Origin of the sequence: Myxococcus sp. XM-1-1-1, from assembly GCF_020037095.1 — a bacterium.
GTDB lineage: Bacteria > Myxococcota > Myxococcia > Myxococcales > Myxococcaceae > Myxococcus > Myxococcus fulvus.
On the sequence record NZ_JAIQDH010000025.1, the window covers coordinates 115,343 to 158,465 of the forward strand.

Below are 43,123 nucleotides of genomic sequence, written 5' to 3' on the forward strand. Positions count from 1 at the left end.
ACCTGGATCGCGCCGTCCGGCCGCAGGACGACTTCTACCAGTTCGTCAACGGCACCTGGCTGAAGACCACGCCCATCCCCGCGGACCGCGCTCGCTACGGCACGTTCATCGAGCTGGCGGACAAGTCCGAGCTGGCGATGCGCGCCATCATCGAGGAGGCCGCCGCCGCGAAGAAGCGCCCCGCGGGCTCCACGCCGCAGAAGGTGGGCGACCTCTACAACAGCTTCATGGACACCGAGCGCATCGAGAAGCTGGGCCTCAAGCCCATCGCCTCGGAGCTCTCGCGCGTCAAGGCGCTCAAGAGCAAGGCGGGCCTGCCGGAGCTGTTCGCGGAGATGCAGCGCAACGGCCTGCAGACGCCGTTCGTCATGTACGTGGGCCAGGACCAGAAGCAGGCCACGCGCTACATCGCTCAGGTCAGCCAGAGCGGCCTGGGGCTGCCGGACCGCGACTACTACACGAAGACGGAGCAGCGCTTCGTCGACATCCGCGCCGCGTACCTGACGTACATCGAGAAGCTGCTCACGCTGGCGGGTGAGAAGGACGCGAAGAAGGCGGCCGAGGACATCTTCGCGCTCGAGGCGAAGCTGGCCGAGAAGAGCTGGGACCGGGTGAAGAACCGGGACCGCGAGGCCACCTACAACCTGAAGACGGTCCAGGAGCTGGACGCGCTGACGCCCGGCTTCTCGTGGGCGCGCTTCCTGAAGGCCACCGGCGCGCAGAAGACGCCCGGCGTCATCGTCCGTCAGCCCGACTTCCTCCAGGCGCTGTCGCAGACGGTGGAGGCCACGCCGCTGCCCGTGCTCAAGCAGTACCTGACGTACAAGGTGCTGTCCGGCCGCGCGCCGATGCTGTCGTCGGCCTTCGAGCAGGCGTCCTTCGAGTTCTACGGCAAGACGCTGCAGGGCCTGCAGGAGAACCGTCCGCGTTGGAAGCGCGCGGTGACGGCGGTGGAGGGCTCGCTGGGCGAGGCCGTGGGCCAGCTCTACGTGGAGCGGCACTTCTCGCCGGCCTCCAAGCAGCGGATGCAGGAGCTGGTGGCGAACCTGCGCGAGGCGTTCCGTCAGGGCATCGACGGGCTGGACTGGATGAGCGCCGAGACGAAGGCGCAGGCCCAGGCGAAGCTGTCCAAGTTCAACGTGAAGATCGGCTACCCGGACAAGTGGCGTGACTACTCGCGCCTGAAGATCGTCCCCGGGGAGCTGGTGGCCAACGTGCGCCGCAGCGAGGTGTTCGACCACGCGTACATGGTGAGCAAGCTGGGCAAGCCCATCGACCGTCAGGAGTGGGGCATGACGCCGCAGACGGTGAATGCCTACTACAGCTCCACGATGAACGAGATCGTCTTCCCGGCCGCCATCCTCCAGCCGCCGTTCTTCAACCCGGATGCGGACGACGCGACGAACTACGGCGCCATCGGCGCGGTCATCGGCCACGAGTTCAGCCACGGCTTCGACGACCAGGGCAGCCGCTCGGATGGTGACGGCAACCTGCGCAACTGGTGGACGGAGCAGGACCAGGCGGGCTTCAAGCAGCGCACGGCGGTGCTGGTGGAGCAGTACTCGGGCTTCAGCCCGCTGGAGGCCATGAAGGTCAACGGCGAGCTGACGCTGGGCGAGAACATCGGCGACCTGAGCGGCCTGGCGGTGGCGTACAAGGCCTACACGCTGTCGCTGCAGGGCAAGGAGGCGCCCTCCATCGCCGGCTTCACGGGCCCGCAGCGCTTCTTCCTCGGCTGGGGGCAGATCTGGCGCGGGCTGTACCGCGACGATGCGATGCGCCAGATGCTGTTGACGGATCCGCACTCGCCGCCGCAGTACCGTGTCAATGGCGTGCTGCGGAACATGACGGAGTTCTACGAGGCGTTCGGCGTGAAGGAAGGCGACGCCGCGTACCTCGCTCCCGAGAAGCGCGTGAAGATCTGGTAGTGCGCTCCCATGCCCCACGGTCCGACCTGGACGGTGGGGTGTGGACGTGAGGGCGTGCCGGGGCCGGGTGGACAGGGGCTCGCGGATGTTTAGGCTGGGGGACTCCTGTCCCCGAGGTCTTGCTCCGTGAGCCCCATCCTGCTTCGGCTCGTCTGTGGTCTGTTGTTCTCCGCGCTGGTGTTGGGCGCCGTGGTGCGTCCTCCGGAGAACCTCACGCAAGGCCTGGGCATGTTGCTGCCCGCCAGCATGCTGCTCGGCGTGGCCCTCAAGGGCCCCCGGCGCAACCTCATCCCCAAGAAGAAGGCCGCGCCGGCGTCGCCCTCGCTGCCGGACGTCTGACGTTGAACCCGCCAGACGCCGGCGCGATGTGACTCAGCCCTTCTTCGCCGTGGGCTTGTTGATGTTGGCGAAGAAGTCGTTGCCCTTGTCATCCACCACGATGAACGCCGGGAAGTCGACGACCTCGATCTTCCACACGGCCTCCATGCCCAGCTCCTCGTACTCGAGGACCTCCACCTTGGTGATGCAGTCCTTGGCCAGTCGCGCCGCGGGACCGCCGATGGAGCCCAGGTAGAAGCCGCCGTGCTTCTTGCACGCATCCGTGACGGCCTGCGAGCGGTTGCCCTTCGCCAGCATCACGAAGCTGCCACCCTCCGCCTGGAACTGGTCCACGTACGCGTCCATGCGACCCGCCGTCGTCGGACCGAACGAGCCGGACGCGTAGCCCTCCGGCGTCTTCGCCGGGCCCGCGTAGTACACCATCCGGTCCTTCAGGTACTGCGGCATGCCCTCGCCCCGGTCCAACCGCTCCTTGAGCTTCGCGTGCGCGATGTCGCGCGCCACCACCATCGGCCCCGACAGCGACAGGCGCGTCTTGATGGGGTAGCGCGACAGCTCCGCCCGCAGCTCGCTCATCGGCCGGTTCAGGTCCAGCTTCACCACCTCGCCGCCCAGGTCCGAGTCCGTCGTCTCCGGCAGGTACTTCGCCGGGTCCGCCTCCAACTGCTCCAGGTAGACGCCGTCCCGCGTGATCTTCCCGAGGATCTGCCGGTCCGCCGAGCACGACACCGCGATGGCCACCGGACACGAGGCGCCATGACGCGGCAGGCGGATGACCCGCACGTCGTGGCAGAAGTACTTGCCGCCGAACTGCGCGCCGATGCCCATGCGCTGCGTCAGCTCCAGCACCTTCTGCTCCAGCTCCACGTCGCGGAAGCCCCGGCCCAGCGCGTTGCCCTCCGTGGGCAGCGTGTCCAGGTACCGCGCGGAGGCGTACTTCGCCGTCTTCAGCGCGAACTCCGCGGACGTGCCGCCCACCACGATGGCCAGGTGGTACGGCGGACACGCCGCCGTGCCCAGCGAGCGGATCTTCGCGTCCAGGAACGCCAGCAGGCTCTGCGGATTCAGGACCGCCTTGGTCTCCTGGTACAGGTAGCTCTTGTTCGCCGAGCCGCCACCCTTGGCCATGAACAGGAACTTGTAGGCGTCACCCGCCGTCGCGTAGAGCTCGATCTGCGCGGGCAGGTTGTTGCCGGTGTTGACCTCCTTGTACATGTCCAGCGGCGCCATCTGCGAGTAGCGCAGGTTGGACGTGCGGTACGTGTCGAACACGCCCCGGGAGATGGCCTCCTCGTCGCGCCCGTCCGTGAGGACGTGCTGGCCCTTCTTGCCCATGACGATGGCGGTGCCCGTGTCCTGGCAGGACGGCAGCACGCCACCAGCGGCGATGTTCGCGTTCTTCAGGAGCTCCAGCGCCACGAAGCGATCATTCGAGGACGCCTCGGGGTCCTTCAGGATGTTCGAGAGCTGGCCCAGGTGCCCGGGACGCAGCAGGTGGGCGATGTCGCGCATCGCCTCGCGCGTCAACAGGGAGATGGCCTCCGGCGCCACCTGGATGAAGGAACGCCCGGCGGCCTCGATGGGCGTGACGTAGTCCTTCGTGAGCAGGCGGTAGGGCGTCTCGTCCTTGCCCAGCGGAAGCATTTCCTGGAACTGAAAGTCGGTCATCTCACGGCCTTTTCGAGGAGTCTCCGGCGCCGAGGAGTAGCCCCCCGTGGCTCAGTCGTCCAGGGGTTCGAAGGAGGACTTCGGAGACATGCAATCCGGGCACATCCAGTCGTCCGGGAGGTCTTCGAAGGCCGTCCCCGGGGGGATGCCGGTGTCGGGGTCGCCCAGAGCGGGGTCATAGATGTGCTCGCACGCGGTGCAGCGGTAGCGCCTGGCCTTGGACATGGAGTGAGGATAGCGCGGTCTGGGAGGGGAGGGGGCCTGACGGTCGTCTGGTGGTCAGCTTGCCCGGCTGACAACTCGCGGAGGGCCCAGGTTGTGCGATGCTGTGGACCCCCGTGGCTTCCTCTTCCGTCCAAGTACTGTGGCTCGGCATCCTGGCTCTCGCGAGCGCCACGGCGCGCGCGGCCGAGCCCTCCTCCGTCGAGCAGCGCGCCCGCGAAGACCTGGACCGTCAGCTCCAGGCGCTGGTCAAGACGCCTCCGCCCGAAATCGTCATCACCTACGAGGGCCTGCCCGGCGCCGGCGGCGCGCGGGCCTACAAGCTCCTCGAGGTGGACTTCATCCTCAATGGCCAGCCGCTGGCGGTCCCCGGGCTGGACGTCCTCAGCGGCCCCGGTGTCCACCGGCTCGCGGCGCTCAAGGTGGACGAGGGCTCGTACACGCTGGTGTCGCGCGTCACCTACACCAACAACGACACGTGGAACCTCTTCAGCGAGGAGAGCGGCTTCCTCTGGAAGATGACGGCGTCCGTCACGTTCCAGGCGCAGAAGGGGCTGCGCATGAAGGTGCGGGTGCTCCCCGGCATCAACCCCACCGCGCCGGACCCCCGCCTCAAGCTGAAGCTCAACCATGACGTGTCGGCGGAGATGACCGCGCAGCTCGCGGACGCCTCGCTGGTCGAGGACGCGGGCACGCCCGCCGTGGTGGCCCGGGCGCCGGTGACGCTGCCCCTGCCGCCTCCGCCGGTGACGCCGCCGCCCACGACCCAGCCGCTGGCGATGGCGCCGCCCCCCGTGGCGACGCCGGAGCTGGGGCCGGTGGCGCCGGGCAAGCTGCTGTTGAAGGTGCTGTCGGGCAAGAAGCCGGTGGAGGCCACGGCGTATGTCCGGGGCAAGGGCGCGCCGCAGCAGGTCATCCTCGAGAAGAGCGCGAAGAAGCCCGTGCCGGTGATGCTGCCTCCGGGCGAGTACACCGTGGACGTGCTCTCCAAGGGCTTCCTGGCCCAGACGCGTCAGGTGAAGGTGACCCGCGAGCGCGAGGCCACGGTGTCCTTCACGCTGACGAAGGCGCCGGCGAAGAAGACGGCGCAGGCCAGCGTGAAGAACGAGCGGGTGGAGCTGCCCAAGCCGCCGCGCTTCGCGGAGAAGCAGGCCGCGCCGCGCAAGGGGTCCACGGGTGACATCGCGCTGCTGGTGGACATGCTGGTGCGGGACGAGTCGCTGAAGCTGCGGCTGGAGGGGCACACGGACAACCGCGAGGCGCCCGCGACGGCCCGGCAGGCGCTCTCCGAGGCGCGTGCGAAGGCCCTGGCGGACGCGCTGGTGCGCGAGGGGCTGAATCCCACGCGCATCGAGACCGCGGGCCTGGGGGACACCCGTCCCAAGGCGCCCAACCTGATTCCTCGCGGCCGTGAGCTGAACCGCCGCGTGGACATCGTGCTGGTGCGCGGCAAGTAGCGCGGGCCGCGCCCGCGTCCCCGGATGGGCTAGTGTCTCCCTCGAAGGGGGGAGTCCATGCGTGCCATCTGCTTCACGGGAGTGCTGCTGCTAGGCGGTGCGGTCCTCGTCACGTCGTGCGCCGGAGCCGAGCCGGAGGAGACAGCGACGGTCTCCAGTCAGCGGCTCGAGGCGTACCGGGAGCCCGACTCGGAGGTGTACGTCGTCGAGGGTGACCTGGCCTTCGATGGCGCGTCGGCGCTCCGGGCGTACCTGGAGCCTTCGGAGGGGCCGGGCCTCGTGGTGGGCTGTCCCGAGGGTGTCATCGTCAAGTGGACGCCCTCCGAGGCGCGCGACCTGCGCTACTGCGTCAGCACGGCGTTCGGTGCGAGGCACGCGGTGGTGGTGAACGCGTTGAACCAGGCGGCGGCCGCGTGGGAGGCGGCGGCCAACGTGGACTTCATCCACGCGTCCAGCTTCGACGGCGCGTGCACGGCCTCGCAGGCAGGGGTCATCTTCGATGTCCGTCCCGTCAACGGCGCGGCCTACTACGCGCGGGCGTTCTTCCCGAACGCGGCTCGCTCGGCGCGCAACGTCCTCATCGACACCACGGCCTTCGGCTCCATCGCGCCGTACACGCTGGCGGGCCTGCTGCGGCACGAGTTGGGACACGTGCTGGGCTTCCTGCACGAGCCGAGCGCCACGTGTCCGGGGCAGGCCAACACATGCCCGCTGACGGACCCTGACCCGGCCTCGGTGATGCACTATCCCGGGTGCGGACGCATCGCGGGCGATCTGGTGCTGAGCCGCTTGGATGCCCAGGCCGCGGGCTTCTTGTACCCGTAGGCGTCAGCGGCCCGCGGCGCGCGGCTTCGGGGCGGGCGCCACGCGGTACTCGCCCGTCTTCGTGTCGATGCTCGTGCGCGGCACCCGCCGGCTCTCCTCGAACCCGGTATACGCGGGCGCGAGGCTCCGCCAGAGGGCGAGGAGCTTCGCGTCCGTCCCCGCCTGGGCCTCCAGCGCCGTCATCCCCGCCGCGTCGAGCCTGCGCGGGAAGATGTGGATGATCGGGTCCCGCTTCGTGTGCGCGCGCGTGTCGAGGGCCATCAGGTACAGCTCCTCGATGGGGCCGTCCTCGATGGCGATGCACCCGATGCTCACGCAGTCCCCGTGCACGTAGATGTCGCCGCCGAGCGAGACACCGGGCGTCTTGTGGTGCTTGTCCGCCGCGTTCGGATAGCTGACCCGCATGGACAGGTGGTAGCTGCTCACCGGGTTGAAGAGGTCGATGGTGTAGAAGCCCTCGGGGACCTGCAGGTCTCCCTGCCTCCGCTTGGGGCCGAGCTCGCCGGACGCGGCGCAGAAGGGATAGGTCCGCACCTTCACCAGGGGCCCGTCCTTCGGACCCGCCCAGACCTCCAGCTCGCGCTCGTGCTTGAAGGCCCGCACGTAGAGCTGCTCGGTGGGCCACGGGGTCTTCGCCGCGGCGAAGAGGGCGGTGACGTCCTTCATGCGGCCCTGGCGCGCCGTGGCGACGCGGTCCTTGGCCTGCGCGCCCAGCGCGACGAGGACGCCCAGGAGGCTGACGATTCGGAAGAGGGAAGGGCTCATCGCGGCTTGGACACCGCGTGTCCCGGCATCGTTCCCGCGCTGTCCGTCATGGCGCGTGACGCTCCCGGCGCAAGGGCCGCCAGCGGTACGCGCACTCGGTCAGGTGGAGCACCGAGTCCAGCCGCGCGCCCGGCGCGAGCGGACCGTCCTCGAAGTACTCGCAGTACAGCTCCACGGGCGTGCAGAAGCGCGCGTTCCACGGTGCACGGTCGATGGTGAGCACGTAGACGAAGTCGCCCGAGACGCCGAGCGCGTCGTAGCACTCGACCAGGGGCTCGTGCAGGTCCTCCAGTCCCGCCCACACGCTGCCGACGGGAGGCTCGGTCCTGGGGCGCGTGTCGAACACCGCCACCAGTCGCCCCCCGGCGAAGCGCGCCGCCGGGTCCACCGCCAGGGTGAGCAGCTCGCCCTCGCGGGCCATCACCATCTGGGCCTCGCCGAACTCGTGGAAGCGGAACTCGTCCAGCGTGTTGCCCACCCGGCGCATCACCGGATCATTCGTCTCGCTGCGCACGAAGTAGCCGCCGCGCCGCCACTCGCCCCGCGCGTTGCGGTAGCGCACCGCGGCCCGGTAGCTCACCTGGTAGAAGCACACGCCGAGCAGCGGAGACACCCCCTGGGGGCGCATGTCGCGCAGCGAGGACATCAGCACCTGCACCCACGCCGTGCCTCGGTGCAGCTCGGGCACCAGGGGCGCCGGCAGGATGCGCGCGAGCCGCTCCGGGTCCACGGCGTAGTTGAGCGACACGGCCTCCACCCAGTGCGTCTGCACCTGCGTGAGCCAGGGCACCGACGGACACTCCTCCATGTCCGGAGAGCTGGGGCTCGGGTCCTGACTCGCCGCGAGCAGGCCCTCGGCATGTCTGAGCGCCTCGTGTCCGGAGGGCGTCGGTGTCCAGCGGCGTCGCTCCTGTCGCACCAGCCCGGCGCCCGAGAGGGCTCGCAGCGCGGAGCCTGGATCCTCCACTCCCGCGAGCCAGAGGCGTGCATGGAGCTCCTGCTCGTCCAGCCCCCAGGGCTCGGTCGCGAGGGCCACCAGCGCGGCGAGCGACTCCGGCTTCATACCAGCCGCGCCTCGGGGCGCTGCGACGCGAGCCTGCGCAGTCGGGCCCGGTGCAGCGCGAGCCCGCCTCCGCACTGCACCACGAGCCACAGTCCCGCCAGCAGGCCGTAGGCGTGGTCCGGCAGGCGGGTCATCACCAGCGCCATGACCGCGAAGAAGGCGGCCACCGCGAACCAGACGCGGCCCATCAGCGCGCCCATCATCGAGAAGGCCGTGGCGAACAACACGCAGGACATGGCGGGCATGAACAGCCGGTCCAGACCGAGCAGCCAGTTGCAGAGCGCCACCAGCACCATGCCGCCCACGAAGGTGCTCCAGATGGCCCAGATCTGCCGCTCGATGAACGAGCGCGCGCCCGCCGTCTGCCCGCGCTTGAGCAGGAAGATGGTGACGATGTTGAAGCCGAGCACCAGCGCCCAGAGCATCACGTAGGCCTGGGGCGTGCGGTGGCCCCCGGTCCACAGCCACTGCGTGCCGGCGAAGCCCGCGGCGTTGGTGAAGCCATGGAGCATCCAGATGACGCCCCAGTTCTGGAGGGCCGAATCATCGCGTGCCTGGGAGACGACCCGGCGGATGAGCTCGAGGGCCTGGTTCGCTTCGTCGCGGTTCATCGTGGCGCGAAGTCTACGCGACCCGGCGCGGCGCGCGGAGGGGGGGCTCCCGTGAGGAACGCCTCCACCTCTTCCAGCCGCGGGCTCCGGGGCTCGGAGGTGGGCGCCACGGCGTCGCGGGCCGAGAGCGCCAGGGCCCGGGCCCGCTCCGGTTCCACGCCTGCTTGCCGCAGCGCCCGGGCGAGGGCGAAGCGTGTCTCGGCGAGCGTGAAGGCGCTGGCCCCATCCTTCTCCCAGTCCTCCAGGGCCTGGTCGAGGAGGCCGCGGGCCTGCTCCGCGTCTCCCTTCGCCAGCAGCACCTGTCCCAGGATGGAGCGCGCCTCCGCCAGGTCCTCGGGCAGGGAGGACCCGGTGCGCTCTCGCAGCGTCACCGCCTCCCGGGCCACGCGCTCCGCGTCCACGAGCCGGCCCGAACCCAGCAGGGCCATCGCCAGCCGGCACAGCGGCGTGGCGCGCTCGGCGTGCACGCCCAGCTCGCCCAGGAGCGCGGCGGCCGCGCGGGCCTGGGTGGCGGCCTGCTCGAAGCGACGCACCTTCAGGAAGATCTCCGCCATGCGCGTCTGGAGGTCGGCGTGGCGTTGGCTGCGCCGTCCCTCGGCTTGGGCGGCGTCCAGCTCCGCGCGCATGGCCTCCACGCGCGCGACTGCGTCATCCACCTTCCCGAGCCCCGCGAGGACCACCGCGAGGTTCCCCGCGACGAAGGCCCGGTCCGGGTGGCCCGGAGGTCGATGCTCGCGGGCGAGCGCCCAGGCGCGCTCCAATGCCTCACGCGCCGGCTCGTAGCGTCCCCGCGAGGCCTCCACCGCGCCGATGTTCCCATGCAGGCTCATGAGGTAGCTGGCCGGCTGTCCCGGGCCGTGGATGCGCTCGAAGAGGCGGATGCTCTCGTCGTACGTCGCGAGTCCCTCGTCGTAGCGGCGCAGCTTGATGAGCGTGCCCGCGAGGTTGTTGAGCGTCATCGCGACGAAGGGATGCTCGGCGCCCACGTGCCGCACCAGCAGCGTCCGGGTGCGCTGTTGCGTGGCCAGGGCCTCCTCGAGGCGTCCCACGCCGCGTTGCGCGGTCCCGAGCGCGAGCAAGGCATCGAGGAGGACATACGCGTCCTTGCCCTGCGTCCGCTCGCGGATGGCGATGCACCGCTCCAGCTGGACGATGGCCTCCGCGTGGCGGCCCTGTCGGGTGAGCACCAGCCCGTGGGCGAAGGTGAGGTTCGACTCGAGCTGCTCGTCGCCGCCGATGCGCTCCAGCTGGGCTTGCGCCAGGTCGCGCCACAGGTCGGCGTGCTCGGGGCGCTCGGCCAGCTCTCCCTCGACCTGGACCAGGAGCGTCATCTCCTCGATGACCCGGTCGTCGTCGCGGCCCACCTGGGAGGCCAGCACCGCCTGGCGCAGGAGCCGCGCGGCCTCCTTCTCGTCCCGCTCGTGGAGCTTCACGCGGCCCTGGGCGAGCAGCGCCTCGCCGAGCAGCGGCTTGTAGCCCACCGCGCGCGCCGCGGCCTCCACCGTGGCGGCGAGCGCCTGGACCTCGCTCCAGCGCCCCGCGATGTCGCGCGCCTTCGCGTCCGCGAGCGTCTCATAGGCCTCGCGCACCTTCTCCACGTCGGGGCCCTTCGAGGGAGGCGGCACCGGCCGCGCGAGCGCCTCCGCGTCGTCGCAGCTCGAGACGTCACTCAGCCCCCGCGCCATCTGGGGCGCACCGGAGACCTCGTTCGCGTTGGCGGTGCGCAGGACGTCCACCAGGGCGCGCAGCTCACGCCTGGCGCGCTCCAGGCAGTTCATGCGCAGGTCCATCGCCGCCTCGGACTGTTCCTGGCGGACGTGCGTGTCCTCGCAGGCGTCGCGATGGGCCTCGGTCCACGCTCCGACCTGCGCATCCAGGGACTGACTCAAGGCCGCGTGCGCGCTCTCCGCCTCGGGAGCCTTCGTGGCGAGGAAGGCTTCGCGCAGGGACGCCTTGCGAGACGCGTCCCAGATACCGACGAGCCGCGACGCGCTGTCCGTGCACGGACGGGGCCCTCGCGTGACGAGGATGGCGGTGAGGACCGCGGCCAGGCCCACCAACGCCCCCGCGGCTCCCAGCCAGCGCGACGTCCTGGGGAAGGCCGCGCGCTCCAGCGCCATGAGGAGCGCGTCCATCGACGGGTAGCGCTCGGTGGGAGCAGGGCAGAGCCCGCGTTGCACCACGGCGAGCAGCGCGCGGGGGACCGAGGCGCGTGCGATGGCCTCGCGTGCCTCCGGAGCACCGGGCTTCACACCGGACAGCCCCTCGAACAGCGCGACGCAGAAGCTGAACTGGTCCGAGCGCGCATCCACCCGTCCTCCCGCCAGCACCTCCGGCGCGATGTAGCCCGGAGTGCCGGCCGCGGCCGTGGAGGCGATGTGCGGCGCCGGTTCGATGTCCGTCGATGCGCGAGCGGGCAGTGACTCCATGGGCGCGGCGAGGCGCGCGAGCCCGAAGTCCGTCACCTTCGCGCGCCCGGCGCGGTCCACCAGGACGTTGTCGGGCTTGAAGTCGCGGTGGATGACACCGGCGGCGTGCGCGGCGGCGAGCCCGTGCCCCGCCTGCAGATAGAGGCGGGTCACCCCTCGCCAGTCCGGACGCGCGCTGGCCAGGTGCTGGCGCAGCGTGCCGCCCTCGACCAGCTCCATCGCGATGAAGACCCGGTCGTCGACCCGACCCACGTCGTGCACGGCGACGACGGAGGGATGCTGGGTGCGCGCGGCGGCGCGGGCCTCGCTCAGCACCTGGTCCGTGGCCGCGACCAGCTTGAGCCCGACGCGTCGGTCGATGCTCGGGTCATAGGCCGCGTAGACGACACCCATGCCCCCGGCCCCGATTCGCTCCAGCACCACGTAGCGTCCCAGGAGCGTGCCCCTCTCCAGCGCGGACAAGGGCATCCGTCGTGACGACGGCGGTGCCTCGAGCAACGTGGTGGGCGTCCGTGGCGCATCCGTTGGTGTGTCCGGCGTCGACGGCGCACGCGCGCGCAGGAAGCCCGCGAGCCGTGCCTGGCAATCGGGGCAGCGGTCCAGGTGGGTGTCCGCCCGGGCCCGCAGCTCCCGCGACGCCACTCCGTCCGCGAGGTCGAGGAGCTGGGGGTCATCCAGGCACGCGGTGTCGGAAGCTGGCGCCATGTCGCTCATCCTTCGGCGAGCAGCGAGGACAGGCTCACCGCGAGGCTCGCGTCCATCATCCGCAAGAGGCTGTCGAGCTGCGCCGTGTCCAGCGTCAGCCGCCGGCGGAGCCCTTCGCGAGTGCCTTCGAGCAGCGCCTGCCGCGCCCGCGCCAGCCACCGCGAGACGGTGGAGGCGTGCACCTGATGCAGCGTCCCGAGCGACTCCACGCCCAGGCCCTGCACCAGGCTCAGCCGCAGCAGGTTCCTGTCGCGAGGCGACAACAAGGCGAGGGCCTCCGCGAACGCGGCGCGGAAGGCGGGCCGGTAGCGCTGCTGGATGAGCGCGAGCTCGGGGTCCGCGCCATGCAGGTCGGAGACGAGGAGCGCATCGTCCAGGGAGGTGGCGCGGACAGGCGCGCGCTTGAGGGACAGGGCCATGCCCACGGCGATGGCCTCCACCCAGCGGCGCAGCGCGCCTCGCCCCTCGTACTCGGCCAGTCGAGGCCCCTGCCGCGTGCTGCCCACGAGCAGCCGCATCCGCGTGAGCTGGAGCACCTCGTCCGCGAACGCCTCGGAGCGGTCCACGCGGCGGATGGCGCGGGTGACGGGCTGGAGGATGGCGCGCTGGAGGGACTCGAGCGCGGGACGCTCTCCCTCCAGACAGGCGCGAGCGAGGTAGAGGTCCTCGACCCTCAACGCGTCCAGCCCTTCGGCCAGTGTGAGGCGGGGAGGGATGCGCTCGCCGAGGTGCCTCGCGAAGACGTCGCCGGACAATGCAATCTCCGGCCACGCCTCTCGGCAGCGGACCATGGCTTCCCCCAATCGCCGGGCCAGGGCGTGTGACTCGTCTGGCCCACACGGACGCAAGGCGCCCGCGAGAAACGACAGCACGAGCTCCATCGTGGCTGGGAGTCTAGCGAAGCTGTTCGCGCGCGCGAAGAGGGCCCCTCCCGTCCACCCGGACCTCCCACCGACTCGCCGCGTCGGCTCGGGAATCCCGACCGCGGGGCGGGGAAGTGCTCGCGGGAATGAGCGCGCGGCGTACCGGTGTGCAGGATGGACGGCGAGCGCAGCGGGCTCGCATCGGACCGACATGCGATGGTGGGGGCTTCCCGCCCGTGTTACCTGCCCGCACCTCATGAAGACTCCGTCGCGACCGCTGTCGATGGCTCATTGGGTGCTCGTATGCCTGTCATTGTCCGTGCCCGCTCGCTCCGAGGCCTCCTCGCCACCGCGCCCTCACGCGCGTGGCGTGGACAAGGGCCCGAAGGCGGGCACCGTCATCACGGGGACGCTCTCCGGGACGCTGACGGAGGCGGGCTCGCCCTATCAGGTCATCGGCGATGCGCAGGGCGTCGTCACGATTCCGAAGGGCCAGGTCCTCACGGTCCAGCCGGGCGTCGTCATCGACTTCAAGGGCCGCCCCGAGGTGACCCAGGCCGACGTGAACAGCTCCATCGACGACGTGATGAACTACCACAAGGGGCGCGTGGAGCTGCGCGTCTACGGCGGCATCCAGGTGCGCGGCACCGCGCAGAAGAAGGTCACCTTCACCTCCACCAACCCGTATGGCTGGTGGGGCATGAACTTCTACGGCCCCGGCTCCGTGGGCAACGGGCACCCCGTGTTCGAGCACATGGTCTTCGAGCGGGTGCGCAAGAACGACTACAACGGCGAGCGGGATTGGACGCGCGCCGCGCTGTGGGCCTACTACCCGGGGCCGGTGACCATCCTGAACTCCCTGTTCCGCGACAACGAGTCCGCGGCCAAGTGCGGCGCGCTGGACCTCATGTTCACCAACGGCTCGCGCGTGGAGAACACCGTGTTCGAGAACAACCGCACGTTCGACATCGACCGCTTCGCGCAGCCGGGCACGTCGTCCATGGCGGGCGGCGGCGCGATGTGCGTCACCCACGGTCAGAACTCCGTGGTCCGCGGCAACACGTTCCGCGGCAATACCCTGGTGGCCTTCCGGGGCAGCCAGTGGAGCACCCTCGTCGTGCGCCCGTTCCTGACCTGGCCCAATCCGCAGGGCACCTATGACCTGGGAGGCGGCGGCGCGTTGCACTACTTCCAGCCGAACAACGACCTCCTCGAGGACAACCTCTTCGAGCGCAACACCGTGACGCGAGGGCCTGGCGCGGCCATCTACCTGGAGGACCTGGGCACGCGCGCCGTCACGCTCCGCCGCAACCGCTTCCTCTACAACCAGGCGGGGATGGGGGGCGTGGTGGTCTGCAACCGGGGGAGCGGCGCGGTGGAGCTGGTGCTGGCGTCGGACAACGTCTTCACCGGCAACACGGTGAACGGCGCTCCGGCCCCCACCGTGACGGGGGACTGCACCGTCGGCTCCCAGTAGTCGGCGTGAATCCCACCTCGGCGCCAAGGGGGAGCGGGGTGGCCTCGAATAAATCGGGGCCAGGGGCGTCGGAAAGCCCAGAACACGCAAGCGAGCTTCGTGCTCCCGAGGACCCCTCCCCATGAACGCCTTCTCTTCCGCCCTGCTCGCTGGACTCCTCTTCGCCGGCAGCGCCCAGGCGCAGTTCCGTGCGAATCCGTCCGAGCGCGGCCAGAACCACCACGAGCAGCACGAGAACCGGCGCGAGCTCAAGGATGACCGCCTGGATGTGGCGGAGCTGAAGTCGGTGCTCGGCCGCTTCGACCGGGCCTGGAGCCGCAACGACGAACGTGAGATGCGCGCCGTGGAGCTCCGCCTCCGTCAGCTGATGCGCATGGAGCTGCAGGAGAGCCGCGTCGAGCTGGCGTCGGCGAGCTCGGAGGCGAAGCGCAGTCAGCGCGAGGCCCGCGCGGAGGCCTGGGAGGTCCGGGACGATGCGGCCTGGGGCCGCCGCTCCGATGGGCGCCGCGACCTCCGGGATGACCGGCGCGATGCCCGCGACGACAAGCGGGACGTGAAGGCGGAGCTGGCCACCCTGCGCTCGCGGCAGGCCATCGCGAAGGACCTGGCGGAGCTGGAGGGGCGTCGGAGCGGCGGGGCTCTGCACCGCAAGCGCGACCTCATCCAGGAGCTCATCCGCCTGGGCGAGCGAGAGATTCGCGAGGGCTACCAGGAGGTGCGCGAGGACAAGGCGGAGCGTCGCGAGGACCGCCGTGAGCGCCGCGAGGACCGTCGCTGGTAGGCGATTCGCTCGACGGGTGACAGTTGCGCGGCGCCCTCCGACCTCCGCGCTTCCCGAAGGCTCGTGAGTCGGCGTTGACTGCCGGCCGTGGGAATCTGGTCGAAGAAGAGCCTGGCGAGGCTCCAGGGTGAAGACGGCGAGGGACAGCAGCTGCACCGCACCCTCAATGGGTTCCAGCTCACGTTGCTGGGCATCGGCGCCATCATCGGCGCCGGCATCTTCGTGGTGACGGGGACGGCGGCGGCGCAGCACTCGGGCCCGGCCATCGTCCTGTCCTTCGTGCTGGCGGGCTTCGGCTGCCTGCTCGCCGGGCTGTGCTACGCGGAGTTCGCCTCGATGATTCCCGTCGCGGGCAGCGCGTACACGTACGGCTACGCGACGCTGGGCGAGCTGGTGGCGTGGATCATCGGCTGGGACTTGATGCTGGAGTACCTCTTCGCGTCGTCGGCGGTGGCGGTGGGGTGGTCCGGTTACTTCACCGCCTTCCTGCGCGACTACGTGGGCTGGGAGCTGCCCGCGGCCCTGGCCAACGCGCCCTTCGGGACGACGCCCGGCTCGCTCGTGCCGCACGCCACCGGGGCGCTCATCAACCTGCCGGCGGTGGTGCTGGTGGGCGTGCTCACCGCGCTGCTCGTCGTGGGCATCCACGAGTCCGCGCGCGTCAACAACATCATCGTCTTCGTGAAGGTGGCCATCGTCCTGCTGGTCATCGTCTTCGGCGCCTTCCACGTCGAGCGCGAGCACTGGACGCCCTTCATCCCGCCCAACCAGGGGGAGTTCGGTCAGTTCGGCTGGAGCGGGGTGCTGGCGGGCGCGGGCGTCATCTTCTTCGCGTACATCGGCTTCGACGCGGTCTCCACCGCCGCGCAGGAGACGAAGAACCCGAAGAGGGATTTGCCGAGGGGCATCCTCGGCTCGCTGGTGGTGTGCACCGTGCTCTACGTCCTGATGGCGGGGGTGATGACGGGCCTGGCGCCGTACCACGAGCTGGATGTCGCCGAGCCCGTCTACGTGGCCATCTCCAAGGGCGGCCCCGCGCTGGCGTGGCTTCGTCCCATCGTCGGCCTGGGCGCCATCGCGGGCCTCGCGTCGGTGGTGCTGGTGATGTTGATGGGCCAGCCCCGCGTCTTCTACGCCATGGCGCGCGACGGCCTGCTGCCGGACTTCTTCGGCCGCATCCATCCGCGCTTCCGCACGCCCTACGTCTCCACGCTCATCACCGGCGTGGTGGCCATGGTGGTCGCGGGGCTGTTCCCCATCGGCCTGTTGGGGCACCTGGTGTCCATCGGCACGCTGTTCGCGTTCATGGTGGTCTGCGCCGGCATCCTGGTGCTGCGCTACACGCAGCCGGACCTGCCCCGGCCGTTCCGCACGCCGTTCGTCCCCGCGGTCCCCATCCTGGGCATCCTCACCTGCGGCGCGCTGATGCTGGGGTTGGGACTGGAGACGTGGCTGCGGCTGGTGCTCTGGCTGGGCCTGGGCCTGGTCATCTACTTCGGCTACGGGCGGCGCCACTCACGCGTGGCCCGGGAGGAGGCGTCTCACACCCCTCCGCCCTGAGCCACCCGGCGGGCGGGGAGGCGAGCGTTGGCGTGGATGTCCGGGCTGCTGGCGAGGTGGCCAGAGTCAGGGGCGCCCGTTAGAAGAGGCCGCATGGGTTCTTCCAGACGGGATTGTGGGCCTTCGGGCCCGAGGCTCGAGAAGATGCGCGCCTCGCGGCGGTACGAAGATGGCCGGTTTCGCAACACCGCCCCCGTGGGGCCCGGGCTCCAGGGCAATCCGCTCCCGCTGCTGGGTGAGTACTTCTTCGGCGGCACCCAGCGCACGCCGCCCGGAGTCCTCCCGCTGGAGAGCCCGCTCGAGGCGTGGACCCGGCGGCCCGACTCCGGCCTGCGGGTGACGTGGCTGGGGCACAGCACGATGCTGCTGGAGCTGGACGGCGCGCGCATCCTCACGGACCCCGTCTTCGGCGAGCGCGCCTCGCCCATGTCCTTCGCGGGCCCTCGCCGCTTCCACCCGGTGCCGGTGTCACTGGAGACACTCCCCGCGCTGGATGCGGTGCTGGTGTCGCATGACCACTACGACCACCTGTGCCGCGCCACCATCACCGCGCTGGCGAAGCGGCGCGTCCCGTTCATCACCGCGCTGGGCGTGGGGATGCACCTGGAGGCCTACGGCGTGGCGCCGGAGCTCATCACCGAGCTGGACTGGTGGGAGAAGCACCCGGTGGGGCCGGTGACCTTCACGGCCACGCCCTCGCAGCACTTCTCGGGACGGGGGCTGGCGGACCGGAACCGGACGCTGTGGGCGTCGTGGGTGTTGGAGGGGGAGCGTCATCGGCTCTTCTTCAGCGGCGACACGGGGCTGACGGAGGAGTTCCGCGAGGTGGGCCGGCTGCATGGCCCGTTCGACCTGGTGATGCTGGAGGTCGGCGCGTTCCATCCGAGCTGGGGTGGCATCCACCTGGGGCCGGAGAACGCGCTCAAGGTCCACGACATGCTGGGCGGTGGACGGCTGATGCCGGTGCACTGGGGCACCTTCAACCTGGCGCTGCACGCGTGGGACGAGCCCGCGGAGACGCTCGTCCGGCTGGCCTCGGAGCAGCAGGTGCGCTTGTTCACGCCCCGGTTGGGGGCCGCGAGCGAGCCCACGCGCGTCGAGACGGTGACGCCCTGGTGGCGCGAGGTTTCTTCCCCGGCGCTGGCCCCGCGTCCCGTGCTGGGCGGGTAGGCGGCCGTGCTGACGGGTGATAGCCCCCGGCTATCACCTTCATCCAAACGATGTCTTGGAACGGAGCATGCGCGATGGGCATCTTTCCATGCAAGGTGGAAGGAGCCTTGACGATGCCTCTCATCGCGCTGGCGGGTGTTGGTTCAGGTGCGCTGCACGCGCTGGCGGGACCGGACCATCTGCTGAGCCTCGCGCCGCTGTCCGTCGGACGGCGTCAGGGGGCCTGGCGGGTGGGGTTGCTGTGGGGGCTCGGCCATGGGCTCGGCACCCTGGTCGCGGCGGGGCTGCTGATGGTCGTCCTGTCCGCGGTGCATCTGGAGTCCGTCGACCGGTGGGCGGAGCGCATCGCGGGGCTGGCGCTTCTGGGCATGGGCGTGTGGGGGCTCAAGCGGCGCGTGGGGACGGGCGATGAGGCGCGGCAGTCGCGGGGCATCGCCGTGGTGGGGCTGGTCCACGGCCTGACGGGCGCGTCGGCGCTGCTGCTGCTCCTGCCCGTCGCGGTGGCGGGGACGGGGGTGGAGCAGGCCCTCTTCCTGGGCGGCTTCTCGGTGGGAAGCACCCTGGCCATGTCCGCGCTCACCGCTGGAATCGCCGCCTTCTCGCGCGCGAAGCGGGTGTCCGCGAAGGTGGCCACCCATGTGCCCCGCGTGGCCTCCACGCTCTCCATCGTCCTGGGTGGCGCGTGGATGGCGGGGAGCTTCTGACGCCGACGCGGCTTCAGCGGCCTCGCGCCGGGCCTCGGGGACGGGCGGGTGGTGTGTCGGGGTAGTGCTCGCGGAGCACGGCGGACAGCTGTCGCAGCGCGCTCGCGAGCGGGGTGCTGCGCCGCCAGACGAGCGCGAGCGTGCGATGGGGCGTGGGGGCGGCGATGGGGCGGATGTCCAGGTCCGCGCGTCGGCTCTCCGTCGGCAGGGCCAGCGCGGGCAGCAGGGTGACACCCGCGCCGCCCGCCACCATCTGCGCGAGCGTCGACAGGCTGGTGGCGCGGAACTCCTGCTCGTGGGTCCTGGCGCGGGTGCAGAACGAGAGGGCCTGGGCGCGCAGGCAGTGGCCCTCGTCCAGGAGGAGCACCTTCGCGTCGCGCAGCTCCGAGGGGGTCACCGGCGTGTCCCTCGCGCCGAGCGGATGGCCCTTGGGCGTGACGAGGAAGAACGCGTCCCGCGCGATGATGTCCCGCTCCACGTCGCCGACGTCCGCCTCCAGCGCGAGCAGCGCCGCGTCCAGCGTGCCCGCCTCCAGCTCGCGCGTCAGGACCTCCGTCTTGTCCTCCACCCACGCCACCGTCAGGCGCGCGAAGCGGCGGCGCAGCGCGGGCGTGAGCGAGGGGAGCAGGTAGGGCGAGACGGTGGGGATGATGCCGATGCGCAGCGTGCCGTCGAGCGGGTTGCCCACGCGCCGGGCCTCCTCCTGGAGGTCGTCCGCCTCCAGGAGCAGCCGGCGGGCGCGCTCCACCAGGCGCTGGCCCGCGGTGGTGGGCAGCACGCGCTTCCTGTCCCGCTCGAAGAGGCGGACCCCGAGCGCCTCCTCGAGCTGCGCGAGCTGCGCGCTCAGCGAGGGCTGGGAGACGTGGCAGAGCGCGGCGGCCTTGCGGAAGCTCAGGCTGTCCGCGACGGCGACGGCGTACTGGAGTTGCCGTAGGGTGAAGGGGTGGGGCTGGAGGCGCACGGGCCCTTTGTACCGCGTCCGGGCTCACGACCTCGGCGAGCGTTCGCCCCGGTGCCCGCGCTTCCCCGGGCGGGGACGGGGGGAGTTGGAGGGTTGCTCCAGATGACCCGGGGGAGGGCCGGACATAGGGTAGGGGCGCATGGGGCCAGCACGACGGGATGGGGTGAAGCGACGCGACGAGCTGCTGGACGCGGCGTTGCAGTGCTTCACGGAGCGGGGTGTCCTCGGCACGGGCATCGAGGAGATTCGCAAGGCCGCGGGGGCGAGCCCCTCCAGCGTCTACCACCTGTTCGACGGGCTGCCGGACCTGACGCTGGCGCTGCTCCTGCGCACCTTCGAGCGGCTCTTCTCGCATCAGACGGAGCGCGTGCTGGCCACGTCCACGGCGGAGGAGGCGGTGCTCGCGCTGGTGGATGGGCACCTGGAGTGGGTCCTGGCCCATCCGGACGAGGGGCGCTTCATGTACCAGGCCATGGCGATGGAGCTGAGCGCGGGCGCCGCGGAGGTGCTGCTGGCTCGCAAGATGGAGCTGCTCGGGCCCATCATCCAGCACACGGCGCGCTTCATCGCCGAGGACGGGGTGCCCGTGTGGACGCCCCTGCAACTGGACGTCGTGTTGCTCGGCCCCAGTCACGAGGCGTGTCGGCGCTACCTGGCGGGCGCGGCGCTGGACCCGGCGTGGATTCGCTCCCGGCTCCCGAGGCTCGCGTGGCGGAGCATCCAGGCCGAGCTCCCGCGCTCCTCCTGACCGGCCTCAGCCGCCGCGCAGCACCGCGCGCAGCCACGCGAAGTAGGCGCCCACGCTCGGGCTCACCTGGGCCTGCGTCCATCGCAGCTTGCGCACCTGGCGCGGGCCCTTCGCCTCGGCCTCGAGCGGCGAGAGCATCTCCAGCGCCTGGTCCCGCTGCTTCTGGCGCGCGAGCTGGAGCGCCAGGTCCAGCTTCACCTCGAACAGCGACGCATCCAGCGCCAGCGTCTCGCGCAGGAGCGCGATGGCGCTGCCTTGCTCCGAGGCCCGGGAGAACTGGAGCCGTCCGCGCAGCAGCGACTTCACCGCCTCCGCGCGATGTCCCTTCTCCACGTGCAGCCGCGCCACCTCGCGCCACAGGTCCAGCTCGCGAGGGAACAGCTCCGTCGCCTGCGCGTACACCGCGAGCGCCTTGTCGGCGAAGCCCTTGTCCAGGTGCGCCTGGGCCGCCGCGCGGAAGCTCTCCAGCGCGGCCTCCGACTGCTTCGTCTTCGCCAGCAGCGGCGCGAGCTTGCCCAGCACCACCGCGTCCTTGGGCTCCAGCTCCAGCGCCTTGCGATAGCCGGAGATGGCCTTGTTCAGCCGACCCTTGGAGCGCGCGAGGTCCGCGTCGGTGACGAGCTGGGAACGGGAGGGGGGCGTCTTGCTTCCGAACAGCATCGACTCCGCATTGAAGTCGGCCCGCGAGTCAGGGGCAACCCCACGCGCCCTGGCGCGCCGCGCCGTGCACGCTCAGCGACGGATGCGTGACAGCTGGAATGGAAGATTCCCAAAAGAAGTGGGCCCGATCAGGGTGTCCTCCTGACCGGGCCCGGGGTGCTGCCATGTTGGAGTCCGCACGTTTAAGTCTTCGCCTCAGGATGAGGCCTCGTGTCCTGCGATTGAACGACCGCCGCGCGAGGGTGGAACAAGCGGCGGGCTGGAATTGAACCAGCATCTCGAGGAGAAGGGCGAAGACGGTTGATCGGACCCACGACAGCGAATGTTGAGTCTGGAGTGAGAGTCTGAAACTGGGGTGCTTCGCGGGCCCGGTCTATGTCGCTCGCCTCTACCATTTGGGCTACCCCGCCACAGGGTTGGCGGGGGCAGGGTTCGAACCTGCACTGGAAGACGACCCGGGAACGCTCGGCGTCAACTTGCTGCTGAGCTTGAGTTTGTACTCCGTAGGACTGCGTGCGCGAGCCTAGCTGAAGAGGTAGCCGAGGAGAACATCCCCGGCCTTCATCTCCTCCGCCGCGACGGCGTTGGCCTCCTCGCGCGCGAACTTGACCGCTTGCTGGAGCTTCTCCACGCGCTCCAACAGCTCATTGACCCGGACGGCCGGCAGGGCGCCCGAGTACTTCACCGTCTTCCAGTAACCGACGACGATGTCCTCGTAATAGACCTCCACCTGGGCGGGGTGCTTCTCGGTGGCCTCGGCCTTCACGTGGTTGCGGGGGACCTTCTTCGTCTTCGCCGTCTGCACGGGCTCGGTGGCCCACAGGCCCTGCGCCGGGTCTGGGATCCAGGACTCCGACGGGTCCAGCGTGGGCAGCTTCTTCACGAAGGTGTGCAGGTCCACCAGCTGCTTCTCGAGGAAGAGCAGGTACGTCGCGGGCACGCCCTTGAGCAGGACGCGGCCGTCCACGCTCACGTCGGCCTTGGCGCGACAGTTGGTGAGGTCCTTGGTGGCGGTGACGTCGAAGAGGCGGGTGAGGATCTCCTTCGTCTTCTTCAGCACGTCGTCGGTGCGCACCTGCACGCGCGTGGACTCGGGGGGGAAGCGCTCACCCTCTTCGTCCCGGGGCTGATAGGTGCGGGAGATGCCGTTGAGCAGCTGCGGCTTCTGCAGGTCGTGGTGCGCCTGGGTCAGCTCCTGCTGGGAGCGGTTCTTGACGCCCTTCTCGACGGCGATGATCTGATTGAGCTTGGTCACGATGTCATTCTCTTGAATTTGAGTTGCGGCGCTCGACGCTTCGTCCCGAGCGGACCTGACGGCGGTGACGGCTTCTCAGTTCGGCCGGCCGTAGCCGAGGAGCGCGTCGTCCTCGAACTCGGCGACCCAGCCCACGGGCAGCGCGAGCGCGGACAGCAGGGCGGGGCGGCGATGGAGCAGGGCGTAGAGGGGGAGGGACTCGGGCTCCTGCCCGGTGGCGGCGCCCGGGGGGATGATGAGCCAGCCGGAGTCGGTGGCCTCGGGGGCGCGGATGCGCGCGACGGCGAGCCGCGAGCTGGACTCCCAGCCGGGCAGGGCGTCGACCCGGTCGCCATAGCGGGGGAAGAGGGGAGCGCAGCCCACCGCCTGGGTGGTCTCGAGCATGCGGCCCTGGACCCGCAGCGTCACGGTGATGTCGTCTCGCCAGTCCGTCATCGGGTTGCCGGCGAAGTCGGGCTCGGTCACCACGAGCGAGGTGCCCCGTGGGTCGAGTCGCAGGCTGGACCAGCCGAAGCGCAGCGTGCGGCCCGGGAGCAGCCCACCGGGAGGCAGGCGGGTGAGCACACCGAGCACCCACTCGGCCTGCTCCTCCGCGTCGTCCTCGCAGTGCAGCACGACGTGGACGCCGTGGAGGTGTCGTTCCAATCGAAGGGGTGCCATGTGCTCATGCTCCTTGTGGCTAGCGCCCGTGGAAGACGGGAGGACGGCGGGCCGCGGCGGCCGCGAGTCCCTCGCCCAGGTCCGCGCTGCCGTAGCTCTCCGCCTGGAGCCGGGCCTCCTCCTCCAACGCACGGCGCAGGGCCGCGCGGTCCAGGCCGAGCCGTTGCTTGAGCCCTCGGGTCGCGAGCGGCGCGTTGGATGCGATGGTGCGGGCGAGCGTGGAGGCGCGGGTCCGCGTCTGGTCCGCGGGAGTGGCCTCGAGGGTGAGGCCGAGCCGGGCGGCCTCGCGGCCATCGAAGCGGCGGCCGGTGAGCAGCAGCTCGGCGGCGCGCTGGGGGCCGGCGCGCAGTGGGACGAGGAAGGTGGCGCCCATGCCGGGGTGCAGGCCGAGCTGGACGAAGTTGAGCGCGAGCTTCGCGTCCTCGGAGGTGATGACGAGGTCGCATGCGAGGGCCACGCAGAGGCCCGCGCCGATGGCGGCGCCCTCGACGGCGGCGATGGTCGGCACGGGCAGGTCGAGCAGGCAGAGGTAGCGCGAGTAGAACTCGAGCATGAAGAGGCGGGCCTCCTCGAAGGGGACCTGGCGCAGACGGTCCAGCATCTGGAGGTCTCCGCCGGCGGAGAACGTCCCGCCCGCGCCGGTGAGGAGCACGGCGCGCACGTCGCTACGTCCGCGCAGCTCCTCGACGCGCTCGCGCAGTGCGATTCCCAGTTCGGGGGTCATCGCGTTGCGGCGGGCCGCATCGTTCATCGTGAGGGTGGCGACGCCGTCGTCCACCTCCAGCAGTACGCTCATCGCCTGGACAGTCATGGGCGGACTGTAGCCGCCTGATTGTGCCCGTCCATCTCGTCCGTGCGACGTCGAGGATTCTCCCGCGTGCCGATGGGACTTCGTCGTGTGTCAGTCGGTGGCCGGTAGGGAGAGCACGGCGCGGAGGACGCGCTCACCGGAGGGTGACTGTCATCAGGACCCCGGTGTCGAGCCAGCCTTCCATGCCCTTGTAGAAATCAAGTCGCGGTGCCAACTCCAAAGGCGGGACACGCCGGGGGCGTCCGTGTCCCAGCCCTGTCCGTCGACCGTGGATGTCTGGCTTTGGAGCGGCCGGGCGCCGGGTGTCTGCCTTGATGCGGGGGTTGCCCCATGGACACTGTCCCCGCCATGACAAGAAATCCGGCAAGGTGTCCTTCCTCCTGTTGTGGTGCGTCGTCTCCACTTCGGCCTGGGCGCAGGTGACCTTCTATCGCTCCTCCACCGCGAACGGGAGCAGCGGCGTCTATACGCTGTTCACACAGCAGATAGGCCTCCGGGGCTCGGGCCTGGGGCCCTACTACCCACCCATCGGAACCCAGACGGCCTACATCAATCGCTTCAGCATGCCCGCCAACACGGTGGCCCAGCTCGACCTGTCGTTCGATTTGTACTCCCGCTGTCCCGCGCCCGCCGCCTCCCGCGTGGGCGTCTACCTCACGGACCCGGACTTCCAGGTGCTGGAGTCCATCGGCGCCATCCCCATCAACGCCGGCTCCGGGACCTGGTCCTTCCCACCCACCGCCATCAGCTTCTCGCCCGCAATCGCCCCGGGCAGCTACCGCGTCGTGCTCCTCGCCGACGTGGACAACACCGTCGCCGAGGGCAACGAGGACAACAACGGGGGCTTCTTCACCCTCGACGTCACCGAGCCCGCCCTGGCCGCGCCGGAAGGCCCGCCGCGCCAGCTGGAGCCCGCGCCCGCGCTGCCCTTCGACGGGGTCCAGGCGCTCACCCAGCCCACGCGGGGGGCCGCGGAGGACCTGGCGTCGTTCCGCCCGGCGCCCACGCCACGCTAGCCGGCCACCACCTCCCCCGGCATGGGGAGGTGGGCCCGTCCGCTCAGTAGAGGGTGAGGGTGACTTCCTCGCCCGGCTGGACGGAGATCTCCTGCTCGCTCTCGAAGCGGCGCTCGCTGCCGATGTTCTTGCCGCCGAACGTGCCGATGATCTCCACGCCGAAGCGCACGCGGTCCGTGACGCCCACCATGTCCGGGGGCAGCACGAAGCTGCGGCTGGACATCCCCGGCACCGTGCCCAGCCGCACCCTGCGCGCCCCGTTGAGGGCGTAGAGGTTCACGTCCACCGTCTTGCGGCTCTCCACCTGCACCGTCGTCTTGGGCCGGGGAGGCGGGTCGGCGTCCGCCGCCTGCGTCGTCGCGCAAGCGCAGGCGAGGGCGCCGATGAGCAGCAAGACGACCGACAGCGTGGCACGGGTGGGCATATGGGCTCGCAGCGTGAGAGGAACCTCGTTCAGCGGTGCGGAGCGGCGTGTGTGCCGCTCTCCGTCCGGAGCGACTGGGTGGCCAGGCCCGACATGCTCTCCGCCAGCGACTGCACGGAGCGCGTGGCCTCCTGGGTCTCCTGCACCGTCTTCAGCGTGCGCTGCATCTGGCCGGACAGCTCCTGGATGGCCAGGGCCATCTGCTGGGTGCCCGCGTCCTGCGCGCTCACCGCGGCGGTGATCTGCCGCATGCTGGCGCTGGAGTCGCCAATCAGCACCGCCAGCTCCTGGAACTGCGCGCTGGAGGTGCGCACCGCGTCCAGGCTCTGCCGCACGCGCTCGTCGCCCTTCTCGCTGAACTGGGCCGCCTCGCGCATGCTCGCGCTCACGCCGTTGAGCACCTCGCGGATGCGGTGCGTGGCGCGGATGGACTGGTCGGCGAGGCCGCGCATCTCGCGCGCCACCACGCCGAAGCCCCGGCCACTCTCCCCGCTGCGCGCCGCCTCGATGGCCGCGTTGATGGCCAGCATGTTGGACTGGTCCGCCAGGTCCTTCACCGAGTCGACGATGCCGGACACCTCGCGCGTGCGCTCGTCGAGCGCCAGGATGCGCCGCGCCATCTCCGACACCTCGTTGCGGATGGCGGCCAGGTCTCCCAGCGTGCGCTCCAGCGCGGCGCTGCCCTCGCGGCCCACCTGCTCGGCGCCCTCCGCGGAGGCCGCCAGCGAGCTGGCCTTCTCCGCCGTCATCTGCGACGAGCGGCGGATCTCCTTCACCGTCTGCTCCGCCTCCTGCAGCGCCGCGGCCTGACGGCTGACACCCTCGGTCTGCTGATCGCTCGTGGAGCGCAGCTGCTGCACCACCGTGGCCAGCTCCCCGGCGCCGGTGCCCATGCGCTCGGCGAGGTTTCGGACCTCCGCCTGCCGCTCCTCCAGCTGACGGGTGTGCGCCTCCAGCGAGCGCACCACCTCGATGGAGCGCCGCGCGACGATGCCCAACAGCGACAGCGTCAGCGCCAGATAGCCCCAGTGCGACACATTGCCGAACGACACGCTCAGCACGCCGATGACCGGCAGCACCGTGAGCGCCAGGAACAACACCAGGCCCGCCAGGCCTCCCATGAAGATGCGCGCGTCGGGGTTGCCACGCCACGCCTCCGTCGCCGCCACGATGAAGCACACCAGCAGGATGGTGAAGGAGAAGGGCAGGAAGGGCACCAGGATGCGCTGCGCCGTCCCCAGGTCGATGAAGACGGTGAACGCCGCCACCACGCACAGCGCGGTGTAGCCCATGGCGCCCAGCCGGAACCACCGCCGCTGGTTGTCCAGGATGGCGTCCGACACGAACTCGATGAGGCCGGACACCAGCAGGAAGATGCCCAGCACCGTGAAGCGAGTCGCGGTGATGGGCGCGTCCCACAGCGCGTTGGGCATGCCGCTCAGGCCCAGCAGCACGAAGCCGCCGCTGGCGGAGAAGACCGCCAGGCCCGCGAGCATCCGCCGCCGCCAGTGCATCAGGAACGCACCGCCCGAGCCCAGCGCCACCGACAACAGCAGCATGCCCATGACGAACGGCGCCTGGCCGTCACGCGTCACCAACGCGAGCAGCTGGTGGCGCGAGCCCACCTGCGCGCCCTGCGCCACGCCGATGTTCGGGTTGCTCGACTGCACGCGCAGCAGCAGGTGTCCCCCCAGCGCCGAGCGAGGCACCGGCACCAGGTGCCAGGCCATGTTGTCGGACAGCTCCGCGCCGGACGTGTTCAGCTTGCCGCTCACGTAGATGCGCTGACCGTTGGCGTACGCCTCCACGGCGTTGGTCACCTCGCCCAGCATCACCGCGGGCTCGGCCCACGGGCCCTCCGGCAACGGGATGCTCAGCCACAGGAACGTGTTCGTCCCGCGTCCCGGGGGCGGCTTGTTCGCTTCCACCGGGCGCCAGTCCTCGGCGACGTTGGCCGTCTGGGCCCACAACGGAATGCCATCCGTTCCGGGAGGAGAGTCTCCCCAGCGATAGCGCCAGCCTTCCTTCAACTGGACGGGAGCGCCTGCCTCCGCGGCATTCGCCGTCGGTGAGTGCAGGAGCGCCACGAGCAACGCGCAGCCCATCAGGGCCAGCAGCGCGGCTCGGCGCGATGGGTTGTGAAGCCTCACGGAACCAGCGTGTGAGGCAAGGCTGTCGAAAGATGTCGGGGTAGGGCGGTGGGCAGCCATGAGGGCCCCAATGCTCGACCGCGCGATGCATGCCTGTAAATAGGTCTGCATCCCCTGACATGTAGGAAAGGTTTGGGAGGGCTTTTCGGGAGGGGCTTTTGCGACCCGGGTTCAAATGCCACAGGGCATCCGGTGCGGGAAAATGACGCAATATACCGTGAGCCGGGAACATTCGGCCGAGGCGTCGTTGGTGAGTGCGAACCGCCCTCCGAAAGGAACGCACCTCATGCAGCTGACCCGACTCCGTTGGTGGCCCCTGGTCTTCCTCGCGGGTTGCGCGGGGCCCGAAGTTTCCGAGCCCATCAACAACTCCGAGGCACTGGACGCGTCACGCGCCGCCGTCATCTATGCCGCGAGCCACATCCAGGTCGTCAGTGACAGCGCCATTCCGGCCACCGGGGGCGTTGCCTCGGCGCGTCACGAGAACTGCCTGGTGCCCAACCAGGACCTGAACGGGGACGGCATCCTCGACCCGATTCCCCCACGCACGCAGCTGCTCATCTACCGGGGCGCCACGCTGCGCGGCGTCTGCACCGTCGTGGGGCCCTCGGGGAGCCCCAACATCCTCATGACGCAGACGGGCTTCCGCAACCGGGTGGACATCGACGCGGACTTCGACGTCAACGGCAGCATCGACCTGGATCTGGATGGCAACGGCACGGACGACGAGACGAACCAGACGCTCACGCTGCCCACGGTGCGCAGCAACTTCGCGGGCGCGGCGGGCGCGAACTGGGCGCTGCCCGCGCTGACGACGCCGTCGGTGGCCGTCGTCACGGGCGGCTCGGCCAACTCGCTGGTGGAGCTCTACAAGCCCCAGTCGGCGCCGAAGGTCCTCTACACCTGGCCGCACCTGATGGAGAACGGCACCCTGGCCCAGCTGCAGGCGATGGACGCCGCCACGGGCGCGCGGACGTGGGAGACGCTGTGGGGCGCGGGCTTCAACAACGCGCAGCGCACCCATCACGAGCTCGACCGCTTCCACATCACCTCCGCCAACCTCCAGCACAGCTGGCCTGCCTTGTCGCTGCACACGGGGGCCGGGGGCACGCGCATGCCGTACGCGGTGTCGTTCCACACGCATGGCGCCAGCTGCGCGTCCTCCATCGCCGTGCGCGTGGGCGGACAGAACGGGGACCTCGAGGAGCAGTCCATGCACCGGGGCGTGGCCGAGGTCATCCGCATGGCCTTCCCCGACTCCGCCTTCGATGACGGCTCCCGCATCACCTACAAGTGGGGCGACTGCTTCGACGGGGACGGCCCCGAGAACTTCGTCAACGCGGCCAGCGCGTTCTCCAATGGCATCCAGCTGGAGCAGTACTTCGGGTGGATCACCGCGAACCATGACGGCGTGCAGACGCGCGGGCCCGTCGTCGCCGCCGCGGTGCGCTCCGTGTTCGACTGCCTGTCGGAGCCCGCCGACGCGTCGTCCGCGCCCTGGTACTACGGCAACGTGACCAGCGGCGGCACGGGCTACCACACGTCGGGGCTGTGCCCGGGCTTCATCGCGGACGTGGACATCACCCACGCCTGGTCCGCGGCCCATGCGATGTACCCCGGCATCCAGAACTGCCCGGCGAACGGCGGCGCCAACGGCCGCGCGCACGTGGACCTGTACCGGGAGCAGACGGCGGCCGGAGGCCAGAAGCGCTGGTACCGCATCGGCGGCGGACGCATGGACTACGACGCCAGCTGCAACCCGACGCTGAAGGTCCTGAACACGGCGGGCATCTGGGAGACGAACAGCACGCTCTTCAACCCCACCGCGGCGGACACCACCGTCAACGCGAACCAGACGGTCCGCTTCCGCGCCGTCATCCGGGCCTTCAAGGCGGATGGCACCACGCCGCTGCCCGCCTTCTTCAACGTCAGCGGGTGAGCGGCACCGGAGCCTGGCGGGGCCGCTGGAGGGGGCGGCCCGCCGGGTTTCCGGGGGGGGCGGCGGACGCCGCGCGCTAGAAGGCGCGGAAGATGCCGCGCACGCCGAGGGTGAAGAGCGCGTGGAAGCCGTCGTCCACGGCGCTGACGGCGCTGGTCTGCGCGGGCAGGCCCGTCACCGTCACCGTCTGCTCGCCGGTGCGCACGGTGTAGCTGCCCACGGACGCGGTGAGCATGGGCCCCAGCGCCAGGAAGTTGGAGACGCGCACGTCGCCGCCCACGCTGATGCGCGCGTAGGTGGGGCCCCGGTCCTCCACCCGCGTGTCGATGCGCGCCGGCGCGAAGCCACCCGTGGGCAGCGGCACCTGCGTGTCACCCTTCACGTGGCTCTTGAGGAACTCCAGGCCCACCGACAGGCCCACCCACGGGTCGAAGCCCGACGCCGGGTTGATGTGGTAGCGGACCTCCGGTCCGAAGCGCCATTGGTAGTTGTTGCAGTCGAAGTCCTCCGGGCAGGAGATGTCGTTCGTCTTGGTGAAGACCTTCTCCCACGAACCCCAGACGCCCACGTAGAAGCGCGGGTTGAGCCGATAGCCCACCTCCGCCAGCAGCGGCAGCGAGGCGTTCGCCGCGTCGGTGATCTTCAGGTCCTCGCGCGAGCCGGTGCGCGACGTGCCGTCCTTGTACACGTGGCCCGCGCCCAGGCCCAGGTTGACGCCTATCGCCACCTGGGGCCCGGACATCCCGTGCGCCGCGCGAACGTCCATCTCCACCGCGCCCGACTCGCGCTCCTGTGCCCATGCCGTCCCGGACACTCCCAGGCTGGCGATGACTGCCAGCGTCCAGCGGTGCTTCTTGGCCATGCGTGCTGCCCTCCAACGTGACTCGTGGGGTTTCACGGAGGTGGCTCCTCGGGGGGCACCGCGTGAACCGGACCGGAGGGCCAAGCGTCCGGAGTCGACACATGGCCGGACGGGATGTCCGCCGTGCAGCACCCGCCTGCCCGACAGGGGGCGGGGTGGGGATCGCCTCGCCCCTCGGGGCTGGTGACTGTGCGCCGTCGCGCACCCGCCCCGTCCGTCGTCCGGCCCCGCTCAAAGCTGCTGCGCAGCACGCTGCTGTTGTCCGGGGCCCGGCGCGTCGTCGTCATCAGCGTCCCCTGGTACCTGCGCTCGGGCCTGGAAGCCCGGGGCCAGGCCCCGCTGAAGCCCCGCGCGCCGAGTGCTCCCCACTGAGCGCTCGCGGCTGCAATTGTTTCCGCTCAGCCGGGTCAAAACTTTCCGATTCCGCCAGGGCACGCGCCACGCATCCCCGCACGTCGACTGCCCCCGGGGATGAGACAGCCTTTCGTCACATGTCATCCCCGTGCTCTCGGTGCTCCATCATTCGGGAATGTCCAAGGTCCTCCGCCCGCTGATGAATAGACATTCATGACCCGAGGACGAGTTTAATTTGAAAGTCAAGAATCTCTTTCTAGCAAGGAATTTCCGGGCACCTTCCGTGCAGGGCGAGCGGCACCCCTTGTCACGAGTCCCCCAAGGGGCGTGGAGGCATCCGAATGAATCGCAGATGGTTCGCAGTCCTGCTGGGTGGTGCGTTATGGGCCCCGGCAGTCGCGGCACACGACTTCCGAGCGGAGAAGCTCGTGAATGGCCAGAAGCAGGTGTCGATCCTCACCTATCCCGCGACGCTGAACTTCACGTTCAGCGCCACGAACATCCACCCCACGCTGGAGTCCATCCTGCTCACGGCGGTGGATCCACTCCTGACGCAGTGCACGTTCACTCCGGCGCCACCGTTGACGGTCCCGGTGGGTGGAAACGTCACCTACCAGTGCTCGTACACGCTGCAGAACTACGAGGCCTGCCTGGCGCTGGGGGCGCTCGACACGAACCCGTCGACCCCCAACGAGGAGGTGACCTTCACCAACGTGTTCGGCATCAGCTGGGACAGCGGCTCGGCGCAGGACGGGGTCAACGTCCTGTGCGGACAAGAGCGCATCCTGGCCTGTGACGACACCGTCTACATCTCCACGGCCTCGTCTTCGTCGGGAGGGCTGCCCGTGGGGCCCTCGCGGCTCTATGTGTTCGACCCCGCGACGGCCACGCTGGCGCTCCAGGGCGAGACGTCGCTGCCCTACAACGGGCTCGCCTTCAACCATGTCGACGGCTTCATGTACGCCCTCTCCTCCGACGGCCTCACGCAGCCCTCGCTCATCCGCGTGGACGCGAACGGCTCGGCGACCGTCGTCGCGCCGTTGGTGTCGGGCGCCGCGAACTCGGCGGGCTGGGCGGCGGGCGCCATCCTCGAGGACGGCACCTACCTGGGCTTCGAAATCACCACCAACCACCTGGTCCGGATCAACACCAGCACGGGCGTGACGCTGTCCGACGTCGTCGTGGGGACGCCCGCGACGTTCCGGGTGGCGGACTTCGCCGTGAACCCCATCAACGGGCTGCTGTATGGCTTCAATTCGGCCACGCAGCGGGTGACGGTCGTCAACCCGGAGCTGGGCACGTTCACCGACTTCCTGCTGCCCGCGCTCATCAACGGCCTGCCCTCGGTGGGCAACGCCATGGTGGCGGCCGTCTTCACCCAGGTGGGGGAGCTGTTCTTCTATGGGTCGACCAACCTGAACAACAACCTGGCCAATACATTCTACTCGGTGAACCTGGTCACCGGGGCGCTGACGACCGTCTCCACCGGTCCGGCGACGCAGTTCGCCGATGGCGCGACGTGTGCCTTCAACGTGGAAGGTGGCGGAGGGCAGCCCCCGAGAGCCCACGTGACGCGGGACCACGGCTTCTTCGGCTCCTCCGAGGACGCGCTGGCGGAGTGTCTGTCGAAGGGCCCCATCTCCCTGGGGCAGCTGGGCAAGGTGACCACGATGGAGGGCGCGCTGGGCGTGCTGTGGGCCAACCCGGCCATCGCGCAGGGCGGGGCCATCCGCTCGGAGCTGGAGTCGCTCAAGGCCCGCTTCGCGCGTGAGCTGCTCACGGCCACGTGCAACGAGCGCTACTTCGGCACGCCCGCGCCGCAGCTCTCCGGGTTGGAGGCGTGGGTGGCGCCGCACCCGATGGTGCTCCAGAAGGTGCTGGGGCAGTTGGAGAAACACAACCGCTCCGGCGCGCGCCTGGCGGTTCCGTTGGGCAAGAAGGCCTGGAAGCTGGAGCCGCTGAAGGGGCAGGAGCGGGCCGTGGAGCCGCAGTACTGAGAGGGGGATGACATGTCGACGAATCCGAATTGGAAGATCCTGTCCGGAGTGTTCCTGGCGCTGTCCTTGACCGCGTGTGACGGCGGCGAGACGGTGCCCATCGATGTCCCCCAGGGAGACCGCTTCGAGCTGCGGCTGCTGGGGCAGGACGCCGAGGACTACGAGAAGCTGATGCTGGGCGTGGGGCGCGTGGAGGTGATGGTGCAGGGCCGGCTGGTGCCGTTCCAGCTCTCGCCCGCGGCGCGGGCCATGGACCTGGCGCGGACGGACCACGCCTATCTGCTGGGGTACTTCTACCTCCCGGCGGAGGCGGACGCGGCGGACGTCCGGGTTCACTTCGATGACGTGGGCGCGTTCCAGGCGTCGGGCGGGTCGGGCCTCATCAACGCGCGCTCAGGCTCGCTCCTGTTCACGACCCGGCGCGCGGAGCTGGAGAAGCGCAAGCATGTCGTCGTCCAACTGCACCTGAACGACAGCTTCTTCCAGGGCCGCGGCGCGAAGGTGCTGTTGCCCTCGACGTTCGTCGTCCACTGAGAGACGGGGGGAGGGGGCTGCTCGCTGGGGACCGTGAGGCTTCCAGCGGGCAGCGGTGGTTCCGGGCTACAGCCCGAGCGCCACGCCCACCACGATTCCCACCAGCGTCGCGCCGACCACCAGGAGGTTGTCCCTCCAGGGGGAGCGTCTCCGGACCGGCTTGGGGGCGGGAGCTGGCTTCGGATCGGCGCTGACCTGTGAGCGCACGGGCGCGGCGTCGACCTTCGCCTCCAGGGGCGCCGGCTCGAGCTGCGTCACCTCGTCATCGTCGTCGAGGCCCGTGTCCACGACGGCGGGCTCGGGAGGGCGCTCCACCAGCCGCAGGGTGGGGACCGCCTTCTCCACCTGGGCCCAGGGCCGCAGCGCGTCCGCCATCTCCTCCGCCGTCGCGAAGCGCTCCGCGGGGTCCTTGTTCAAGGCGCGGGCGATGAGCCGGGCGAAGTCCTCGGGCACGTCCGGGCGCAGCTCCGACGCCAGGGGCGGCACCTGCTCGATGATGGCGGAGAAGAGGGCCACGGTGTCGGCCACGTCGATGGGCTGCCGGCCCGTCACCATCTGGAACAAGCAGGCGCCCAGGGCATAGACGTCCCCGCGCGCGTCCACCGGCAGGCAGCGGACCTGCTCGGGGGGCATGAAGGAGGGCGTGCCCACCCACGCTCCGGCCTCGGCGCCCACCGAGCGGGCGTCATCCTCGTGGAGCAGCCGGGCCACGCCGAAGTCCAGCACCTTCACCTGGTCGCCGGTGACGATGAAGAGGTTGTCCGGCTTGATGTCCCGGTGGATGACGCCGGCCTTGTGCGCGGTGTCGAGCGCGGACAGCGTCTGGAGCGCCAGCGTCGCGGCCCTGGCCACGGGCAGCGGGCCCTGCTCCTTGAGCAGCAGCCGCAGCGTCTGGCCCCGGAGCAGCTCCATCACCATGAAGGGCGGCTCGTCCTCGTTGCACTGGAAGTCCTTCACCTGGACCAGGTGAGGGTGGCTCAGCCGCGCGGTGGCGTGCGCCTCCCGCTTGAAGCGCGCCAGCACCGCGTCATCGTCCATCAGGTGCTGCTGGAGCACCTTGATGGCCACCACGTCCTCCGCGTCCACCGGCGCCGCCTCGTAGACGATGCCCATGGCCCCCACGCCGATTCGCTGACGCAGCTGATACCTCTGACCCAGCAAAGTTCCAACGCGAGCTGACGAGCGACTCATGAATCAACCGGTATACCCAAGTGGCGCACATGGCGAGGGGGTATCCGCCTGATGACGTATGTTTCAGTCGTTGATACCTCGAAAGCCTTGATGAGTCGGACTGGGTGTGCAAGGCGCCGCGGTGACTGTCTCGGGACGTGAGGCGTCGCTTCTCGGGCCCCGAGAGCGAAGCCGTCCGCGAGTACCGCGACACTGGACTCAGAACAGGAAGCCGATGCGGACCAGGTCCATGTCCACGTCGAGGATGGCCCGGTCTCCGCGCGCCACCACGTCGTCGCTGTTGCGGATGAAGGCATACTGCGCGCCGATGTCGACGGTGTCGCGGCGCTGGTTGAAGCTGTAGCCCACGCCCAGGCCGACGAGAGGCTCGAAGAAGAAGGCCTGGCCGCGCGTCACCGCCCGGTAGCCCACGTCCAGGCCGAGCGTCACCTGGAAGCCCTGCTCGTCCTCGTACTGCAGCGAGTAGTTCCTGCCGTTGGGGCGGTAGCGCAGCGTCTCCCGGCTCCAGGTGCCCGACAGCCGCGGCTGGAGGAAGAAGCCCTGGCCTCGGGGCCGCGGCGAGGGCTTCCAGGCCACGCCCAGCGTCACCTTCAGCTGCCGCAGCTTGGAGCAGCGCGAGGGCTCGAAGTCACACCGGTTGGCCGTCATCATGGGGGTGACCTCGAGCACGCCCGTGGTGCTCTCCGAGAAGCTCCGCCCGAAGCCGACGGGGAGGGCCAGGTGGAGCCGCTCCGTCATGGGGCCCACCAGGAGCAGCGACAGGTGCGTCACCGGGGACAGCCAGAGCGCGTTCTTCGGGGCGGAATCGTGCTCCCTCTGCGCGTGCGCCGCGGGCGCGAGGAGGAGCAGCATGGCGAGGGCAATGCGTTTCAGGGTGTCGCTCCTGTTGCTGGGTGGCGTTTGTCTCCAAGCAACACCCATGCCTCGCGTCATCCCCGTCGACACCGCCCGTGTGCCCGGGCGATGGGGGACTCGATTCGCGACAGGATTGTCAGGACCGCCTTCCGCGCCCAGGGGCGGCCATGTCGTGCTCCCCGGCGCCAAAGACAGACGGGGCTGGACGGTGGGCACCGTCCAACCCCGTGGCTCAGCGGCGCGTGAAGCGGGCGCCTAGAAGTCCTTGATGCGGTCCGCCAGGTTGGCGTTGTCGACGAAGGCGTTGGTGTTGCCCTGGATGTTGGCCACGCGGCGGTTGCGCTCGATCTCCGCGGCGTCCACGGCGTCCAGCTTGTTCCACGCCTTGAGGGCCGCTTCCTCGTCGTTGGGGATGGGCTTGTTGTACGTGGAGGAGAAGTAGAACATCGCGCGCGCCACGTTGCCCTTGTGGGAGTCCGGCGGCTCGAAGACGGTGTTGCCCTTGCTGTCGGTGCCCAGCTTGGCGCCGTTGTGGCTCCACTTGACGTTGACCACCTCGCCGAACGGGAAGCTGCTGCGGCGCGAGTTGGCCTTGCTGTCGGTGGGGAACAGGTGGTGCAGGTCGCTCTTGGCCGCGCCCGTGGCGCCCTTGGACTGGGGCCACGTGTGCTCCACGTTCATCACCGCGTTGTTCGGAATCTTGCCGCCCTTGGTCTCCAGGCCCGTGTAGACGCACTCCACGTTGCCCGCGGCGTTCACGTCCAGGCTGGTGAAGATGAGCCGGCGCGCCTCGTTGTAGCTGACGACCTTCTTGTCGGAGGACGACTCGCGCACGGCGCGCAGGAGCGCGTCGTCACGCAGCCCGTCGAACGGGTCATCCGACGGCTCGGGATCCGGCTCGGGCGCCTTCGTCTCCGGGACGATGTTCAGGCCCCACTGCTTCAGCGTGCCCGTGTCGCCCTTGGCCTGGTCCTGCACCTCCAGCGTCCAGGTGCCCTTCGTGGACTCGCCGGCGAAGGCGGTCAGGTCGAAGCTGCCCTTGATGTCATCGGCGGAGCCACCCTGGCGGCTGGACACCACCGCGCTCTTGCCGGAGGGGGCCGTCAGCTTCACCGTCAGGTCGCCGCGGTAGGTGTGGGCGATGTCCAGGTCCAGCTTGAGCGACTCCACCTTGGCGTCGTCCGCGACGTCCAAGGTGCTGGTGACGGTGGCGTTGTCCTTGATGGCCGCGTTGGGGCTGGTGGTGTGGACCAGCGGGGCGGCCTGGGCGCCGGCGGCGGCCTTCAGGCCCTCGGCGGCCGCGTTCGACACGGTGGGCTTCACCGGCACGAAGACGGCGCCGAGCTTCGTCAGCAGGGAGGGCGACAGGCCCGCGAGTCCGGAGCGCGAGGGCTCGAACTCGTTGCGAGCCACCGAGGCCGTCCGGGGGGCGGACGTCTCACGGGTGGTCTCAGTTTCAGTCGGGCGGGCGGGGAGGGGCGAGCGACGGGGGCCGACGACACTGGTCATGCGGGCATTATCGGCAACGACGCGTCACAGGTTGTCCCGTCGCCGTGTCTTTTTTGATGACGCCGGAAGACTGGGGATTTCCCGGCGATATTGACGTCTTTTCCAGGGTTTGGCGGCGCCCTGCAGCCCCGGAGGCTCAGTTCCGGAGGAGCTCGGTCTGCGTCCGGCCGTCGGCGCCGAGGCCATCCAGGCGGACGAAGTCGACGGAGAAGGGCCAGGACGTCTTCACGAAGATGTGGAGCAGCTGGGCGGGGCCGGCGCCGAACCTCGTCCAGGCCTGCACGGCGCAGCCGCCGCCCTGGACCTGGGTGGTGGTGAGGTCGATGGGGCGATCAGCGAAGGCCCGCAGGCGGATGCGGACGCGGCCCCCGTCGGGCGTGAGCTCCACCTGCTGCGTGTCCTCCAGGCCGTACGCGGGCTGCTCGACGCCGAGCAGGTCCTCCACCTCCGACTCGCCGCGCTCCAGCATGCGCCAGTACACGCGCACGGGCTTGCTCCCCACCGGATGGCAGGCCTCGTCGAGCCGCACGGCGTAGTGGACCTGGTTGCGGTTCTCGCTCCGGGAGAGGAAGAAGGCGGATGGCTCCTGGGGCGACGGCTCCGCGGCGGCCAGCGAGGGGATGAGCGCCAGCGCGGCGGTGACGACGGTCCTGAGCCAGAGGTTGCGGTGCACGACGGTTCCCCCCTTCACGGCGGAGTGACGCGGACGGCGATGCTGGGAAGGTAAACACCCCAGCCGCCGCCAGCTGTCACCCGGCCCGAGCCCTGCGGCCGGGCGGTGCCTAGCATGGACGGCGGCCCGGGTCTGCTTTCACACGCGCCCGGGTGTCCTGCGGTGGGCGCCCGCCGCGTGGCCTGACTTAACCCCGGCCCCTGGCGGCCGCATGACGAACCGCCAGGGAGGGCTGGACCCAGGCCCGGGCGGTGCGTGCCCCAGGCCCGGGGGTGCATCACGGCGTGGTGAAGAAGGAGCTGATGGCCTCGGCGCTGTGGAAGGGCAGCTTCTCGAGCGACGTGAAGGGCTCGCTCAGGTCGAACCCGGGCGACACGATGGAGGCCACGCGCAGGTAGTAGATGCTGTCGGGCTGCAGCGTGCCCGGGGGCAGGCGGACCTGGGTGGTGGAGCCCGGGGCGTAGATGCTGCCGGCGGGCATCAGGAAGCGCAGCTGGGCGTCGTAGCGGTAGAGCGTCACGCGGTAGGCGTGGGGCGTGCCGAGCGTGGGCGGCGTCCAGGCGAGGACGGGGCTGTTGGTGCCCACCTCGCGCTGCACGTTCGCGGGGACGCCGTCGATGGTCAGCGAGCGGGGCGGGGACACCTGCGGCTGCACGGGGCCGGCGATGAGGTTGTCGAACACGTCGTACGAGTAGAGGCGACCCGACAGGTACATGGAGACGCCCGAGTCATCCGGCACCGGGGACAGGACGCGGAACGGATAGCTGTGGATGCCGACGAGGCCCCAACTGGACGGGAAGGGATTGCCGAACTTCAGGCGGCTGGTGAAGTTGAACGACGCGTTCCGGGGGAGGAACAGGTTGAGCAGTTCCCCGGAGTAGCCCACCCAGCGCCCGCCGGTGTTGTGCGCGTTGGGGAGGACCTCGAAGAGGGGCGTGGAGCCGGTGGCCTGCGGGTGCACGTCCGTGGCGAACTGGGTGTACGCGGGCAGGCGCCACTCGATGGGGAACTCGCGCATCGGCGTGGGCTGCAGGTAGCCCGTCACGGGCAGCGGGGTGATGCCGTCCGGCACGTAGTCGAACGCGCCCATCTGCACGGAGCGCTCCACCGCGGCGTAGCCCAGCGCCGTCCCATCCGGCGCCGTGCCGGCGCTGAACTGGCTGAGCTGATTGACATACATCCGGTCGCCCTTGGAGGCGTCGAAGGCGGGCAGGTTGTAGCCGCTGCTCAGGCCGAGGTCGGCCTGGTTGGTGAGCAGCGTCGTCTGGCCGTCGGGAATCTGGTCGAAGACGTTCACATAGCCGAACAGGTCCACCTCACCGGAGGTGAGCTGGAGGCTGGAGCCGGGCTGCTGGCTGCTCCAGGTGTTCTGCCACGGCGCCAGGTTGAGCAGGTTGATCTGCAGCGTGGTGAGGTAGCTGTTCGAGTACTCGGCGTCCATCCGCCCCAGGCGGTTGCGGCCGAGGTCGATGTGGCGCGCGTCGGTGATGACGTGGGTGGCGCCGGTGCGCAGGTAGAACGGGCCGGAGGGCACACCATTGAAGCGCCAGCCGCCCGGCACCGCGGAGCCGAGGATGAGCTGGAAGGTGGAGCCCTGCTGCACGAGGATTTCGGGCGGGTTGGCGGACAGGTCATTGACCTGCTCGGCGATGCCCACCGACGTGTAGAAGCGCGTGGTGTCGGTCACCAGCACCGCGTCGGACGGTGGGCCTGCGTCGGGGGTGGGGCCCGCGTCGGGGGTGGGGCCACCATCGGTGGGGGAGCTCTCCGTCCCCGGGTCGATGTTCGCCTGCCCATCATCCAGTTCCTGCTCCTGTCCGGGGGCACCGCCACAACCGACCAACCAGACCACGCATGCCGAGCCGAGTACCGCGGAGAAACGAGACCGCTTCACGAAGACCTCCTGATGGAAATGCCGCGGTCACAATACGCGCGGGCACCTCGGCTCTGGCTGTCTTGGCGAATCAATCCCTCACCGCGAAATCACCCGCGAGTGTTTTGCGCAATCCGGGCGCGTCGGGTGTGGTGCTTGCGGAGGTCTGCCCGCGACTCAGCGGGCGGCGAGCAGGCCCTTCTTGCGCCAGTCGTCCAGGTGCAGGGACAGCATTTCGCGGTCCACGCGACGGAACGCGAGGCCGAGGCTGGCGATGGCCTCGCGGGTGTTGGCGGCGTCGTAGACGGGCTGTCCCTCGTGCAGCTCCCAGCGCGTCGCGCTGCCGCCGTACACCTTCTCGTAGAGCATGGGGAGCAGGGCGCAGAGCGGGTTCTCGGCCGCGCGGGGATGCTGCATGAGGCGGTCCACCCATGCCTCGTAGGGCACGCGGCTGAGGTGGTGTCCGCATTGGTCGAGCATCGTGTAGATGCCCTCCATGTCCGTGTTGTCTTCCGGCGTGGGCGGAACGAGGTGATAGGCCTTGCCGACCGCGCCCTCGTGTGAGGCGATGCCCAGGAGGGCGGCGCTGGCGAAGTCCACGGTGACCATCTCCTTGCCCTGTCGTTCGAGGATGGGGCAGCAGCCGATCTCGATGCAGCCGAGGATGAAGCGCCCCATGAAGTCGTCCGGGTTCCCGACGCCTGTCTCCGAGTGGCCCATGACGAAGCCGGGGCGGTAGACGTTCACCGCGAGGCCTCGCGCATGGGCCTCCCAGACGCGCTTCTCCGCCACCCACTTGGTGGCGGAGTACCCCAGGTCGTAGCGCAGGCATTCCAGGTGATCGTCCAGGTCCGCGTCCTCGCGGAGGACCTGGGTGTTCTTGAAGTAGCCGGTGGGGCCGAACGCGGCGATGGTGGACACGTAGTGCACGGGCGTGGGCCCCATCGCGGCCAGCCGCAGCACCTCGGTGGTGCCTCCCACGTTGGCGGCCCGGAGCGCCTCGTAGGTCTGCACGAAGTTCACGTGCGCGCCGATATGGAAGATGGCCTCGGCGCGTCCGGCGAGGACCTGTCGTTGCCGGGCGTCCATCCCCAGCCCTGGGGCCCCCAGGTCTCCGGGCACCGGCTCGATGCGCGAGGCGAAGGGCTCCTCCCACAGGTCGTACTTCACGAGCGTCTGTCGGATGCGCGCGAGCGCCGCCTCCGGGTCCTCCGCGCGGACGAGGCAGGCCACCTGGGCCGTCGTCCTCCGTAGCAGGTCGCGCAGGATGAAGGCGCCGAGGAAGCCCGTGGCGCCGGTGAGGAAGATGCAGCGCATCTCCTCCAGGCGCTTGCCCTTCGTCACGGGTCTGCCCTTGGCGGGGATGATGTCCTCGGGCAGGTGTGCCTCCTCGCGCCAGGTCTCGGGCCCCGCGATGGCGCGGCCTTCACCCTGGGCCCCAGAGCGCGCCCGGCGGACCGCTTCGATGAAGTCCCCCAGCGTGTGCGCCTCGTGGAGGGCATACGCGGAGAGGCCGACGCCGAACTTCTCGCGCAGCCGCAAGGCCAGGCGTCCCCTCATCAGGGACGTGCCTCCCAGCCGCGCGAAGTCATCGTCGGGGGAGGCTGTCTCCACGCCGAGCATCTCTGTCCAGAGGGCGCTCACACCCGAGACGACCGGGTCCTCCGAGGTCATCAAATCCTGCGGGATTGCCGGCCCGCCAGGAGGGGGCGGGATCGCGGGGCGTGCTGCGATGGATGTCGTGGTCATGGGTTCTCTCCTGGAGGGACAAAGACGTCAGCTTCGCGACGACAGGAGCGCGGGCAGCGCCGAACGGTCCGTCTTTCCGTTCGCGTTCACAGGGAGGCGCTCGAGCACCACGAAGCGGGAGGGCACCATCTGCTTCGACACCTGGGCGAGCATGAAGTCCCGCAGCGCCTCCTCGATGTTCGGGGACGGCTCCTTGGGTACCACGAAGGCCGCCAGTGACTTCTCGCCGTCCGCTCGCTCCTGGAGCGTCACCACCGCGTCCCAGAGGAGCCCGCTCTGCAGGAGCATCTTGGCGACCTCGTCCAGCTCGATGCGGTGGCCGTAGATCTTCACCTGATGGTCGTTGCGGCCCAGGAACTCCAGGTTCCCGTTCTCGTCCCAGCGCGCCATGTCGCCCGTGCGGTAGATGCGCAGCGCCTGTCCGTCCTTCAGACCCTCCACCGTGGGGAAGCGCTCCGCGGTGAGCTCCTGCTGGTGCAGGTATCCCCGTGCGAGGCCCGCGCCCGCGAGGCACAGCTCTCCGGGCTGTCCCGGCGCCACGGGGCGCAGGTGCTCATCGAGCAGGAAGACCTCGGTGTGGGCGACGGGCTGCCCGATGGTCACCGAGCCGCCCAGGGTGTCCTGGAGCCGCACCCGATGCGTGGTCGAGTAGATGGACACCTCGGTGGGGCCGTAGGCGTGGACGAGCTGCTCCGGTGGTTTGCTCTCGAGGACCGCGCGGAAGGTGCGGGCGTTCGCGCGCTCCCCACCCACGATCAACCGGCGCAGCTGGCTGAAGGCATCGGGGTAGGCCTGGGCCATCATGTTGAAGACGGCGGTCCCGATGCTCAGCACGTCGACGCGCATGTCGCGCAGGGCGTCGCGCAGGGCGTGGGAGTCCAGGAGCGTGGCCTTGGCGATGACCACGACCAGGCCTCCGTTGAGGAGCGTGCCCCAGATTTCATACAGCGACATGTCGAACGCGAGGTTCGACGTCTGGGCCACCCGCTCCCCGGGCCGGACGACCAGGAGGGGGTTGTCGAAGATCAGCCGGCGGATGCCCCTGGCGAGGATCTGCGCGCCCTTGGGCCGGCCCGTGGTCCCGGAGGTGTACATGATGTAGACGCGCCGCTCCGGCGGGTCGTCCGGCGCGACGAACGACTCGGGCTCTCGTGCCACGGAGGCCCTGTCGCGTTCCATGCACAGGCGGGTGATGCTCCCCGCCATGCACTTCGCCTCATCCGTCACGGTCTCGGAGAGGAGCACCTGGGCCTGTGAGTCCCGCATGATGTAGGCGATGCGGTCTCGGGGGTACTGGAGGTCCAGCGGCACGCAGGTGGCGCCCAGCTTGAGGAGCGCCACCAGAGCCGCGATGGCCTCGATGCCCTGATTCATGGCCAGGGCGACAGGCGTCTCCTCGCCCACGCCCAGCTTCTTCAGGGCGTTGGCGAACTGGTTGGCGCGGCGGTCCAGGGCGTCGTAGGTGATGCGTTTGACGCCCCAGTGGACGGCGATGTCCATGGGCCGGAGCGCGACTTGTGCGTGCCACAGGTCGGAGAGCCCGCCCTGGTTGGGGTCGATGACCGCAGGGTTGTTCCCCTCTGCCTTGGCTGCGAGATGCGCGATGGACATGGATCCTCCTGTGGGTAGACGACGGGGTGCGACTTCAGCCGCGAGGGGCTCTCGCGGAGTTCGTGGGAAGCAGGCCCTTCTTGCGCCAGTCCTCGAGGTAGAGGGACATCAGCGGTTGGTCCAGGCGATGGAACCCGAGGCCGAGTCCGGCGAGTGCCTCCCGGGTGTTCCGGGCGTCGTAGACAGGCATTCCCTCGTAGACCTCCCAGCGCGTCGAGCCGCCGCCGTAGACCTGCTCGTAGAGCATGGGCACCAGGGCGCAGAGCGGGTTGTCGGCCGCGCGGGGGTCCTTCATGAGCCGGTCCACCCATTCCTCGTAAGGGACGCGGCTGAGGGGCTGACCACAGTCGTCGAGGAGGTCATAGAGCGAGTCCATGTCGATGGAGTCGCGAGGGGAGAGGGGCACCAGGTGATAGGCCTTGCCGATGGCGCCCTCGCGAGAGGCGATGCCGAGGAGGGCGCCGCTGACGAAGTCCACGGGCACCATCTCCTTGCGTTGGCGCGGGAGGATGGGACCGCTGCCAATCTGGATGCAGCCGCGCACGAAGCGCGCGACGAAGTCGTCTGGATTGCCGACGCCCGTCTCCCCGTGGCCCATGATGAAGCCCGAGCGGTAGATGTTCACCGCCAGCCCGCGCTCGATGGCCTCCCACACGCGCTTCTCGGCCACCCACTTGCTGGCGGAGTAGCCCAGGTCGTAGCGCAGGCAGTCCAGGTGCTTGTC

At 70.1% G+C, this 43,123-nt stretch carries 38 protein-coding genes (1 of these 38 only partly in view); 15 read left to right on the forward strand and 23 right to left on the reverse strand.

Translation table 11 applies throughout. The features are described from left to right. On the forward strand, positions 1–1,928 hold the 3' portion of the coding sequence (locus K8640_RS35280; RefSeq protein ID WP_223751097.1) for a M13 family metallopeptidase. 277 nt of this gene lie to the left of the window's left edge; the window shows 1,928 of its 2,205 coding nt (coding positions 278–2,205); its start codon lies beyond the left edge, outside the window; it ends in the stop codon at positions 1,926–1,928. Positions 1,929–2,054: 126 nt separating this feature from the next. Beyond that, positions 2,055–2,267: a hypothetical protein gene (locus tag K8640_RS35285; protein WP_223751098.1), complete on the forward strand. Its 213-nt coding sequence runs from the start codon at positions 2,055–2,057 to the stop codon at positions 2,265–2,267. Positions 2,268–2,300: 33 nt separating this feature from the next. Here K8640_RS35285 and K8640_RS35290 read toward each other — a convergent pair whose 3' ends face one another. Together K8640_RS35290 and rd are read right to left on the reverse strand one after the other, a co-directional pair. Beyond that, positions 2,301–3,935, reverse strand: a complete 1,635-nt coding sequence (locus K8640_RS35290; protein WP_223751099.1) for a fumarate hydratase — start codon at positions 3,933–3,935, stop codon at positions 2,301–2,303. 51 nt (positions 3,936–3,986) lie between these two features. Beyond that, positions 3,987–4,160 carry a rubredoxin gene (gene rd / locus K8640_RS35295; protein ID WP_063789776.1) on the reverse strand — a complete coding sequence of 58 codons (174 nt, stop codon included), beginning with the start codon at positions 4,158–4,160 and terminating at the stop codon, positions 3,987–3,989. A 113-nt stretch (positions 4,161–4,273) separates the two neighbouring features. Between rd and K8640_RS35300 the strand changes: the two genes are divergently transcribed. Both K8640_RS35300 and K8640_RS35305 read left to right on the forward strand, forming a co-directional pair. Beyond that, a complete protein-coding gene (locus K8640_RS35300; protein ID WP_223751100.1) occupies positions 4,274–5,614 on the forward strand; it encodes an OmpA family protein in 1,341 nt (446 codons plus the stop codon). A gap of 57 nt (positions 5,615–5,671) precedes the next feature. Further along, positions 5,672–6,439 (forward strand): hypothetical protein, encoded by a 768-nt coding sequence (locus K8640_RS35305; protein WP_223751101.1) that lies wholly within the window; start codon positions 5,672–5,674, stop codon positions 6,437–6,439. A 3-nt stretch (positions 6,440–6,442) separates the two neighbouring features. Here the strand turns inward: K8640_RS35305 and K8640_RS35310 are convergent, their stop codons facing one another. Genes K8640_RS35310 through K8640_RS35335 form a run of 5 tightly spaced genes read right to left on the reverse strand, consistent with a single transcriptional unit; the run spans position 6,443 to position 12,803 of the window. Next, on the reverse strand, positions 6,443–7,204 hold the full coding sequence (locus tag K8640_RS35310) for a murein L,D-transpeptidase family protein (protein ID WP_223751102.1): 762 nt from the start codon (positions 7,202–7,204) through the stop codon (positions 6,443–6,445). Between the two features lie 46 nt (positions 7,205–7,250). Further along, entirely contained in the window at positions 7,251–8,267 is a 1,017-nt protein-coding gene (locus K8640_RS35315; protein WP_223751103.1) for a DUF2071 domain-containing protein, read from the reverse strand. After that, a complete protein-coding gene (locus tag K8640_RS35320) occupies positions 8,264–8,878 on the reverse strand; it encodes a hypothetical protein (protein ID WP_223751104.1) in 615 nt (204 codons plus the stop codon). The genes K8640_RS35315 and K8640_RS35320 overlap by 4 nt, the downstream gene beginning before the upstream one ends. Further along, complete coding sequence (locus tag K8640_RS42985; protein ID WP_305070708.1) at positions 8,875–12,012, reverse strand: serine/threonine-protein kinase; 3,138 nt, start codon at positions 12,010–12,012, stop codon at positions 8,875–8,877. The genes K8640_RS35320 and K8640_RS42985 overlap by 4 nt, the downstream gene beginning before the upstream one ends. Positions 12,013–12,017: 5 nt before the next feature. After that, positions 12,018–12,803: a sigma-70 family RNA polymerase sigma factor gene (locus tag K8640_RS35335; protein ID WP_223751105.1), complete on the reverse strand. Its 786-nt coding sequence runs from the start codon at positions 12,801–12,803 to the stop codon at positions 12,018–12,020. A gap of 442 nt (positions 12,804–13,245) precedes the next feature. Here K8640_RS35335 and K8640_RS35340 point away from each other — a divergent pair, with 442 nt between their 5' ends. The 5 genes from K8640_RS35340 to K8640_RS35360 all read left to right on the forward strand — a co-directional run bounded on the left by K8640_RS35340 (position 13,246) and on the right by K8640_RS35360 (position 18,567). Then, positions 13,246–14,352 (forward strand): right-handed parallel beta-helix repeat-containing protein, encoded by a 1,107-nt coding sequence (locus tag K8640_RS35340; RefSeq protein WP_223751106.1) that lies wholly within the window; start codon positions 13,246–13,248, stop codon positions 14,350–14,352. A gap of 121 nt (positions 14,353–14,473) precedes the next feature. Beyond that, positions 14,474–15,133, forward strand: coding sequence for a hypothetical protein (locus K8640_RS35345; RefSeq protein ID WP_223751107.1), 660 nt, complete (start codon positions 14,474–14,476; stop codon positions 15,131–15,133). Between the two features lie 87 nt (positions 15,134–15,220). After that, entirely contained in the window at positions 15,221–16,693 is a 1,473-nt protein-coding gene (locus K8640_RS35350; protein WP_223751108.1) for an amino acid permease, read from the forward strand. Positions 16,694–16,786: 93 nt separating this feature from the next. Further along, the gene (locus K8640_RS35355; protein WP_223751109.1) at positions 16,787–17,863 is read left to right on the forward strand and encodes an MBL fold metallo-hydrolase; all 1,077 of its coding nucleotides are present in this window, start codon (positions 16,787–16,789) and stop codon (positions 17,861–17,863) included. A 113-nt stretch (positions 17,864–17,976) separates the two neighbouring features. Beyond that, on the forward strand, positions 17,977–18,567 hold the full coding sequence (locus tag K8640_RS35360; protein ID WP_223751132.1) for a hypothetical protein: 591 nt from the start codon (positions 17,977–17,979) through the stop codon (positions 18,565–18,567). A 13-nt stretch (positions 18,568–18,580) separates the two neighbouring features. Here K8640_RS35360 and K8640_RS35365 read toward each other — a convergent pair whose 3' ends face one another. Next, positions 18,581–19,528, reverse strand: coding sequence for a LysR substrate-binding domain-containing protein (locus tag K8640_RS35365; RefSeq protein WP_223751110.1), 948 nt, complete (start codon positions 19,526–19,528; stop codon positions 18,581–18,583). Between the two features lie 163 nt (positions 19,529–19,691). On the opposite strand from K8640_RS35365, the gene K8640_RS35370 reads away from it, so the two are divergent. Next, positions 19,692–20,276: a TetR/AcrR family transcriptional regulator gene (locus K8640_RS35370; protein WP_223751111.1), complete on the forward strand. Its 585-nt coding sequence runs from the start codon at positions 19,692–19,694 to the stop codon at positions 20,274–20,276. 6 nt (positions 20,277–20,282) lie between these two features. Here the strand turns inward: K8640_RS35370 and K8640_RS35375 are convergent, their stop codons facing one another. From K8640_RS35375 to K8640_RS35390, 4 genes are all read right to left on the reverse strand, one after another. Then, positions 20,283–20,936: a hypothetical protein gene (locus tag K8640_RS35375; protein WP_223751112.1), complete on the reverse strand. Its 654-nt coding sequence runs from the start codon at positions 20,934–20,936 to the stop codon at positions 20,283–20,285. Between the two features lie 523 nt (positions 20,937–21,459). After that, complete coding sequence (locus K8640_RS35380) at positions 21,460–22,191, reverse strand: hypothetical protein (RefSeq protein WP_223751113.1); 732 nt, start codon at positions 22,189–22,191, stop codon at positions 21,460–21,462. 75 nt (positions 22,192–22,266) lie between these two features. Further along, entirely contained in the window at positions 22,267–22,851 is a 585-nt protein-coding gene (locus K8640_RS35385) for a hypothetical protein (protein ID WP_223751114.1), read from the reverse strand. Between the two features lie 19 nt (positions 22,852–22,870). Beyond that, positions 22,871–23,647, reverse strand: coding sequence for an enoyl-CoA hydratase/isomerase family protein (locus tag K8640_RS35390; protein WP_223751115.1), 777 nt, complete (start codon positions 23,645–23,647; stop codon positions 22,871–22,873). Between the two features lie 383 nt (positions 23,648–24,030). Here K8640_RS35390 and K8640_RS35395 point away from each other — a divergent pair, with 383 nt between their 5' ends. Continuing rightward, entirely contained in the window at positions 24,031–24,678 is a 648-nt protein-coding gene (locus tag K8640_RS35395; RefSeq protein WP_223751116.1) for a hypothetical protein, read from the forward strand. A 43-nt stretch (positions 24,679–24,721) separates the two neighbouring features. On the opposite strand, the gene K8640_RS35400 is transcribed toward K8640_RS35395, so the two are convergent. Both K8640_RS35400 and K8640_RS35405 read right to left on the reverse strand, forming a co-directional pair. Continuing rightward, positions 24,722–25,102, reverse strand: a complete 381-nt coding sequence (locus K8640_RS35400; protein ID WP_223751117.1) for a hypothetical protein — start codon at positions 25,100–25,102, stop codon at positions 24,722–24,724. A gap of 29 nt (positions 25,103–25,131) precedes the next feature. Continuing rightward, the gene (locus K8640_RS35405; protein ID WP_223751133.1) at positions 25,132–27,207 is read right to left on the reverse strand and encodes a methyl-accepting chemotaxis protein; all 2,076 of its coding nucleotides are present in this window, start codon (positions 27,205–27,207) and stop codon (positions 25,132–25,134) included. Positions 27,208–27,538: 331 nt separating this feature from the next. Between K8640_RS35405 and K8640_RS35410 the strand changes: the two genes are divergently transcribed. Next, positions 27,539–29,191 carry a hypothetical protein gene (locus K8640_RS35410; protein ID WP_223751118.1) on the forward strand — a complete coding sequence of 551 codons (1,653 nt, stop codon included), beginning with the start codon at positions 27,539–27,541 and terminating at the stop codon, positions 29,189–29,191. Positions 29,192–29,267: 76 nt separating this feature from the next. Here the strand turns inward: K8640_RS35410 and K8640_RS35415 are convergent, their stop codons facing one another. Next, positions 29,268–30,053 carry a hypothetical protein gene (locus K8640_RS35415; RefSeq protein WP_223751119.1) on the reverse strand — a complete coding sequence of 262 codons (786 nt, stop codon included), beginning with the start codon at positions 30,051–30,053 and terminating at the stop codon, positions 29,268–29,270. Positions 30,054–30,242: 189 nt separating this feature from the next. On the opposite strand from K8640_RS35415, the gene K8640_RS35420 reads away from it, so the two are divergent. From K8640_RS35420 to K8640_RS35430, 3 genes are all read left to right on the forward strand, one after another. Continuing rightward, positions 30,243–30,425 (forward strand): hypothetical protein, encoded by a 183-nt coding sequence (locus K8640_RS35420; RefSeq protein WP_223751120.1) that lies wholly within the window; start codon positions 30,243–30,245, stop codon positions 30,423–30,425. A 410-nt stretch (positions 30,426–30,835) separates the two neighbouring features. Then, complete coding sequence (locus K8640_RS35425; protein ID WP_223751121.1) at positions 30,836–32,404, forward strand: DUF6923 family protein; 1,569 nt, start codon at positions 30,836–30,838, stop codon at positions 32,402–32,404. 12 nt (positions 32,405–32,416) lie between these two features. Continuing rightward, the gene (locus K8640_RS35430) at positions 32,417–32,938 is read left to right on the forward strand and encodes a hypothetical protein (RefSeq protein WP_223751122.1); all 522 of its coding nucleotides are present in this window, start codon (positions 32,417–32,419) and stop codon (positions 32,936–32,938) included. A gap of 66 nt (positions 32,939–33,004) precedes the next feature. Here the strand turns inward: K8640_RS35430 and K8640_RS35435 are convergent, their stop codons facing one another. The 8 genes from K8640_RS35435 to K8640_RS35470 form a co-directional block, all read right to left on the reverse strand. Next, positions 33,005–34,099, reverse strand: coding sequence for a serine/threonine-protein kinase (locus tag K8640_RS35435; RefSeq protein WP_223751123.1), 1,095 nt, complete (start codon positions 34,097–34,099; stop codon positions 33,005–33,007). Positions 34,100–34,327: 228 nt separating this feature from the next. Then, complete coding sequence (locus tag K8640_RS35440; protein WP_223751124.1) at positions 34,328–34,981, reverse strand: hypothetical protein; 654 nt, start codon at positions 34,979–34,981, stop codon at positions 34,328–34,330. A gap of 258 nt (positions 34,982–35,239) precedes the next feature. Continuing rightward, a complete protein-coding gene (locus K8640_RS35445) occupies positions 35,240–36,397 on the reverse strand; it encodes an endonuclease (RefSeq protein ID WP_223751125.1) in 1,158 nt (385 codons plus the stop codon). A 232-nt stretch (positions 36,398–36,629) separates the two neighbouring features. After that, entirely contained in the window at positions 36,630–37,166 is a 537-nt protein-coding gene (locus K8640_RS35450) for a DUF4833 domain-containing protein (RefSeq protein ID WP_223751126.1), read from the reverse strand. A gap of 277 nt (positions 37,167–37,443) precedes the next feature. Next, positions 37,444–39,060, reverse strand: a complete 1,617-nt coding sequence (locus tag K8640_RS35455; protein ID WP_223751127.1) for a hypothetical protein — start codon at positions 39,058–39,060, stop codon at positions 37,444–37,446. Between the two features lie 156 nt (positions 39,061–39,216). Continuing rightward, positions 39,217–40,713 (reverse strand): thioester reductase domain-containing protein, encoded by a 1,497-nt coding sequence (locus K8640_RS35460; RefSeq protein ID WP_223751128.1) that lies wholly within the window; start codon positions 40,711–40,713, stop codon positions 39,217–39,219. Positions 40,714–40,815: 102 nt separating this feature from the next. Beyond that, positions 40,816–42,399: an amino acid adenylation domain-containing protein gene (locus tag K8640_RS35465; RefSeq protein WP_223751129.1), complete on the reverse strand. Its 1,584-nt coding sequence runs from the start codon at positions 42,397–42,399 to the stop codon at positions 40,816–40,818. Between the two features lie 34 nt (positions 42,400–42,433). Further along, positions 42,434–43,123, reverse strand: a 690-nt coding sequence (locus K8640_RS35470; RefSeq protein ID WP_223751130.1) for an SDR family oxidoreductase, incomplete at its 5' end; no start/stop codon positions are given.

Excerpts from the sequence above, each read along its gene's own strand:
- K8640_RS35290 (WP_223751099.1), bottom strand. The coding sequence starts at position 3,935 with ATGACCGACTTTCAGTTCCAGGAAATGCTTCCGCTGGGCAAGGACGAG.
- rd (WP_063789776.1), bottom strand. The coding sequence starts at position 4,160 with ATGTCCAAGGCCAGGCGCTACCGCTGCACCGCGTGCGAGCACATCTAT.
- K8640_RS35305 (WP_223751101.1), top strand. The coding sequence starts at position 5,672 with ATGCGTGCCATCTGCTTCACGGGAGTGCTGCTGCTAGGCGGTGCGGTC.
- K8640_RS35310 (WP_223751102.1), bottom strand. The coding sequence starts at position 7,204 with ATGAGCCCTTCCCTCTTCCGAATCGTCAGCCTCCTGGGCGTCCTCGTC.
- K8640_RS35315 (WP_223751103.1), bottom strand. The coding sequence starts at position 8,267 with ATGAAGCCGGAGTCGCTCGCCGCGCTGGTGGCCCTCGCGACCGAGCCC.
- K8640_RS35320 (WP_223751104.1), bottom strand. The coding sequence starts at position 8,878 with ATGAACCGCGACGAAGCGAACCAGGCCCTCGAGCTCATCCGCCGGGTC.
- K8640_RS42985 (WP_305070708.1), bottom strand. The coding sequence starts at position 12,012 with ATGGCGCCAGCTTCCGACACCGCGTGCCTGGATGACCCCCAGCTCCTC.
- K8640_RS35335 (WP_223751105.1), bottom strand. The coding sequence starts at position 12,803 with ATGGTCCGCTGCCGAGAGGCGTGGCCGGAGATTGCATTGTCCGGCGAC.
- K8640_RS35345 (WP_223751107.1), top strand. The coding sequence starts at position 14,474 with ATGAACGCCTTCTCTTCCGCCCTGCTCGCTGGACTCCTCTTCGCCGGC.
- K8640_RS35355 (WP_223751109.1), top strand. The coding sequence starts at position 16,787 with ATGGGTTCTTCCAGACGGGATTGTGGGCCTTCGGGCCCGAGGCTCGAG.
- K8640_RS35360 (WP_223751132.1), top strand. The coding sequence starts at position 17,977 with ATGCCTCTCATCGCGCTGGCGGGTGTTGGTTCAGGTGCGCTGCACGCG.
- K8640_RS35375 (WP_223751112.1), bottom strand. The coding sequence starts at position 20,936 with ATGCTGTTCGGAAGCAAGACGCCCCCCTCCCGTTCCCAGCTCGTCACC.
- K8640_RS35385 (WP_223751114.1), bottom strand. The coding sequence starts at position 22,851 with ATGGCACCCCTTCGATTGGAACGACACCTCCACGGCGTCCACGTCGTG.
- K8640_RS35390 (WP_223751115.1), bottom strand. The coding sequence starts at position 23,647 with ATGAGCGTACTGCTGGAGGTGGACGACGGCGTCGCCACCCTCACGATG.
- K8640_RS35400 (WP_223751117.1), bottom strand. The coding sequence starts at position 25,102 with ATGCCCACCCGTGCCACGCTGTCGGTCGTCTTGCTGCTCATCGGCGCC.
- K8640_RS35405 (WP_223751133.1), bottom strand. The coding sequence starts at position 27,207 with ATGGGCTGCGCGTTGCTCGTGGCGCTCCTGCACTCACCGACGGCGAAT.
- K8640_RS35410 (WP_223751118.1), top strand. The coding sequence starts at position 27,539 with ATGCAGCTGACCCGACTCCGTTGGTGGCCCCTGGTCTTCCTCGCGGGT.
- K8640_RS35415 (WP_223751119.1), bottom strand. The coding sequence starts at position 30,053 with ATGGCCAAGAAGCACCGCTGGACGCTGGCAGTCATCGCCAGCCTGGGA.
- K8640_RS35430 (WP_223751122.1), top strand. The coding sequence starts at position 32,417 with ATGTCGACGAATCCGAATTGGAAGATCCTGTCCGGAGTGTTCCTGGCG.
- K8640_RS35440 (WP_223751124.1), bottom strand. The coding sequence starts at position 34,981 with ATGCTGCTCCTCCTCGCGCCCGCGGCGCACGCGCAGAGGGAGCACGAT.
- K8640_RS35460 (WP_223751128.1), bottom strand. The coding sequence starts at position 40,713 with ATGACCTCGGAGGACCCGGTCGTCTCGGGTGTGAGCGCCCTCTGGACA.
- K8640_RS35465 (WP_223751129.1), bottom strand. The coding sequence starts at position 42,399 with ATGTCCATCGCGCATCTCGCAGCCAAGGCAGAGGGGAACAACCCTGCG.